At 58.5% G+C, this 57671-nt stretch carries 53 protein-coding genes (2 of these 53 only partly in view); 29 read left to right on the plus strand and 24 right to left on the minus strand.

Annotation, left to right across the window (positions count from 1 at the left end):
* The 10 genes from D0851_RS05640 to D0851_RS05685 all read left to right on the plus strand — a co-directional run.
* Positions 1 to 786, plus strand: partial view of a type II secretion system F family protein gene (locus D0851_RS05640; protein ID WP_117617743.1) — the 3' portion only. Its footprint begins 435 nt before the window's first position; 786 of the gene's 1221 nt are visible here — the last part of the coding sequence; the start codon falls outside the window, past its left edge; its stop codon occupies positions 784 to 786.
* Positions 787 to 956: 170 nt separating this feature from the next.
* Entirely contained in the window at positions 957 to 1832 is an 876-nt protein-coding gene (locus D0851_RS05645; protein WP_117617744.1) for a prepilin peptidase, read from the plus strand.
* A gap of 149 nt (positions 1833 to 1981) precedes the next feature.
* Complete coding sequence (gene coaE, locus D0851_RS05650) at positions 1982 to 2581, plus strand: dephospho-CoA kinase (RefSeq protein ID WP_117617745.1); 600 nt, start codon at positions 1982 to 1984, stop codon at positions 2579 to 2581.
* Positions 2553 to 3668 carry a hypothetical protein gene (locus tag D0851_RS05655; RefSeq protein WP_227539458.1) on the plus strand — a complete coding sequence of 372 codons (1116 nt, stop codon included), beginning with the start codon at positions 2553 to 2555 and terminating at the stop codon, positions 3666 to 3668. The genes coaE and D0851_RS05655 overlap by 29 nt, the downstream gene beginning before the upstream one ends.
* Positions 3669 to 3874: 206 nt before the next feature.
* Positions 3875 to 4621 (plus strand): tRNA (N6-threonylcarbamoyladenosine(37)-N6)-methyltransferase TrmO, encoded by a 747-nt coding sequence (gene tsaA / locus D0851_RS05660; RefSeq protein WP_117617747.1) that lies wholly within the window; start codon positions 3875 to 3877, stop codon positions 4619 to 4621.
* A gap of 43 nt (positions 4622 to 4664) precedes the next feature.
* A complete protein-coding gene (locus D0851_RS05665; RefSeq protein ID WP_117617748.1) occupies positions 4665 to 7016 on the plus strand; it encodes a response regulator in 2352 nt (783 codons plus the stop codon).
* Positions 7017 to 7064: 48 nt separating this feature from the next.
* Positions 7065 to 7253 (plus strand): DNA gyrase inhibitor YacG, encoded by a 189-nt coding sequence (gene yacG / locus D0851_RS05670; RefSeq protein WP_117617749.1) that lies wholly within the window; start codon positions 7065 to 7067, stop codon positions 7251 to 7253.
* Between the two features lie 123 nt (positions 7254 to 7376).
* Positions 7377 to 7937, plus strand: a complete 561-nt coding sequence (locus D0851_RS05675; RefSeq protein ID WP_117617750.1) for a YfaZ family outer membrane protein — start codon at positions 7377 to 7379, stop codon at positions 7935 to 7937.
* A gap of 154 nt (positions 7938 to 8091) precedes the next feature.
* On the plus strand, positions 8092 to 10263 hold the full coding sequence (locus tag D0851_RS05680; RefSeq protein WP_117617751.1) for a hypothetical protein: 2172 nt from the start codon (positions 8092 to 8094) through the stop codon (positions 10261 to 10263).
* Positions 10264 to 10355: 92 nt separating this feature from the next.
* Positions 10356 to 11291: a glucosaminidase domain-containing protein gene (locus D0851_RS05685; protein WP_117617752.1), complete on the plus strand. Its 936-nt coding sequence runs from the start codon at positions 10356 to 10358 to the stop codon at positions 11289 to 11291.
* Positions 11292 to 11398: 107 nt separating this feature from the next.
* On the opposite strand, the gene D0851_RS05690 is transcribed toward D0851_RS05685, so the two are convergent.
* The 5 genes from D0851_RS05690 to zapE all read right to left on the minus strand — a co-directional run bounded on the left by D0851_RS05690 (position 11399) and on the right by zapE (position 20306).
* Positions 11399 to 14113 (minus strand): LuxR C-terminal-related transcriptional regulator, encoded by a 2715-nt coding sequence (locus D0851_RS05690; protein ID WP_117617753.1) that lies wholly within the window; start codon positions 14111 to 14113, stop codon positions 11399 to 11401.
* A 216-nt stretch (positions 14114 to 14329) separates the two neighbouring features.
* Positions 14330 to 15691 carry a DUF1329 domain-containing protein gene (locus D0851_RS05695; protein WP_117617754.1) on the minus strand — a complete coding sequence of 454 codons (1362 nt, stop codon included), beginning with the start codon at positions 15689 to 15691 and terminating at the stop codon, positions 14330 to 14332.
* Between the two features lie 33 nt (positions 15692 to 15724).
* Entirely contained in the window at positions 15725 to 17590 is a 1866-nt protein-coding gene (locus D0851_RS05700) for a DUF1302 domain-containing protein (RefSeq protein ID WP_117617755.1), read from the minus strand.
* A gap of 312 nt (positions 17591 to 17902) precedes the next feature.
* Complete coding sequence (locus D0851_RS05705) at positions 17903 to 19087, minus strand: thiolase family protein (RefSeq protein WP_117617756.1); 1185 nt, start codon at positions 19085 to 19087, stop codon at positions 17903 to 17905.
* An 85-nt stretch (positions 19088 to 19172) separates the two neighbouring features.
* The gene (gene zapE / locus D0851_RS05710) at positions 19173 to 20306 is read right to left on the minus strand and encodes a cell division protein ZapE (RefSeq protein ID WP_117617757.1); all 1134 of its coding nucleotides are present in this window, start codon (positions 20304 to 20306) and stop codon (positions 19173 to 19175) included.
* Between the two features lie 204 nt (positions 20307 to 20510).
* Between zapE and D0851_RS05715 the strand changes: the two genes are divergently transcribed.
* Positions 20511 to 20951, plus strand: a complete 441-nt coding sequence (locus D0851_RS05715; RefSeq protein WP_117617758.1) for a YhcB family protein — start codon at positions 20511 to 20513, stop codon at positions 20949 to 20951.
* Positions 20952 to 21207: 256 nt separating this feature from the next.
* Here D0851_RS05715 and D0851_RS05720 read toward each other — a convergent pair whose 3' ends face one another.
* From D0851_RS05720 to D0851_RS05770, 11 genes are all read right to left on the minus strand, one after another.
* Positions 21208 to 21951 carry a Nif3-like dinuclear metal center hexameric protein gene (locus D0851_RS05720; protein WP_117617759.1) on the minus strand — a complete coding sequence of 248 codons (744 nt, stop codon included), beginning with the start codon at positions 21949 to 21951 and terminating at the stop codon, positions 21208 to 21210.
* A gap of 166 nt (positions 21952 to 22117) precedes the next feature.
* Positions 22118 to 23170, minus strand: coding sequence for a histidinol-phosphate transaminase (gene hisC / locus D0851_RS05725; protein WP_117617760.1), 1053 nt, complete (start codon positions 23168 to 23170; stop codon positions 22118 to 22120).
* Positions 23171 to 23374: 204 nt separating this feature from the next.
* Positions 23375 to 24679, minus strand: coding sequence for a histidinol dehydrogenase (gene hisD / locus D0851_RS05730; protein WP_117617761.1), 1305 nt, complete (start codon positions 24677 to 24679; stop codon positions 23375 to 23377).
* Positions 24680 to 24801: 122 nt separating this feature from the next.
* On the minus strand, positions 24802 to 25449 hold the full coding sequence (gene hisG / locus D0851_RS05735) for an ATP phosphoribosyltransferase (RefSeq protein ID WP_117617762.1): 648 nt from the start codon (positions 25447 to 25449) through the stop codon (positions 24802 to 24804).
* Positions 25450 to 25478: 29 nt separating this feature from the next.
* Entirely contained in the window at positions 25479 to 26741 is a 1263-nt protein-coding gene (gene murA / locus D0851_RS05740; RefSeq protein WP_117617763.1) for a UDP-N-acetylglucosamine 1-carboxyvinyltransferase, read from the minus strand.
* 28 nt (positions 26742 to 26769) lie between these two features.
* Positions 26770 to 27012 carry a BolA family protein gene (locus tag D0851_RS05745; RefSeq protein ID WP_117617764.1) on the minus strand — a complete coding sequence of 81 codons (243 nt, stop codon included), beginning with the start codon at positions 27010 to 27012 and terminating at the stop codon, positions 26770 to 26772.
* A gap of 107 nt (positions 27013 to 27119) precedes the next feature.
* Positions 27120 to 27452, minus strand: coding sequence for a lipid asymmetry maintenance protein MlaB (locus tag D0851_RS05750; protein WP_117617765.1), 333 nt, complete (start codon positions 27450 to 27452; stop codon positions 27120 to 27122).
* Positions 27449 to 28102 (minus strand): phospholipid-binding protein MlaC, encoded by a 654-nt coding sequence (locus tag D0851_RS05755; protein ID WP_117617766.1) that lies wholly within the window; start codon positions 28100 to 28102, stop codon positions 27449 to 27451. The genes D0851_RS05750 and D0851_RS05755 overlap by 4 nt, the downstream gene beginning before the upstream one ends.
* 16 nt (positions 28103 to 28118) lie before the next feature.
* On the minus strand, positions 28119 to 28577 hold the full coding sequence (mlaD, locus tag D0851_RS05760; protein WP_117617767.1) for an outer membrane lipid asymmetry maintenance protein MlaD: 459 nt from the start codon (positions 28575 to 28577) through the stop codon (positions 28119 to 28121).
* A gap of 34 nt (positions 28578 to 28611) precedes the next feature.
* Positions 28612 to 29394 (minus strand): lipid asymmetry maintenance ABC transporter permease subunit MlaE, encoded by a 783-nt coding sequence (gene mlaE / locus D0851_RS05765; RefSeq protein ID WP_117617768.1) that lies wholly within the window; start codon positions 29392 to 29394, stop codon positions 28612 to 28614.
* A complete protein-coding gene (locus D0851_RS05770) occupies positions 29391 to 30203 on the minus strand; it encodes an ATP-binding cassette domain-containing protein (RefSeq protein ID WP_117617769.1) in 813 nt (270 codons plus the stop codon). Before D0851_RS05770 ends, mlaE begins: the two co-directional genes overlap by 4 nt.
* Positions 30204 to 30391: 188 nt before the next feature.
* Here D0851_RS05770 and D0851_RS05775 point away from each other — a divergent pair, with 188 nt between their 5' ends.
* From D0851_RS05775 to yjgA, 12 genes are all read left to right on the plus strand, one after another.
* Positions 30392 to 31372 carry a KpsF/GutQ family sugar-phosphate isomerase gene (locus D0851_RS05775; protein ID WP_117617770.1) on the plus strand — a complete coding sequence of 327 codons (981 nt, stop codon included), beginning with the start codon at positions 30392 to 30394 and terminating at the stop codon, positions 31370 to 31372.
* A 1-nt stretch (position 31373) separates the two neighbouring features.
* Positions 31374 to 31934 carry a KdsC family phosphatase gene (locus tag D0851_RS05780; protein WP_117617771.1) on the plus strand — a complete coding sequence of 187 codons (561 nt, stop codon included), beginning with the start codon at positions 31374 to 31376 and terminating at the stop codon, positions 31932 to 31934.
* Entirely contained in the window at positions 31931 to 32524 is a 594-nt protein-coding gene (lptC, locus tag D0851_RS05785; protein ID WP_117617772.1) for an LPS export ABC transporter periplasmic protein LptC, read from the plus strand. The genes D0851_RS05780 and lptC overlap by 4 nt, the downstream gene beginning before the upstream one ends.
* The gene (lptA, locus tag D0851_RS05790) at positions 32508 to 33074 is read left to right on the plus strand and encodes a lipopolysaccharide transport periplasmic protein LptA (protein WP_117617773.1); all 567 of its coding nucleotides are present in this window, start codon (positions 32508 to 32510) and stop codon (positions 33072 to 33074) included. The genes lptC and lptA overlap by 17 nt, the downstream gene beginning before the upstream one ends.
* Positions 33052 to 33777, plus strand: coding sequence for an LPS export ABC transporter ATP-binding protein (lptB, locus tag D0851_RS05795; protein WP_117617774.1), 726 nt, complete (start codon positions 33052 to 33054; stop codon positions 33775 to 33777). The genes lptA and lptB overlap by 23 nt, the downstream gene beginning before the upstream one ends.
* A 196-nt stretch (positions 33778 to 33973) precedes the next feature.
* Positions 33974 to 35494, plus strand: coding sequence for an RNA polymerase factor sigma-54 (locus tag D0851_RS05800; protein ID WP_117620301.1), 1521 nt, complete (start codon positions 33974 to 33976; stop codon positions 35492 to 35494).
* 101 nt (positions 35495 to 35595) lie between these two features.
* Positions 35596 to 35904: a ribosome hibernation promoting factor gene (hpf, locus tag D0851_RS05805; RefSeq protein WP_117617775.1), complete on the plus strand. Its 309-nt coding sequence runs from the start codon at positions 35596 to 35598 to the stop codon at positions 35902 to 35904.
* A gap of 86 nt (positions 35905 to 35990) precedes the next feature.
* The gene (gene ptsN / locus D0851_RS05810; protein ID WP_117617776.1) at positions 35991 to 36461 is read left to right on the plus strand and encodes a PTS IIA-like nitrogen regulatory protein PtsN; all 471 of its coding nucleotides are present in this window, start codon (positions 35991 to 35993) and stop codon (positions 36459 to 36461) included.
* A 27-nt stretch (positions 36462 to 36488) separates the two neighbouring features.
* Complete coding sequence (rapZ, locus tag D0851_RS05815; RefSeq protein ID WP_117617777.1) at positions 36489 to 37373, plus strand: RNase adapter RapZ; 885 nt, start codon at positions 36489 to 36491, stop codon at positions 37371 to 37373.
* A gap of 7 nt (positions 37374 to 37380) precedes the next feature.
* Positions 37381 to 37650, plus strand: coding sequence for an HPr family phosphocarrier protein (locus D0851_RS05820; RefSeq protein WP_117617778.1), 270 nt, complete (start codon positions 37381 to 37383; stop codon positions 37648 to 37650).
* A 144-nt stretch (positions 37651 to 37794) separates the two neighbouring features.
* Entirely contained in the window at positions 37795 to 39156 is a 1362-nt protein-coding gene (gene mgtE / locus D0851_RS05825; protein ID WP_117617779.1) for a magnesium transporter, read from the plus strand.
* Positions 39157 to 39283: 127 nt separating this feature from the next.
* Complete coding sequence (gene yjgA / locus D0851_RS05830) at positions 39284 to 39811, plus strand: ribosome biogenesis factor YjgA (RefSeq protein WP_117617780.1); 528 nt, start codon at positions 39284 to 39286, stop codon at positions 39809 to 39811.
* A gap of 69 nt (positions 39812 to 39880) precedes the next feature.
* Here the strand turns inward: yjgA and D0851_RS05835 are convergent, their stop codons facing one another.
* The 7 genes from D0851_RS05835 to D0851_RS05865 form a co-directional block, all read right to left on the minus strand.
* The gene (locus tag D0851_RS05835; RefSeq protein ID WP_117617781.1) at positions 39881 to 40726 is read right to left on the minus strand and encodes a carbon-nitrogen hydrolase family protein; all 846 of its coding nucleotides are present in this window, start codon (positions 40724 to 40726) and stop codon (positions 39881 to 39883) included.
* A gap of 15 nt (positions 40727 to 40741) precedes the next feature.
* Positions 40742 to 44494 (minus strand): YhdP family protein, encoded by a 3753-nt coding sequence (locus D0851_RS05840; protein ID WP_117617782.1) that lies wholly within the window; start codon positions 44492 to 44494, stop codon positions 40742 to 40744.
* A 40-nt stretch (positions 44495 to 44534) separates the two neighbouring features.
* Positions 44535 to 46016, minus strand: a complete 1482-nt coding sequence (rng, locus tag D0851_RS05845) for a ribonuclease G (protein ID WP_117617783.1) — start codon at positions 46014 to 46016, stop codon at positions 44535 to 44537.
* Complete coding sequence (locus D0851_RS05850; RefSeq protein WP_117617784.1) at positions 46013 to 46618, minus strand: Maf family protein; 606 nt, start codon at positions 46616 to 46618, stop codon at positions 46013 to 46015. The genes rng and D0851_RS05850 overlap by 4 nt, the downstream gene beginning before the upstream one ends.
* A 2-nt stretch (positions 46619 to 46620) precedes the next feature.
* On the minus strand, positions 46621 to 47097 hold the full coding sequence (mreD, locus tag D0851_RS05855; RefSeq protein WP_117617785.1) for a rod shape-determining protein MreD: 477 nt from the start codon (positions 47095 to 47097) through the stop codon (positions 46621 to 46623).
* A complete protein-coding gene (gene mreC, locus D0851_RS05860; RefSeq protein WP_413773547.1) occupies positions 47097 to 47927 on the minus strand; it encodes a rod shape-determining protein MreC in 831 nt (276 codons plus the stop codon). The genes mreD and mreC overlap by 1 nt, the downstream gene beginning before the upstream one ends.
* Positions 47928 to 48022: 95 nt before the next feature.
* Positions 48023 to 49063 (minus strand): rod shape-determining protein, encoded by a 1041-nt coding sequence (locus D0851_RS05865; RefSeq protein WP_070973515.1) that lies wholly within the window; start codon positions 49061 to 49063, stop codon positions 48023 to 48025.
* A 372-nt stretch (positions 49064 to 49435) separates the two neighbouring features.
* Here D0851_RS05865 and gatC point away from each other — a divergent pair, with 372 nt between their 5' ends.
* The 3 genes from gatC to gatB are packed head-to-tail and all read left to right on the plus strand — an operon-like array spanning position 49436 to position 52708.
* Positions 49436 to 49723 carry an Asp-tRNA(Asn)/Glu-tRNA(Gln) amidotransferase subunit GatC gene (gene gatC / locus D0851_RS05870; protein ID WP_117617787.1) on the plus strand — a complete coding sequence of 96 codons (288 nt, stop codon included), beginning with the start codon at positions 49436 to 49438 and terminating at the stop codon, positions 49721 to 49723.
* 41 nt (positions 49724 to 49764) lie between these two features.
* Positions 49765 to 51222, plus strand: a complete 1458-nt coding sequence (gene gatA, locus D0851_RS05875; protein ID WP_117617788.1) for an Asp-tRNA(Asn)/Glu-tRNA(Gln) amidotransferase subunit GatA — start codon at positions 49765 to 49767, stop codon at positions 51220 to 51222.
* Positions 51223 to 51256: 34 nt separating this feature from the next.
* On the plus strand, positions 51257 to 52708 hold the full coding sequence (gene gatB / locus D0851_RS05880; protein WP_117617789.1) for an Asp-tRNA(Asn)/Glu-tRNA(Gln) amidotransferase subunit GatB: 1452 nt from the start codon (positions 51257 to 51259) through the stop codon (positions 52706 to 52708).
* Between the two features lie 394 nt (positions 52709 to 53102).
* Here gatB and rimO read toward each other — a convergent pair whose 3' ends face one another.
* Complete coding sequence (gene rimO / locus D0851_RS05885; RefSeq protein WP_117617790.1) at positions 53103 to 54455, minus strand: 30S ribosomal protein S12 methylthiotransferase RimO; 1353 nt, start codon at positions 54453 to 54455, stop codon at positions 53103 to 53105.
* Positions 54456 to 54782: 327 nt separating this feature from the next.
* Between rimO and D0851_RS05890 the strand changes: the two genes are divergently transcribed.
* The 3 genes from D0851_RS05890 to cysN form a co-directional block, all read left to right on the plus strand.
* The gene (locus tag D0851_RS05890; protein WP_117620302.1) at positions 54783 to 55193 is read left to right on the plus strand and encodes a PilZ domain-containing protein; all 411 of its coding nucleotides are present in this window, start codon (positions 54783 to 54785) and stop codon (positions 55191 to 55193) included.
* A gap of 161 nt (positions 55194 to 55354) precedes the next feature.
* The gene (gene cysD / locus D0851_RS05895) at positions 55355 to 56263 is read left to right on the plus strand and encodes a sulfate adenylyltransferase subunit CysD (RefSeq protein WP_117617791.1); all 909 of its coding nucleotides are present in this window, start codon (positions 55355 to 55357) and stop codon (positions 56261 to 56263) included.
* Position 56264: 1 nt separating this feature from the next.
* Positions 56265 to 57671: the 5' portion of a sulfate adenylyltransferase subunit CysN gene (gene cysN, locus D0851_RS05900; RefSeq protein ID WP_117617792.1), read on the plus strand. Its footprint extends 252 nt past the window's final position; the window shows 1407 of its 1659 coding nt (coding positions 1–1407); its start codon is at positions 56265 to 56267; its stop codon lies off the right edge, out of view.

The raw sequence follows: 57671 nt of genomic DNA on the forward strand, positions 1-57671 counted from the left end.
CTCGAGACGATGCTCGACCGGATTGCCACCTATCTTGAAAAAACCGAGCTTTTGAAGAAGAAAGTTAAAAAGGCAATGACCTACCCGATTGCCGTTGTCGTGGTGGCAATTATTGTTACGGCCATCCTTCTGGTGAAAGTTGTGCCTCAGTTTGAGAGCCTGTTCCAGGGTTTCGGCGCGGAGTTGCCGGTGTTTACTCAGATGGTTGTGCACTTGTCTGAGTGGATGCAGAGTTGGTGGTTTGTCGTTCTCCTTGGAATCATCGGCACAATTTTTCTATTTAAAGAGGCTGTTCGCCGGTCCCAGAAATTCTCGGACCTTGTCGATAAATACGTCCTGAAACTGCCTGTCGTCGGCGAAATCCTCGACAAATCCGCCGTCGCAAAATTCGGCCGTGTTCTCTCTACCACCTTTGCTGCAGGTGTTCCCCTGGTGGATGCGCTTAATTCCGTGGCTGGCGCTACAGGTAATGCGGTTTACCGCGATGCCATCGACCGCATCAAGAACGATGTCTCCAGCGGTACCCAGTTGCAGGCTTCGATGCGCCAGCAGGATGTTTTTCCGGTTATGGCGGTTCAGCTGACGGCGATCGGTGAGGAATCCGGTAACCTGGATGAGATGCTGGCCAAGGTGGCGGAGCATTATGAGGCAGTGGTGGACGATATGGTTGATAACCTCACCGCGCTGATGGAGCCGATGATTATGGCGGTTCTGGGTGTGCTGGTGGGTGGTTTGATTATTGCGATGTATCTGCCGATCTTCCAGATGGGGCAGGTTGTTGGTTAGTGAAAATGGGGTCTGATGAAAATGGGGTCTGATGAAAACTTCATCTGACCCCGGGTTCGAAATAGGGGTCAGAAGAAAGCGTTCTTCTGACCCCGAGTTCACGTAAAAGTGGGGTCAGATGAAGGCTTTCATCTGACCCCGAGTTCGCCAAGCTGCTTTTCGGTCAATTGATGCTTACTTTGGATACCTTTCTTTCTACCCCCTGGCTGCTTTACCTTACCGTTACCCTGGTTTCCCTCTGCATCGGCAGCTTCCTGAATGTTGTGATTCTGAGGCTGCCGAAGATGATGCACCAGGACTGGCGCTGCCAGTGCGAGGAGTTTCTGGAGTTGCCTGAGAAGCAGCGCAAGCAGGACGAGCGTATAACTCTTTCCAGGCCGGCTTCCACCTGCCCCTCCTGCGGCCATGGCATTCGTGCCTGGGAAAACATTCCGGTGGTGAGCTATCTGGTGCTTCGGGGCAGGTGTGCCTCCTGCAAGGCTCGGATTTCGCCCCGCTATCCGCTGATTGAGACGGTAACCGCGGTGTTTTCCGTGGTTACGGTCGCCCTGCTTGGGGCCAATGAGTCTGCGCTTTGGGCGTTGTTGCTGGTGTGGGCTTTGGTGGCCCTTACCGTGATTGATTTCGATACCCAGCTGCTGCCGGATAACATCACCCTGCCCCTGATGTGGCTGGGGCTGGTGCTGAATTATTTTGGTGTGCTGACGGACTTTACCAGTGCCTTCTGGGGCGCGGTGGCTGGCTATCTTTCCCTGTGGTCGGTTTACTGGCTGTTCAAGCTGGTGACCGGGAAGGAAGGCATGGGGCATGGCGACTTCAAGTTGCTGGCCGCTCTGGGTGCCTGGCTGGGGTGGCAGCTGTTGCCGGCGGTGATTCTGCTTTCCTCGGTGGTTGGTGCGGTTGTGGGTATCAGCCTGATGGTGTTCAAGAAGCATGGGCGGGAAGTGCCGATTCCGTTCGGGCCTTATCTGGCTACGGCGGGGTTGCTTTGCCTTTGGTTTGGTAGTGAGATTCAGGGGTTCTGGTTTGGGTTTTTGGGGGTTTGATTTTGGGGTCTGACGGGGTAGGTGCTGGTGAAAATGGGGTCAGAGCAAAATCGCTTGGCGATTTTGGTCTGACCCCGGCCGGCCAAGGGGTCTGACCAAAAACTCCCTGAGTTTTTGCTCTGACCCCATTTTCAGCGGGAGTAAAGGATTTGCAAATTGTTGGACTGACAGGTGGCATCGGCTCCGGTAAGTCAACGGTGGCGCGCCTGTTTGGGGATCTGGGGGTGCACTGGGTGGATGCCGATGATGTGGCCCGGGAGGTTGTTGAACCGGGCACGCCTGCGCTGGCGCGGATTGCGGAGCATTTTGGCGAGGGGATTTTGACTGCCGAGGGTGCTTTGGATCGGGGCCAGCTTCGTACCATCGTCTTTCAGGAGCCCGAAGAGCGGGCTTGGCTTGAGTCGCTGTTGCATCCGATCATTCGGGAAGAACTGATTCGGCAGTTACATCCGGACAATTACCAGCTTCCCTATGTGCTTCTGGTCTCCCCTCTCCTCCTCGAGACCGACCAACACGAACTCGTTGATCGCATTGTCGTGATCGATGTCCCCACAGATGTCCAGATCGAACGCACCATGGCCCGGGACACGAACTCCCGTGAGCAGGTTGAGCGGATTATTGCGGCGCAGATGCCGCGGGAGCAGCGGCTTGGGCGTGCGGACGCTATAATTGACAATAACCGCCCTTTGGATGAGGTGGCGCGCCAGGTGCGTGAGCTGCATGAACGATTGTTGGTGGATTTTGGCTGACGGGTCTTTCCGCTTCCGGCTTGCAGGTCTGGCGGCTGCGTTCACTCTGACTTTCCCTTCTCCCAGCTACAGCATCGAGCGGGTGTTTGAGGTGAAGGAGCGATCTGTGGCCGAGATTCTGTCGCCGGAGGCCCTGCCTATTGGGTTTTACACCTTTGAGCCGGATGAGTATTGGGCAGAGCCCAGGGATTCGTATTGGCTGAAATTCAGTAACTGGGTTCTGCGCCAGGAGCGCGTCCAGGGCCCCAGAATCCAGTCCCTGGGCCAGTGGGCAGACCGAACGCTTTCAGGCAGCAACTACGATCTTCCCAATAATGAAAGCTACCTGCGCATTGGTTTTGCCACCGAGTCGGAATATGGAGATCCGGCGCAGTTTAAGCCGGAGGCGCGGTTCCGGCTGGATATTCCGACAACCAAGCAAAAACTTCGGCTGGTTATTGAGAGCGAAAGCGAGGAGCTGATTCCCCTCGAGGAACGCCAGCGCTACCGGCAACTTACCGAGCCTGAACGCTCAGACACTGAAGCCACGGGCGCCCTGCGTTACCTGACGGAGGTGGGTGACGCCATCAATTTCTCCAATGACGTGGGTGTGCGCCTGCGGATTCCCGCGGATGCCTTCTGGCGGGCGACGGCGAAGAAGCGGTGGCGGCTGGACGACAAGTGGGTTCTGAACGCGCAGCAACGCTTTTATTATTTCCACCAGGATGGCTGGGGGGAGCGAACCTGGATTGATGCCGGGCGGCCGGTGGGGAAAGGCTGGTACTTTCGGTCCTCATCCGAGCTGGAATGGGTGCACCGGGACCGGAAATTTGTGGCTGCGCAGATTTTCAGCCTGCGAAAGCGTACAAATAACCGGCTGGTTGTCACGCCCCGGCTGGGGGTGCTGGGCGAAAGCCAGCCTTCCTGGCGCACCACCTCGGTGTTCGGGGACCTGACCTTTCGGTACCGGCTGCACAGCAACTGGCTGTATGCCGAGCTGATTCCGGCGCTGGAATTCCCCAGGGAGGAGAGCTCCAAGGACCGGGCTTCGGTGATTTTCCGGGTGGAGATGTTTTTCTCCGGTATTATTGAAGGTGATCGCCTTTGAAGCAGGGGGCAGAAGAACGCTTTCTTCTGACTCCGGGTTAAGCTGAAAGAGGGGTCAGATGAAGGTTTTCTTCTGACTCCGGGTTAAGCTGAAAGAGGGGTCAGATGAAGGTTTTCATCTGACCCCGGGTTAGACGCTGAACATGGGGTCAGAAGACGGCGTTCTTCTGACCCCGGAGTTTGCGGTGTTCCGTTCCGGAGTTTTAGATGTCCCGACACCCCTCAAAACCTGCCGCCGAGGCCCTCACGCTCACCCCGGTTGCCATTACCCGTTCCTGCTTCCGGGACAAGTTCGGGGTGCCGCGCCAGCCGGGGCTGACCCGCCATGCCCGGGCCGATCTGGTCATCCAGTCGCCGTTTGACCGGGAGGATGCGTTCCGGGGTCTGGAGACCGCCAGCCATCTGTGGCTCACCTTTCAGTTTCATGAGGCGGTGCGTGCCGAGTGGCGGCCGGTGGTGCGCCCTCCCCGGCTTGGCGGTAACCGGAAGATGGGCGTGTTTGCCAGCCGTTCGCCATTTCGTCCCAACAGTCTTGGCCTGTCGGTGGTTCGCAATGAGGGGCTTTTGCGGGTAGATGGCCAGCTCATTCTTCGCATCAGCGATCATGACCTGATCGACGGCACACCGATTCTCGATATCAAGCCCTACCTGCCCTTTGCCGATTCCGTGCCGGAGGCCACCCTGGGCTGGGCCGATTCACCGCCCACTGAAGAAAGGCTGGAGGTGGTGTTCCTGCCAGAAGCGGAGCAGCAGATCCTCGAGCTGCCACCGGAACACTACCCGGCATTGCGCCCCCTGATTGAGGATGTCGTGGGTTATGACCCGCGCCCTTCCTTTCGCCGGGGGCGGGAGGAAGATCGCATTTACGGTGCCCACCTGTACGACCTGAATGTGCGCTTCCGATTTGTGAATGATCGTTCATGGAAACGTGTCGAAGTGCTAACGGTCTGTTAAACTCCCTCTGGTGATTTTGTAGTCGACACAGGGAATTTGTGCCTTGCCTTCAAAGCAGCTATTCGAACGATTGGGAATACGGCCATTGGCGGCAAGACTGCTCGCCTATGTATTGCTGTTCAGCCTTCTCTTATCCCTGGTGGCCACCGGCGTTCAGCTGATCGGCGAGTTTGAGCGCCGGAAGGCTGATCTGCTGAGTAATCAGACACGGGCCGCCGAACTGGTCTCCGGTAGCATGAGTAACAACATCTGGCTGATGAATTTCAGCGAGGTGGCCAACAGCCTGGATGACATGAAAGCGGTGCCCGCGATCCAGTATGCCCGGGTGGTCACCACCACTGGCGAGGAATTCAGCACCGGAACCTATCCGGACGGCCGCGTTATCTCCCAGACCTTTCCCCTGGTGTTTGACCGCTCCACCATCCGCAGCCCCGAGAATGTGGGCACGCTGACCGTCACCTCCTCCATTGACCAGATCTACGCAGAGCTCTGGAACCGGGCGCTATTGAACCTGTTGTTCCAGTCCATTGTGGTGATGCTGGGTACCCTGGGATTATTGGTGATTGTTCGCCTGACCCTGTCCCGGCACCTGGAATCCATGGCCGACTACGCGGCACGGCTGAACCTGGATGCTCTGGTGGACCCGCTGAAGCTGAAACGCAAGGCCCTGAAAACGCCGGACGAACTCTCCGAGCTGGAACAGGCCCTGAACAAGATGCGCCTGCAGATTCTGGAAGACACCCGCTCCCTGCGCCAGACCACCATCCAGTCCCAGGACGAGCGGGATGAGGCGGTTCGGGCCAATCACGCCAAGAACCAGTTCCTGGCCAATGTCAGCCACGAACTGAGAACCCCCCTGCAATCGGTTCTGGGGTACGCCAACCTGCTGACGGACACGCCTCTGGATCAGGAACAGCGGGAGTATGTGCAAACGCTGCTGAGCGCCTCGGAGAGCCTTTCCGCCATCATCAACGACCTGCTGGACATTTCCAGCATGGAAGCCGGAAAACTGGTGCTGGATGACATTCCCTTTGATCTGCGGGAAACCCTGAACGATCTGGTGCATATGCTCGGCGCGCGGGCCCGGGAGAAAAGGCTGGCCCTGGAGCTGCGCATCGACGAGAACCTGCCCTGGGCTTTGAAGGGCGACCCGGTGCGGATTCGCCAGATCCTGCTTAACCTCACCTCCAACGCTATCAAGTTTACCGATTCCGGCCATGTGCTGATCAGCATTGAGATGCTGGGCCGCCGGGACGACCAGGCCCGGATTCGCTTGGCGGTGGAAGATACTGGCGTCGGCATCAATCCGGAAGACGTGCCTCTGGTTTATGAGCCTTATGTGCAGTTGGGCCAGCAGTTCCAGCGCCAGCTCCCCGGCGCCGGTCTGGGTCTGACCATTTGCCGGCAGCTGGTGAACCTGATGGACGGCTCGCTGGATCTGGAGAGCCGGCCCGGCGAAGGCTCCACGTTCTGGATAGAACTAACCCTGCCAGTTGCCCCGGAGAACGCCACCCGCGTTCGGCCGGATACCCGGATGGTGAGGAATCGCCGGATTCTGGTGGTGGACTCCTACGAGCTCTCCCGCAAGATCACCCTGGAAATGCTGTCGCGCCACGAGGTGCACATTGAGGCGGTGAAGTCTGCCGGTGAGGCACTGACGTCCCTGCGCACGGCGTTTGATGGCCTGCAGCCGTTCGACGCCATTATTCTGGACGGCTTTGTGCCGGATATGGACAGCGACCTGCTGTGCCGGCAGATCCGCAGCAACCCGCTGTGGGCGGATATGCGCCTGCTGATTCTCTCGTCCAACCCCCAGCGGGGCGATGCCGAGCATTTCCGCCAGGCAGGCGCGGATGCCTTCCTCAGCAAATCACTGCGGGAATCCTGCCTGACACCGATTCTGAACCAGTTGTTTGCGGATGCCGCCAGGCAGGACCGGCGCTTCCTGACCCGTTTCTCCCTGCAGGCGGTAACCGATACCGCCCGGCGGCGCGAGTTGCCCTGCGGCCGCATGAAGGTGCTTTTGGTGGAAGACAACCCGGTAAACCGCACGCTTACCCGCCGGCTTCTGGAGAAGCTGGGTTGTGATGTGATGACGGCCAACGACGGCGAGGCCGCCGCCAGCCTGTGGCAATGGCACCCGTTCGACCTGATCTTCATGGATTGTGTGATGCCCCGCGTGGACGGTTTTGAGGCTACGCGCAGGCTCCGGGAATGGGAACAGGGACATAATCGGGAACGGATTCCGGTGGTAGCCCTGACCGCCAGCGCCATGGAAGAAGATGAGGAACGCTGCCGCCGTTCCGGCATGGATTTGTTTGTTGCCAAGCCTGTCAATATTGAAATGCTACGGGCAGTACTGGAACAATACTGTAAAGCGTCCGCCGCCTCCTGAACCGGTGGCAAGGACATCCAGTAACGTTTCCAATACCTGAAGGCAGCCATGAACGTTGAATGCCCAACCTGTAAAAAATCCGTGGAATGGACGGAATCCAACCCCTGGCGCCCGTTCTGTTCGGAGCGCTGCAAGATGATCGATCTGGGGGCCTGGGCCAACGAGGAATACCGGGTACCGGCCGAGAACGTATCGCCAGAGGACCTGGACCAGGGCGGAGAAAACACCCGGCACTGAATTCCTGAATCCAAAAACAGAAACAAGAGGTTAACGGGGACTTACCGGCTTTTAAGTTGAGTGGCCTCAGGCGCCCCGTTACCATACCGCCAAATCAATGAATAACTTACCGAAGGTGCACACATGAAAGCGTCCCGGATTTCCCTGATGATTCTCTCCCTGGCTGCCGCGCCCGCGTTTGCAGGTGATGTTGACCTGAGCCTTACCAATGATTCGGTGAAAGGCCAGGTGAATTTCTTCGGCACCAACAACGATCTCCAGTTGGGCACCGGCTACACTTACCGAGAAGGCGGCCGCGACATTTTCAACGTGGATTTCCATGCTCAGGGTCGTACCGCCCTGGGTAACCTGCCCACCACCGCCGGTATCGGTATGCGTGGCATCTACTGGGACCAGAGCCGGGCTGACGGCGGTGCCATTGGGCTTGGCGGTTTTGCCACCGTCAACATTCCGAACGTGCCGGGCCTGTCTTTCACCGGTGGTTTGCATTACGCCCCCAGCATTCTCTCCTTCGGCGACTCCGACGACATGACCAGCCTGGAGCTGAGGGGCAGCTATCGGGTGATCCGCAATGCCGAAGTGTTTGCCGGTTACCGTTACCTGAACACCGAGCTTGATCGCCCGCTGCGCGGTGACGTGAACCTGGACGAAGGTGTCATGGCCGGCATGAAAATCTTCTTCTGATTCCAGCCTTTCTGTATCGGGCGCCTCCTCTCTCAACGGGAAACAGGCGCCCGTTTCATTGCTTTTTCGTGGCCCTTTCGTGCTTTTCCTCACGCTTTCCCGAGAATCCGACTGTTAGACTGTTTGCCTGTTAATTCTGCACGGATAGCCAGGCATGCGATTCACTTTCGGTTTACTGCTCTGCTGCACACTGCTGCTCACCGCCGGATGCGGGAGCGGTGAGAGTGCCATTGAAGGAGCGCGCAACCAGCCCAACGACTTCGCCGGCAACAAAAATCCGGTAACCGACTTCAGCTCTGGCAGTACCGGCGACTCCACCAACGCCGGCGGCCTGGAAACCGACGAAGTCCGGGTTACCATGGAAGTGCCGGATGGCGTAACCGGCACTGGCGAATCAACCCGCCGTAACCTGAGAATCGTGCAACCAGACAGGGTGAGTGTTTACTACACCAACCCGGCCCTGCAGGTCCTGGACGAGCCCGCGATTTCCACCCGTACCGACAGCGAAGGCTTCACGATCATCAAGTTCACGGAGGGATTGCCCCTGGGCCCGGACGTCATCATTGATGCGGTTTATGGTAACACCCGCATGCGGGCCCTCGCCGCCGATGCCGACCGGGATGTGAAGGTGAACCCCTTCTCCGAGTACCTGGTGCGAAACGCCCTGAGCAGCTACACCGCCGGGGAATTCCAGGCCATTCTGGACTGTGTGGCCGATGCCAACGGTGAGCTGTGCCTGAACAAGTATGTGTGGTCCACCCTGGCCGACCAGGTTCACGACTTTGAGATCGACATTCCCTCCGGGGCCGACCTTCAGGATGCCCTGGACTTACTCTCCGCGCGGGGCGATTTCGCCCGTTACGTGAGCGCCATGGCCGGCTACGCGTTGCTGGGTGCGTCGTCCTCGGGCAAGATAAGCGCCAGCTCGGCGGACTACAACTCTATCTTCCTGGGCATCGAGCTGGGCCAGACCTTTTTGGAGCCCTCCCTGGCCGGCTCTGGCCAGTGGGGTGTTCGCACGACTCAGGAGGAAGTGCTGGAAGACACAAGCGGCATTGGCTATGTCTACCCGGCCCTGACCCTAGCCAGCTTTGATGCCTTCAATATCCGGGTCACGTCCCTGGCCAGTGACATTCCCTATGATCGTGAAGCGCTGATTCATCAGAAGGGCAATAATTTCTTTGAGCGCGGTTCGGATAACTGGGAGCGCAACACGCACTCCTCATCCCCGGGCGCCGCCACCCTGCTGGAAGACACTCGCCTGCTGGCCGGCCGTGCCCTGTTCCAGAGCATTACCGGCCGCGGCAGCTCAAAGATCATGGGCTGGACCCGCAACCCTTACTACCTCAATGCCTTCACCAGCCTGCCTGTGGACGATACCACGGGGCCAGACCGGGTAATCAGCGGGTATTTCAGCGCAGGCAAGGCCATCGAGCTGGAGGCCGAAGGCGACCAGTTACGGCGGCTCGGCACCCTGGAAGACCAGTATCTGTCAGTGCTCGAGATCAACCTGCTGCGCAAGGAAGGTTTCGACGCCAGCTCACTCAATGGCCGGAATTACAACATGCTTTACCTGGCAACCCGCTTCAGCGAGGCGGCGGTACCGATGGCGATTGAAACCGGGCTCGGCCAGTGGCAGATCGACTCGGGCACCGTCAGCCAGTCCCAGACTTTCACGACCGTGCGCCGGGGCAATGCCGGCGGCGTGTCCACCAACGATACCGGCACGCGCACGGAATCCTGGACCCTTAGCAGCCGCACCTCAACGCTGAGCAAGGGCGAAGTGGACATTGGCCGGCTGAACCTGGACATAACCACCGCTTCAGGGGACTTCGAACAACCGGACATCGGCATCGGCGCCAGCACCCCTGATGGTACTCTGATGGCCTTCAACCTGGACGACAGCCCGCTAGGGGATGGATTGCTGATCGCCGCGGAGCAGACCGCCAACAGCGCACCTTCCGCCGGCCAGTTCCGGCTGCAGGGTGTTGCGCTGGGACTGGCGCCGGATACCAACCGGCTCCGGCATTTCGACAATGCCCTGCTGACCATCAACTCCTCCACGACAGCAACATTCTCGCCCATTGCCCTGGCCAGCAGCCATTCCGTAAACAATGAGACGGTGACAACGCCGGAACTTCAGGAGGATCCGGACATTGCCCTGACCTACACCCGGACCGGTGATGGCCGGGTCCGGTTCAGTGCCGGCAATCTGGTGCTCGAGGGCTTCCACACAGGCAGTCAGAACCAGTTCTACCTGAGGTTCCGGACCACGGAAGGCAACGAGGAACAGGCCGGCCTGGTCATCGCCACCCGCCTGCCCTGACGAGCTCTGGGCCAGGCGGTAAAATCCAACAGGCAGACGCCTCCGTATAACCTGTTATAATTCTTGCCATATCGACTTTGACGAGAGGTTTTATGTCTGCAGGTAAACGGGCGATGTTGCTGATGGCCCCCTTGATTGCGTTTGCGATCGGGGGCGGTTTCTATGTGCCACCGGAGGGTGGCGGGCAGAGCCGGTATGGCAACAGTGGATCAGAGCCCGCCCTGTCCTCCCTGCCGCCTTTGCCGGACTGGGCCAATGACGATCTGCCGGATTTTTCCAGGTACCGCGACACCACCGAGAAGAAAGCGGCGTTCTTCTCGTTTCTTTACCCTCGCATTGTTCTGGCCAACTCACGAATCCTTATTGAGCGCGACTACCTCGACAGCCTTGCCGGTAAGGAAGAATTGACCAGCAAGGAATACCGCTGGCTGGCCCGGCAGTCCGAGCGGCTGAGAGTGGATGCTGAACCCGGCAGTAAGGAGCAGTTAACGCTGCTGCGCAAGCGGCTGGATGTGATTCCGCCCTCGCTGATTCTGGCCCAGGCCGCCAATGAATCCGCCTGGGGCACCTCCCGCTTTGCCATCAAAGGCAACAACCTGTTCGGCCAGTGGTGCTTCTCGAAGGGCTGCGGCCTGGTACCACTTGGTCGTGCCGAGGGCGCAAGCCACGAGGTCGCCAGTTTCCCCTCGCCCTATCGCTCGGTGCGGGCCTATATCCAGAACCTGAACCGCCACCCCACCTACCAGCTGCTGAGAGACGTAAGGCTGAGGGATCGCCGCAACAATGGGCCACTCTCCGGCCTGGAGCTTGCCGAAGGCCTGCTTGGCTATTCCGAGCGTGGTGAGGAGTACGTAGAGGAGATCCGGGCGATGATTCACTACAACAATCTGGAATTTTATGACGACGACTTCCGGAGCGTGATCCGTGACCTGTCTCCGGACAGCCTTGAGCAACTGGCCTCTACCAAGGTGGAAACCGGACTGTTACCCCGCCAGTCATCACTGAGCAGTAACCCGGCTGAAGGTTAAAGCTGAAAATGGGGTCTGACCCCAGGGGGTCAAAAGCTGAAAATGGGGTCTGACCCCAGGGGGAAAGCTGAAAATGGGGTCTGACCCCAGGGGGTCAGACCCCTTCTTCATAGCAACCCAAGTTCGCGGGCACGCACTGTAGCCTGGGTGCGGGATTTTACTTCCAGCTTGGCGTTAATCCGCCGGGCGTGGGTTTTCACGGTATGCAGGGAAATGTGCAGTCTGTCGGCGATTTCCTGATTCGAGAGCCCTTTGGCAATCAGCTCCAGCACACCCTGCTCACGCTCACTGATCGGTTCCGCCAGAGCCTCGGCACCGCCGGCCTTCGGTTTCAATTCGAAAAGATTTCCCAGGGCCTCCTTGAAGGGGCCCTCCAGAAGCTGACCAAAGCCCTTCTCCATCAGCTCCTGAAGCTCTCCACGTAATTCCGAAAACGGGCTGATAAAGTGCTCGCGGGCGGCTTCGAGAACGACGGCGGACAGAACCTTCTGGGCAACCACCGGGCCTTTTTCATCCTGAACGATGACCGCTTCGAGCAACCGCATATGCAGTTCAACGCCCCATGGAATCGTGCCCTCGTAACGTTCACGAATGCCCTGCAGGGTTTCCCTGGCGCGGATCAGGTCGCCACGGGCCAGATCAATCCGAACCTGCAGGCAATCCAGCAGGCCCGGCATCATCGGGAACAGTTCCGGCACGCAGCCTGCCTCCCGGTAGGGTGCAAGCTTGCTGACCGCCTGGCCAGCGCTGTCGATCTGATTCTGGGCCAACCAGCAACTGGCCTTGAGGGCTTCGAGAACCGGCACAAACAGCGATTCATCCACTTGCCAGGAATGCATGGTGCGCTCGGCCCGGCCAATCCAGACAAAGGCGTCTTCCAGCCGGCCCTGGGCTCGGCACATCAGTACCCGGATGGTCATCGCCAGCAGCAGGCCCAGATCCCGGGTCTGTTCGGCGTGCCGGCCACAGGTTACCAGCAGCCGGTCGGCTTCTGCTTCCCGGCCCTGGTGCCAGAGCACCAATACCAGATTCAACTGAAGCCGGGTTTCGCCAATCCGTGCCGGCCGGGCCAGCTCCTGCATGGCAGTATCCAGGCCGGTGCGCAACAGTTGCTCGGCGTGTTTGAGAGCGCCTTTGCCCAACTCGATGCGGGCATGGGCGTAAACCGCCAGCGCTTCCGAGCCGGAATCGCCGGCTTCGCGGGCAAGCCTGGCAGCCCTCCGGTTGGCTTCCCGGGCCTCCTGGAAGCGGCCGGCCGCGCACAGGGCACTGGAGCGCACCATTTGGGTTACCAGTTGCCCCTGGGTACTGAGCTCACCTTCCTTTCCGCCTTCCTTTAGTGCCCTGTCGGCCATTTCCAGGGCCGGACCCACGCTGCCCTCACCCCTGAGAATAAAAGCTTTGAGAGCACAGATCCGTGCCGCATGCTCTTCCCGATCGGACTCCGGCAGACCTTCAATAAGGGCTCGCGCCTGACGGAACTGGCCGCCAATGGCATGAACCCAGCTGTAAACAATTCTCAGGCGGGCACTGCGCTCAAGAAGCTGGGCCGGCAAGCTCTTGCGAAGTCTGAGCAGTGACGCCGTATCCTGCCCCAGCAGCAAGGCCTCGGAGCCCTCGGAGGCGATTCGGATAACCTCATCAGCATCTCCGGCCAACAGCGCATACTTGAGGGCTTCCGGAAACTGATCCCGCACACCGAACCAGCGACTGGCCTGAAGCATTCGCCCGGCGTAGCCTGCCATCATGGGCGCTCTCAGCCATTCCTGCATCAGGGGGTTAAGCCGGTACCACCGTCCCCGGCCTGGCATGGGCTTGAGAGGAAGACCTCGATCAACGGCCTGGGAGGGAACGAAACCGGAATCCGGCAACAGCGACTCAAGGGCCAGGAACAGCTCATCGGAACACAGTTCCAGCTCGGCAATACCGCGCAAGGATCGAAGCTGTCCCGGTGTGAGACCACCAAGCACCGATTCTTTCAGGAACCGCTCCACACCCGCCGTTTCCTGTATCGGTTTTCTCTCCGGATTCCGTGCTACTTCACGGCGATAGAGCGCCAGTGGCGTTGCCCAGCCTTCGGTGATGTCGTACAGGTTGTCTACAGCCACGCTGGTCAGTTGGCTCCCTGCCATGGCCGGCAGGAAGAATTCGAAGGTTTCTGAGCGCGAGAACTCCAGTGCTTCGGTGCCAATTCGGGTAAAGCGGTTTTCAAGCTCGAGACCGTGGGTTTCAAAAGGCAGTGCCTTTCGGGAAATAAGTACGATCGAGGTGCCAGCGGGAAAGTCTGCAACCAGTTGTTGCAGCAGTTCGACCACGGCCGGGTTGCCCAGATTCTGAAGGTTGTCCAAAACCAGAACCCTTGGCTGCCCGGCACTCTTGCGGGCCAGCGCCACCTGCATCATCGCCAGGGTATCGGAGAAGGTGGCGCCACTTTGGTACCCCTGCTCCGGCGTCTCGGGCAGATTCAGGGCGATAGCGAGCAGCGTCAGAAAGCGCGACGGTGCGTTGTCCTGGGCATTCAGCGCAATCCAACGGGTCTGGTCGCCCGATACTCCGGAGCCGCCGAGGGCGCTGACCACCGCATGGGATTTGCCATAACCACAAGGCGCTTCAATAAACAGAACACTGCTGGAGTTCAGCGCTTCGGCAATCTTGCGGTCGAGCTTCGGCCGTGCCAGAGAGCCCGGCGGAACGGCGGGAATCTGCACCCTTTGCCTGAGCAAGTCCCTGACCAGTTCACCCCGCTGAAGACCACTGTTCGCTGACTGGAATTCATCGTTGGCTGCACAGCCATCATTGAATGGTTTCACGCACTGCCCCATTTAAATCCGGCCTGAACTGCCTTACACCGCCGGAAAAGTGGATCTTTGCACTGACTTTTGAGTGGCGACCGGCATCAGGTACGCCTTTAGTATGAGAAGAAGGTTAAACCAATTGAGGGGCGGGCTGCAAAATTTTGACGTGAAAGGATTTTAAAGCGTGTTAAAAAAACGGCGGGCCCGAGGGCCCGCCGTTTTCATCTGGCTGCAGAACAGCGCTTAACGGGTGCCGGCCCGGCGCAGTGCCGCGGGCGAATAATCCCTGGCACGACGATCCACACCAAAGGTGTAGGGGTTTTCTTCTTCGTTGGTCAGGCCAAGAGCCAGGTAACGGCCAGAGAGCAGATCGTACAGGGTCTCGATGGCATACCAGGGAACCACCTGATCGTAGAACTGCATGGCGTGGGCTTCGGCAACACGCCAGAGCTCCCCACGGCCATCGTAATGGTCAATAACCGACGCCTGCCAGGAGTCTTCATCAATGTAGAAGTCGCGCTGGGCATAGACGTGGCGCTCGCCCTTTTTCAAGGTGGCGCGGACATGCCATACGCGGTGCAGCTCATAGCGGGTAAAATCCTGATTGATGTGGCCAGGCTTGATGATCTGGTCGTAGGCCAGACTCCGATCAACCAGCTTGTAGGCGTTGTACGGAATGTACATTTCCTTCTTGCCAACCAGCTCCCAGTTGTAGCGATCCGGTGCGCCGTTGAACATGTCAAAGTTATCGGACGTACGCATACCGTCAGAAGCGGTACCCGGTCCGTCATAGGCTACCTGGGGTGCACGCCGAACCCGGCGCTGACCAGCATTGTAAACCCAGGCACGACGTGGTTCCTCAACCTGGTCAATGGTTTCGTGAACCAGCAGTACGTTACCCGCCAGACGAGCCGGGCCGGTAATAGCCTGCTTGAAGTAGAACAGAACGTTCGGATCGTCGCCCGGGCTGTAATCTTCGAGGTAGGTGCGCCAGGTCAGCTCGTCCTGGAATTTCACAACGGAGAAGTCACCACTCTCGGTCGGCGTTACCTGGCCGACGTTACGCTGGACAGAACCACCCCGATAGCGGGTAATGTGGTTCCAGATCGCTTCCAGGCCATTCTGAGGGATCGGGAAGGGGGTAGCAGACTGGTAGTTGCCCAGGCCATTACCATCCTTGATGAGCTCAACGGTGGTTGCATTCTCAACGGTCTGCTCCATAACTTCCTTCGGATAGGCCGCAGAACGGTGGGTTTCATACACCGGCATGAAATAATCGTTGTAACGCTTGATCATCGCAACCTGCCCCGGGGACAGTTTGTCTTTGTACTGATCAACGTTGCTCTGGTCGATGGTGAACTTCGGCTCTTCGTTGGGGTACGGATTTACGTATATGCCGTCACCCTTGTAGTTGGCCGGAGGGGTAGTCAACCCACCTGTCCACGGGGGGATTTCACCGCCATTGCCGGCTTTCATCGCGCCCATCGGTGTCAGCGAATCACCCAGCTTGGCCGCTTCTTCAGCAGAAACCGCACCCCAGGCCTGGCCGGCAAAAATGCTCGCTGCCAGAACGCCTGTGGCCAGTAGTTTCTTGTTCAGTTTCATTTAAATTCCCTCGTTCAACGAATTCGTACCGGATCAGAATGAGTATGAAATGCTGGCAGTCACGTAATCGCGGTCGGTCAACTCATTATACGGCTTTCCGTCAAAATAGTTCGTGTAACCGATATCGGCACTGATAACGTTCTGGTAAACCGCTTCCACGGACAGGCCAATCGCCTTGCTGCCCTCGTTGAATGCTCCGCCGGGCTGCGGGCTGTAACCTTTGACATCGTGGCTCCAGGCCAGTTGTGGTAACAGGTTTATACCGGCAAACGCATCGAGATAACTCCACACAAACCGGGCGCGGTAGCCCCAGGAGAAATCGGTAGTGAAGCCTTCATTGTTGCAGTAGTTGGTATTGATGTTAAGGGCCTGACCTGTCTGCCCGGACCCCTCACACGCCCCGCCCGGAAGCTGACCTATGCCAAACGTGCCTGACCTGCCATAACGGGCGGCGTCGTAATCGGGCAGGCCGTGTACGTAAGTCGCGCCAAACTCAGTAACCAGGGTAAGGCGGTCCGCCCCCATTACCTGCTCAAAGAACCTGATGAGCGTAAACTGTGCCTGGGAAACACCGTATTCATCGTACCCCTGAACGGCCTGACCGTTAAGAGACTGTCCGCCAGCCTGCGCCTCGCGAAGAACCTGGAGCTGGCTTGCCGGCAATCCGGTTTCCGGGTTTACGACCTCGTTGCCGCCATAAAGCAGCTCAAAGGCGTTCCACTGCAGCGGCAGCTTGTCGCGGTAGGAGTATTCAGCGCCGAGCGACCACCCGCCCGGAGTGATCGTGTTGATGCTCACCCCATAGAGGTTTATGTTTTCAGGGTACTCAATGAAGTAAAGCGGCAGGTTCTGGCCATTGTCCGGATCACGGACGACACCGCTGACATACGGCAGGCGGCTGTTGTACTTGATGTAGTAGAGGCCAAGCTCTGACTCATTCAATTGCGGCAAAAACCAGCGCATGGCAACGCCAAACTGATCCTTGGCATCCGCCTGCCTGTCTCCGACACGATCTGCAACCAGGCCTTGTGCAAGTGCCTGTGAATCAGGCAACTGACCGGCAAGCAGAACCGGGCCACAATCCTCGGCTGCGAAATCGTTGGTTGAGAAGAAGGTTCCGCAGTTATCCGGGCGAACTGGCTCCCAGTCGGTCTGTACGAAGGTTTCCACGGTAAGGCTTTCAGTCACACCGGCAGACATATAAAACATTTCGACCGGCAGGAGCGCGTCTTTAATCTCGGAGCCCGGCGCCCGGAAAGCGGGGACATCGATAGGGTTGATGATGTTGATGCCGCCCTGGATAAAGGTACTTTCGCCCCAGCTGAGAACCTGCTTGCCATAACGCAGGCTGACCGGAATCTCGCCAAAGTACCAGTCCGAGAACACATAGGCGTCCAGAATCTCACCACCGGAAGCATAGTCCTTGGCATATTGATTCAGCTCGCGGCGCTGACCGACAAAATCAACGGCACGGCTTTCATCTTTCAGTTCAAAATCATACCAGTAGCGGCCTCGGAGCAAACCACCAACACGGGTAAGGAAAGAGCTGTCGACGTTGTAATTGAGGTAAAGCTCGCTGTTACCCTTGACGATTTTGGAGTAGGTGTCGCCCTTGTCGAAGTTCAGGTTGCCGTCGTCGTAGTTGTTGGTGGAGGCACCGATGTTTTCCAGGGGGCCGCCTGGAGCGTATTCGGGGCCAAGGTTACCCTGGGCAATGAGGCGTTTGTCGCGATCTTCGACCCGCCAACCGGCACCTGCGGACAGCGTGGTGTTGAACTGGGCTTCCACATCTCCCACGTAAAACGAATAGGCGGCTGCCTGACCGGACATACCGGCTGCAACGGCCACGGCCAGCGGTAATTTGGTCCAACGCTGCCATTGGTGTATTTTTCTTGTCATTGGAAGGCTACTCCATTGTTGTTCTGAGTCGCTGCTCTGATTATTGGTATTCACGATGTATTGGAGGCTTCATGCACAGTGCTCGTGATGTTGGCACTATAGCTAACGCCTTCGGGCGCTTTGATCAGTCAAAAGTATGATTTTGCTCTCACAGCTCGTTTACCGCCGGGTTTCGTCGCACAGAATCACTATAGACAACAATTTTGGTTGCAACCACTTTGGTTTTGGTGGTTTTTCTCGGCGCTTTACCCGGGGGTTTCCGGCATGGGGGAAGCACCGAGGAGGTGAATCTCTCTCCTCACAAATCCGGGCTTAGAGCATCTCGATAGCCATGGCGGTGGCTTCACCACCACCGATACACAGCGCTGCGATGCCTTTCTTTTTGCCGTAGCGCCGGAGGGCGTACATCAGGGTTACCAGCAGGCGCGAGCCGGTGGAGCCGACTGGGTGGCCCTGGGCGCAGGCGCCGCCGTGGATGTTGACTTTCTCGGGATCCAGGCCAAGCTCGCGGATTGGCATCATGGCAACCATGGCAAAGGCTTCGTTGATTTCGAACAGGTCGACGTCTTCCTTGCTCCAGCCGGTTTTACCGAACAGGGTTTCGATGGCGCCAACCGGGGCGCAGGTGAACTCGGAGGGATGCTGAGACTGGGTGCTGTGGCCGACGATGCGGGCCAGGGGCCTGAGGCCGCGTTTTTCGGCTTCGGATTCACGCATCAGAACGAGTGCGGAGGCGCCGTCTGAGATGGAGGAGGCGTTGGCGGCGGTTACTGTGCCGTCTTTGGCGAACGCCGGTCGCAGACTCGGGATCTTTTCGATGTTGGCGTTGTGGGGTTGTTCATCGTCTTCGACCACCACGTCACCTTTGCGGGTTTTTACGGTAACCGGGACGATTTCGTCCTTCAGCAGGCCCTCTTCGATGGCTTTCTTGGCGCGAGTGAGGGAGGTAATGGCGTACTCGTCCATTTCTTCGCGGGTGTAGCCTTTCTTATCCGCCATTTCCTGGGCAAAGGCGCCCATCAGCCGACCGGTTTCGGCATCTTCCAGGCCATCCAGGAACATGTGATCCTGCGGCGCCTGGCCCGGCCCCATGCGGTAACCGCCGCGGACACCCTGCAGGATGTAGGGAGCGTTCGACATGCTCTCCATACCACCGGCGACCACGATGTCGTTGCTGCCGGCCTTGATGAGGTCGTGGGCGAACATGGCGGCTTTCATACCGGAGCCGCAGAGTTTGTTGACGGTGGTGGCGCCGGTGCTATCCGGAAGACCCGCCTTACGCATGGCCTGCCGGGCCGGCCCCTGTTTCAGACCAGCGGGCAGGACATTACCCATGATCACTTCCTGCACATCGGCAGGCTGCAAGCCGGCACGCTTCACCGCCTCGGCGATGGTGATGGCCCCCAGGTCAGTGGCGCTAACATCGGCCAGGCTGCCCTGAAAACCGCCCATGGGGGTGCGGGTGCCGCTTACGATGACTACATTGTCTGTGCTCATTCTGAATCTCTCCTAAAAGTGGGGTCAGATGAAAATGGGGTCAGATGAAATTTTCATCTGACCCCATTTTCATCTGACCCCGATTTCACGGTTTGTGGGGTGCTTCGAGGTATTCCCGGGACTGCATTTCCAGCAGGCGGGATTCGGTGCGCTCGAATTCGAAGCTCAGGCGGCCTCCGGTGTAGAGTTCGGTGATGGGGGCGGCGGCTGAGATGATAACCTTGACGTTTCGGTCGTAAAATTCGTCAATCATGTTAATGAAACGGCGGGCCTGGTCGTCTTTCTCTTTGCCCAGCACGGGCACGTTGCTGACGATGATGGCGTGGAACTGCCGGGCCATTTCGATGTAATCATTCTGGCTGCGGGGGCCGTCGCAAACGTCTTTGAAATCAAACCAGACCACGTCGTCCGCGTGGGCCTGGGCCGGGATTTTGCGGCCGTTGATTTCCATGGTTTTACTGTGTTTCCCGGCTTCAACCGCCAGTCCATCAAAGCTTTTCCGGAGGCTGACGTCTGCTTCCTTATCCAGGGGCGAGTGGAACAGCTCCGCCTGCTCGAGGGTTCGCAGGCGGTAATCCACGCCGCCGTCGACATTGACCACATCCGTGTGCTTTTTGACCAGCTCGATGGCAGGCAGGAACCGGGCCCGCTGGAGGCCATCCTTGTACAGGCCATCCGGGACGATGTTGGAGGTGCACACCAGGGTCACGCCCCGGCTGAACAGGCCGTCCATCAGGGTGGCGAGGATCATGGCGTCGCCGATATCCGAGACGAAAAATTCGTCGAAACAGATCACCCGGGTTTCGTCGGCGAACGTCCTGGAAACCAGCTCCAGGGGGTTCTTCTCGCCCTTGAGGGATTTGAGTTCGTTGTGGACACGCTGCATGAAGCGGTGAAAGTGAACCCGCATCTTGCGATTGAACGGCAGGGATTCGTAGAAGGTGTCCATCAGGTAGGTTTTACCGCGGCCTACCCCGCCCCAGAAATACAGGCCCTTAACCGGCTCTTCCCGGCCTTTTTTCAGTTTGCGGCGCAGTTTGGTCATTGCCTTGTCACGATCGCTTTCCGCTTCAACCAGTTTGTCGTACAGTGACTGCAGGCGCTTGACGGCATCTTCCTGGGCCGGGTCCTTCTGAAAATCCGGGCGTTCAAGATCCTTCTGGTAACGTTGCCAGGGGGTCTGGGTCGCACTGGTTTCGGAGGACATCGCAGCTGTCATCAAGGTATTCCCGGAAGTTGGTCGTAAATTTGGGCGCCGTATTGTCTCGCATTTGACAAATTTTCGCCACGTTGCGCGCCATAGGAGCAATACGACGATTGGCGCAGGCCACAATCATGGGATGATGGCGCCCGGGGCGTTATACTCGTACTACAAGGGCTTGAAGGGCTTGGCTCACTATTAGGTAAAAGGACGACACAGCATATGACAAACCTGATTCTGGCAGCGATTGCCGCATTGGTTGTTGGCATTGTCATCGGGGTATTCGTTGGCCGTTCCGGGCAGGGGACGACACTTCGCCAGCGCCGGGCGGAACAGCAGATTGAGGAACTGAAAAGCGAGTACACGCGCTACCAGGCCCAGGTGAATGAGCATTTCATGGAGTCGGCCCATTTACTGCGCCGGTTCAATGATGTCTATCGGGATGTGAACCAGCATTTGGCCCGTGGAGCCAACCGTCTTTGCAATGACGAGGACTGGATGGAGGAACTGGCGCAGGAGACTTCCAGGAAGCGTCTGGAGGAAGTTCGCGAGGATGGTGTCGAGCCGCCCCGGGATTATGCTCCCAAGTCGGATCCGAAGGATTCCGGGACGCTGGCCGAAGACTTCGGGCTCAAAAAGGGTGACAAGGCTCAGCAGGCTTGATGCCCTGAACTGTATAAGACTGCGGATTTGGTGCTTGCGCGGAGCGGGATGGGCCTGCCAAAACCCGCTCCTTGCGGCACGTCCCTGTGGCGCTTGAGCTCCGCCATCCATGGCTCCGCACAGTTTTGGCAGGCCCATCCCGCCCCGCTCGTTCTGACACATCTGCTATTCGCCTTGGTTCCCAGGTCTTATTTCCGTGAACTTGGGGTCAGATGAAAGCTTTCATCTGACCCCGTATTCGACCCCGTATTCGCCGCTATACCGGGTTATCGCAATCGATGAATTTGTGCGTTATGCCAAACTCATTAGCCAGCGCCTTCCCGAGAGCCTGCACACCATAACGCTCTGTGGCGTGATGACCAGCTGCATAATAGTGGATACCACACTCTCTGGCTGTATGGGTCGTCGGCTCGGAGATTTCACCGCTGATGTAGGCGTCCAGGCCCGCATCCAGCGCGGTATTTATAAATCCCTGCGCAGCGCCGGTACACCAACCTACGCGTTTGATCGTAGCCGGCCCCTCGCCAACCCAGAGCGGTTCGCGGTGCAGTCGCCTTGCGAGATGGAGACCGAATTTCTCCGGAGACATTGCCTCCTCAAGCTCACCTTCCCAAACCAGACCGCCTAATGGGCGGGGCTTTTTGATGCTCAGGACGTCTGCCAACTGGCGGTTGTTACCGTATTCGGGATGGTCATCCAGCGGGAGATGGTAGGCAACGAGGTTGATATCGTTGTCCAGCAGTTGCTTCAGACGCTCGCGCTTCATGCCCTGGATTCGTTGATCCTCACCTTTCCAGAAGTAGCCATGGTGAACGAGGATCATATCTGCGTTCGCCTCAATGGCGGCTTCAATCAGCGCTTTTGAGGCGGTTACACCGGAGATAATGGTGTTGATTTCAGACTTGCCTTCAACTTGAAGGCCATTGGGACAGTAATCCTGGAAGTTCTCTGGCTGCAGCCATTCGTTGATTTTACTCAGGATGTCGTTTCGTTCAGCCATTAGTGCTCCGCTCCGGACTATTTCAGAGAAGTTCGACGAGCAAGGCAGGCTGCCCTTTCCGGGAATGTAGAGGGCCATGGATGGCCCGAAACAAGCGCACATGGATGTGCTCGTAGCGGTTCCCGGAAAGGGCTGCCTGCCTTGCTCTACCCGCTAACTCCGAAGGCTAAAGGGTTTCGAGGCCAGCAATCAACGCCTCATTCTGCTCGACCGTGCCAATGGTGATTCGCAGGAATTCGCTAATTCGTGGCTTGTTGAAGTGCCGGACAATAATGCCCTGCTCCCTCAGGCCCTTGGCCAAAACTTCGCCAGCCTGCTCTTTATGACGGGCAAAAACGAAGTTTGCCTTTGAGGGTAACACCTCGAACCCAAGACCTTCGAGGGCGGCGGTTACACGCTCGCGCTCGGAAATCACGCCGTCACAGCACGTGCGGAACCAGGCCTCGTCTTCGTAGGCCGCTTGGGCACCAGCAAGGGCCAGACGATCCAGCGGGTAGCTGTTGAAGCTGTTTTTAACCCGGTTCAGGGCTTCAATCAGGTCCGGGTGCCCTACGGCAAAACCGACTCTCAGGCCGGCGAGAGAGCGGGCCTTGGAGAGGGTTTGGGAAACCAACAGGTTCGGGTACTGGTCGACCAAAGTAATCGCGCTCTCGCCACCAAAATCAATGTAGGCCTCATCCACGACAACTACCCGGTCGGGATTGGCGATCAGAATTTCTTCGACATGCTGCAATCCGAGGTAACGGCCAGTCGGGGCGTTCGGATTCGGGAAGATGACGCCGCCATTGGGCTGCTTGTAGTCTTCCGGGTTGATCTCGAAGCTGTCGGTGAGCGGAACCGCCTTGCTCGGGATATCGTAGAGCCCGCAATACACCGGATAGAAACTGTAGGTAACGTCCGGAAACAGGACGGGGTCGCCGTGCTGGAACAGGCCGTAGAAAATGTGGGCCAGGACTTCGTCGGAGCCGTTGCCCAGGAATACCTGCCCGGGCTTGATGCCGTGGTAGGCGGCAATCGTCTGGCGCAGGCTTTCACCTTCCGGGTCCGGGTAGAGGCGGAGGTTGTCGTTCAGTTCAGCCTGGATGGCTTCGATGACTTTTGGTGAGGGGCCGAAGGGGTTTTCGTTGGTGTTCAGCTTCACCAGATTGGCCATTTTTGGCTGTTCGCCAGGGACATACGGGACCAGGTCGTTTACCAGGGGGCTCCAGAATTTACTCATTTTTGGCTCCGAGTAGACGGCAGGTGGGCGAGGCTCCGCCCGGGAACCGCTACGAGCACATCCATGTGCGCTTGTTTCGGGTCATCCATGGCCCTCTACATTCCCGGGCGGAGCCTCGCCCACCTGCCTGCAAACTTCGTGAACATGGGGTCATGAACATGGGGTCAGAAGAACGCGTTCTTCTGACCCCGAGGTCCGATCACATTACTCTTTGATTCGATACTCCGCCGACCGGGCATGGGCCGTTAACCCTTCACCCCGGGCCAGCACTGACGCCACACGCCCCATACGATCGGCACCTTCGGCACTGAAACCAATGATGGAGGACCGCTTCTGGAAGTCATAGACGCCCAGAGGCGAGGAGAACCGCGCAGTGCCGCTGGTAGGCAGAACATGGTTCGGGCCAGCGCAGTAGTCGCCGAGGGCCTCAGCGGTGTAACGGCCCATGAAGATAGCGCCGGCGTGGCGGATGTCTTCGAGCATGGCTTCGGGGTCTTCCACCGAGAGCTCAAGGTGTTCCGGGGCGATGCGGTTGGAGACAGCCGCGGCTTCTTTCAGGTCGGCGACCTGAATAAGCGCGGCGCGGTCGGTCATGGAGGTGCGGATGATATCGGCTCGCTCCAAGGTGGGCAGCAATTTGTTGATGCTGGCTTCGACCGCATCGAGGAAAGCCGCGTCCGGGCTGACCAGGATGGACTGGGCCTGTTCGTCGTGTTCGGCCTGAGAAAAGAGGTCCATGGCGATCCAGTCCGGGTCGGTTCTGCCATCGCAGATTACCAGGATTTCCGAGGGGCCTGCGATCATGTCGATGCCGACAACGCCGAAGACTTCCCGCTTGGCGGTCGCAACGAAGATATTGCCCGGGCCTACGATTTTATCGACAGCCGGGATGGTTTCGGTGCCATAGGCCAGGGCGCCCACTGCCTGAGCCCCGCCCACGGTGAAGACACGGTCAACACCTGCAATTGCAGCAGAAGCCAAGACCATGTCGTTCACTACACCATCGGGCGTTGGAACAACCATGATCACTTCGCTCACACCGGCAACTTTCGCCGGAATGGCGTTCATCAGTACCGAGGACGGATAAGCCGCCTTACCGCCGGGCACATACAACCCGGCCCGATCCAGCGGCGTGACCTTCTGGCCAAGCACGGTGCCGTCTTCGTCCTCATACTGCCAGGACTTCTGGTTCTGCCGCTCGTGGTAATCCCGAACCCGCTCGGCCGCTTTCTCAAGAGCCACGCGTTGGTCCTGGGGAATCGCTTCCAGCGCTTGCTGCAAACGGCTCTGGTCCATTTCCAGCTCGGCGACAGAATCAACCTTCAAACGATCAAACTTTTCGGTAAATTCCAGAACCGCCTGATCGCCGCGGGTTTTCACCTCATGCAGGATATGACGCACCGACTCGTTCACCTGATGATCAACGCTGTCGTCCCAGGCCAGCAGTTTGGCCAGAGAACTGTCGAAGTCACTGTTTGAGGTGTTCAGTCGTTTGATGCTAACGGTCATAATTTAAATCCTGCTCTGGATTGTTGGCTTGCCGCCGCCGGATACCCGCCGGCAGAAATTTCCGGGGTCAGAAGAAGGCTTTCTTCTGACCCTTACTTCCACAGGGCTTCCCAGGCCAGCTCCTACTCAGGAGCCCGGCGTTTCTCAACCGCAGCAGCCATCTTTTCGATTATGGGGTTAATACGCTTATGTTTCATCTTCATGGACGCGCGATTGACCACTAATCGACTACTGATATGCTCAATTAACTCACGGGGTTCAAGGCCGTTTGCCTTCAAAGTATTACCCGTATCAACAATATCCACGATTTCATCAGCCAGCCCCAGAATCGGCGCCAGCTCCATCGCACCGTAGAGCTTGATGATGTCGGCCTGGCGCCCCTGTGCCGAATAATACCGGCGAGCCAGGTTCACAAACTTGGTAGCCACCTTGATACGACCGGGCGGCGGAGTCTGGTCTTTCGGGCCAGCCGTCATCAGGCGGCAACGGGAAATGTTCAGATCCAGAGGCTCGTAAAGCCCCTCCCCACCATGCTCCATCAGAACATCCTTGCCCGTCACACCAAGATCCGCACCACCGTACTGCACATAGGTCGGCACGTCGGTTGCGCGGATGATCAGCACCCGCACGCCGGGATCAGTCGTCGGAAACACCAGTTTGCGGGATTTCTTGATGTCGTCGACCAGCTCGATGCCGGCTTCCGCCAGCAGCGGCAGGGTTTCTTCCAGGATTCGTCCCTTCGACAAGGCGATTGTGATGGAATCTGTCATGGATTCTTCCGGTTTCCCGTTGATGTCTTTCACGCTGGCAGGCGGCGGATGGTGGCACCCAGCAACTGCAGTTTCTCTTCGATGCACTCGTATCCGCGATCGATATGGTAAATACGGTCTACGATGGTATCGCCGTCGGCCATCAGGCCAGCAATGACCAGGCTCGCGGACGCCCTGAGGTCCGTGGCCATGACAGGCGCACCGGTCAGGTGGTCTACGCCCTTGATGATGGCAGCATTGCCTTCAAGGGTGATGTCCGCGCCCATGCGGATCAGCTCCTGCAAATGCATGAACCGGTTCTCGAACACGGTTTCCACAATGGTGCCAGTGCCCTCGGCGACGGCGTTCATGGCGGCGAACTGGGCCTGCATGTCCGTCGGAAACGCAGGATAAGGCGCCGTGCGCAGGCTTACCGCTTTCGGACGATTGCCTTTCATGTTCAGCTCAATCCAGTCCGGACCGGTGCTGATGTGGGCACCTGCTTCCTCAAGCTTGAGCAGAACCGCTTCGAGCAGTTCTTCGCGGGTATCCTTGAGCTTTACCCGGCCACCGGTGGCCGCTGCGGCAACCAGATAGGTGCCGGTTTCGACACGGTCTGGCAGTACGTTGTAATGGCAACCGTGCAGACGCTCGACGCCGTTGATTTCGATGGTTGCCGTGCCGTGGCCCCTGATATCCGCGCCCATGGCGATCAGGCACTCGGCCAGGTCCACCACTTCCGGTTCACGGGCGGCGTTTTCCAGGATGGTTTTACCGTCTGCCAGCGCAGCAGCCATCATCAGGTTTTCTGTGCCGGTTACCGTAACCGTGTCCAGGAAGATGTGGGCACCCTTCAGGCGGCCGTTGGTCTTCGCCTTGATGTAACCGTTTTCAACCCTGATTTCCGCCCCCATCATCTCCAACCCGTGGATATGCAGGTTTACCGGCCGGCTACCGATTGCACAGCCACCGGGCAGGGACACTTCCGCCTCGCCGAAATGTGCGACCAGTGGGCCCAGCACCAGAATGGACGCCCGCATGGTTTTGACCAGCTCGTAGGGCGCGTGGAACTGCTTGATGGTATTGGCGTGGATTTCCACGCTCATCTTCTCATCAATGATCACTTCAACGCCCATGCGGCCCAGCAGCTCGATCATGGTGGTCACGTCGTGCAGGTGTGGCAGGTTGCCGACGGTCACCGGCTCGTCTGCCAGAAGTGTCGCCGCCAGAATCGGCAGCGCGGCGTTCTTGGCGCCGGAAATCCGGATTTCACCATCCAGGGGCTTGCGGCCCCTGATCAGAAGTTTGTCCACAATAAGGTTCCTGTCTTGTAGGGGGCTCTCAGCCCTGGCGCGCTGCCCATTCCGCCGGAGTAAATGCTTTCGGATGGAGGGCGTGAATTGAGCCATCCATAATCTGCTGGAACAGCGCCTTGTTGATCAGCTGCTGGCGCTTGATGGTCGGCAGGCCTTCAAATACATCACCCACCACGACAACCATATAATGGGTACCATCAACCTGTACCTGAACCTCACAGTCGGGCAGTGCTTCTTTGACCAGCTCGGTCACTTCGGTGGCATCCATAGAAAATCCTCGGGGGTTTTGACATCAGGGGCGGGATTGTAACCAATTCCGAAGCCCGGGTCAGCTTTACTGTCCTGTAACCAAAGGGACCGGAACCGGAGGGATGATCAGTGGGCGGGGTGCGCGGATTCGGGGCCGAAGCCGGCAAGCTGGTCTTCCAGGTTGCTCAGGGCAGCCAATGAAACCAAACGGCCACTGACGCCCCGGAATGACAGTGAAATACCCGCCTGATGCGCCAGTCGCTGCCAGCAGAGCAACATGGACAAGACAACACTGTGGGCGGTGACCAGACCGTCCAGATCGACAACCAGATTTCCGGACGCGGTGCCGATCAGCTTTTCGCCCTGATTTCTCAGGGCCACGACGGTATCCGCGCTCACTTCCCCGGTAACAATCAGAACGCCATCCGCCAGTTCAACCCGCGGCGCCCCGGAGGTCATGACTTGTCCACTTTTTGGTCGAAGTTCAGGGACTTGGCGGCGTCACTCCAGCCGTCGATCACTGCCTGAATCTGGCCCCGGTTCTCTTCCATTTCCTGGCTGAACCGATCCCGGAAGGCCAGCCCGATGTTCACGCCTTCAACAATGACGTTCTCCATCAGCCAGCGACCATTGCCGGTCTTGTACATGGAATAGGTCACCGGGTACCGGTTACCGGAAGCACTGATCACTTCCATCTGGACCGACGCCCGGTCGTCGCTCTGCGGGTTGATGGTGGCTTCCTTAACCTTGATCTGGAAGTCCTCGGCGTTCACCAGCGCCTGGGCGTAGCTGTCGAACAGGCTGCGCTTGAACGCGACCACAAACTCGTCCCGCTGTTCGGGCGTGGTCTGGCGCGCATAACGCCCCATGACCCGGGCGGCGATACGACGGAAGTCCACAAAGTCGGTCAGCGCCTGATCCATGCTTTTATAGAAGGCCTCGGGATCCCTCTCGTAGAGACCCCGCTCATTATTAAGCTTTTCGACCAGCCGCTGAGTGTTCTCATCCACATAGTCGCGGAGATCTTCAGCCTCGCCAGCCTGAACAGGCGCTACCAGAAACAGTGCCATTAAAAAGCCAACGAGAATGTGGTGTTTCAGTGCAGACATCAGGGTCTCCTGTCGATTAGTTCCCGGCCCGGCCCGAAGCAAAGTTACTGATCAGTCGCTCAAGGTTCATGGCCGACTGGGTCGAGTAGAAAGTATCACCTTCTTTGAGCGACTCCATTTCGGCGCCGATCGATATATCAATGTACTGTTCTCCGAGCAGGCCGGATGTACGTATAACCGCGGAACTGTCAGCCGGAATATTATCGACGTCAGAGTGAATCGACATCTTGACCCTCGCCTGAAAGGTCTCCTTGTTCAGGGTGATGGATTCGATAGTCCCAACAGTGACGCCCGCCATGGATACACGGCCACGAGGCGTCAGCCCGCCGGAATCGTTGAAGTTGGCATAGATGGTGTAGGTGCTTTCAGCGGATTTCGCCGACAAACCGCTTACCTGCAGCGCCAGAACCAGCAGGGCTGCAACGCCTGCGATCATGAACAGGCCAACAATGATTTCAGTCGTTCTTTGTGCCATTTCCGGCTCCGGTAATGTCTCGTTAATCGATGGTTCAGAAATCGCCAAACATGACAGCGGTCAGTACAAAATCCAGCCCCAGCACAGCCAGAGACGAGTACACCACAGTCTTGGTCGTCGCGGAGCTGATGCCTGCCGATGTCGGCACACAGTCGTAGCCCTGGTAAACAGCGATCCAGGTGCAGACAAAGCCGAATACGACACTTTTAATCATGCCATTGAGCACGTCGTCAACGAAATCCACCGACGACTGCATGTTGCCCCAGAATGAGCCCTCAAACACGCCCAGCCAGTCTACGCCCACCAGCATGCCGCCCCAGATACCGATAACGGAGAAAATGGCGGCAAGCACCGGCATGGCAATAAAGCCGGCCCACAACCGGGGCGCCACCACACGGCGCAGCGGATCGACCCCCATCATTTCCATGCTGGACAACTGTTCAGTGGCCTTCATCAAGCCGATTTCCGCCGTCAGGGCGGAGCCGGCGCGGCCCGCGAACAGCAGCGCAGTCACCACGGGGCCCAGTTCACGCACCAGGGTCAGGGCAATCATCTGGCCGATGGCGGCTTCGGAGCCGTAATCACTGAGAATGGTGTAACCCTGCAGCGCCAGCACCATACCGATGAAAAGGCCAGAGACCACAATAATCGGCAGCGACAGGACACCAACCGCGTACAGCTGTTTCATCAACAGCGGAAAACCGGTTGCCGGCCTTGGCACGCCCCCCAGCACACCCGCAAGGAAGCGGCCTGAACGGCCAAACGACGAGACAGTATCCAGGCCAAGGCGCCCGAATGCGGCGATTCTTTCGATCAAGACACACCCCCGGAAAGTCCGAAATCCCTGGCGGCACCCTCTGCCGGATAATGAAAAGGCACGGGGCCATCCGGCTGCCCCTGAAGAAACTGCTGCACCTGCCCTGAGGGATGTTCCCGGAGCTGGTCCGGCGTGCCTTCGCCAATCACCTTGCCATCGGCGATGATGCAGGCGTAATGGCAGATGCTCAGGGATTCCGGCACATCGTGGGAAACCAGCACACTGGTCAGCCCCATGGAGCTGTTCAGATCCCGGATCAGTTTGACCAGAACGCCCATGGCGATAGGATCCTGGCCGGCAAAAGGCTCGTCGTACATGATCAGTTCCGGATCCAGCGCAATGCTTCTCGCCAGGGCGACCCGTCGGGTCATGCCTCCGGACAGTTCCGAGGGCATCAGATGCCTGGCACCACGCAGCCCGACGGCTTCCAGCTTCATCAGAACGATATCCCGGATCATGTCTTCCGGAAGGCTGGTGTGCACGCGCAGGGGAAAGGCAACGTTCTCGAATACGCTCAGATCGGTGAACAGGGCACCGCTCTGGAACAACATGCCCATTTTTTCCCGGAATGCATAGAGGGCCTTGCGCTTGAGCCTGGGCACCTCGTGGCCATCCACCACCACACTGCCGGAATCGGGCCGGAGTTGACCGCCGATCAGGCGCAGGAGTGTGGTTTTACCAGTGCCGCTGGGGCCCATGATGGCGGTAATCCTGCCCCGGGGAATATCCAGGCTGACACCGTCGAAAATCCGGCGCCCGGAGCGGGAAAAGACAACGTCCCTGAGCAATATGTAAGCCGATGAATCCATAGTCCTTACCTTTCAAAGAGGGGCTACATTATGCCAAGGAGCGCCTAAGCTCAATCCAAAGAACCCAAAATGTACTGATAGCAATGATCAGTTTGACTGAACTTTCGGTAACCGGGCATCGTTGCCGGGCGAAAATGATATACTCCTCCGACCATTTCCAATGTCTTAACAGCCAGGCCCCAAGCCCGATGAACGAACAGACTCCGACCGATTTCCGAACGCCCGCCCTGCGTGCCATCCGCATCGAGCGAGACGCCATCAACGCTCTTGAGAGCCGTATCGACGATCATTTTACCCGGGCCTGTGAAGTTATTATGAAGTGCACGGGCCGCGTGGTGGTTACCGGCATGGGCAAGTCCGGCCACATCGGGAACAAGATCGCCGCAACCCTGGCCAGCACCGGCACGCCCTCGTTCTTCGTTCATCCGGGCGAGGCAAGCCACGGCGACATGGGTATGATTACCTCTCAAGACGTGGTTATCGCCATTTCCAACAGTGGCAACACCAGCGAGGTGGTCACCATTCTGCCACTGATCAAACGGATGGGCGCCCCGTTGATCAGTATGACCGGCAATGCGAATTCCACCCTGGCACGGGAAGCCGTGGCCAATCTGGATGTCAGCGTACAGGTAGAAGCCTGCCCCCTGGGCCTGGCACCCACGTCATCCACCACCGCAACCCTGGTGATGGGCGATGCCCTCGCGGTCGCCCTGCTTGAGGCCAGAGGTTTCAGCGCCGAAGATTTTGCCTTTTCCCATCCGGGCGGAAGCCTGGGCCGGCGGCTATTGCTGCGGGTCTCTGACATCATGCATACCGGTGATCGCATTCCGGTTGTCAGCGAAAGCACGCCCCTCAGCGGTGCCCTGCTGGAAATCTCCCGCAAGGGCCTCGGCATGACCACTGTCGTTGATGAACAGGGCGCGCTTGCAGGAATATTTACGGACGGCGACCTTCGCCGGACTCTGGACCGCTCAGTAGACATCCACAATACGCCCATCCATGAGGTGATGACCCGGCATGGAAAAACCATCCAGGCCGATCATCTCGCGGCAGAAGCATTGAACGTGATGGAAGAAATGAAGATCAACGCCCTGCCGGTTACCGATGAGAGCGGCGCCCTGATCGGCGCCATTAACATGCACGACCTGCTGCGGGCCGGGGTTATCTGATATGCAGAATGAATGGCCCGAATCCCTGCTGGCGAAAGCGGCGCAGATCCGCCTGATTGCCCTTGATGTCGACGGCATCATGAGCGACGGCAAGCTCTACTTCAGCGCCACCGGCGATGAGCTCAAGGCGTTCAACATTCTCGACGGCCTGGGCCTGAAACAGTTGATGGCTGCGGGCATAACTGTCGCTGTCATCACCGGGCGCAAGTCGCCACTGACGGAAAAACGCATGCGGGACCTCGGTATCCCGCACCTGATGCAGGGACGAGAGGACAAGAAAGCAGCCCTGCAGGAACTGGCGAGTACCATGAACATCCGCCCGGAAGCGATCGCCTACATGGGCGACGATCTGCCAGACTTGCCAGCCCTGACGTTTGCAGGCCTTGGAATCACAGTGCCCAACGGATACTGGCTGGTCCGGCAGCAGGCGGATTACTGTACCCGGGCCCAGGGAGGAAACGGCGCCGTGAGGGAGGCTTGCGACCTGCTGCTTAGCGCCCACGGAAAGCTGGACGCAGCGCTGGCCCCCTACCTGGGGCCTGATCAGGAGGCTGGCACGTGAACTGGCTCCCGGACCGGCCCCGGCTGCAAACGCTGGCACTGGCGGGTACCATTGTCGCGGCGGTGTTTTTGCTATGGCGAAGTGATGAGCCTCCGGTTATCGACCGGCAGGCCGCCGATCTGAGAGGCGATACCGAACCCGACGGATTCGTGGTCAATGGCAAGTACACCGCGTTCGATGAAGCCGGCAACCCCAAGGTCAGTTTTACCAGCCCGCGGATAGAGCAGTTCGAGGAAGGCAACCTGGCCACCCTGGAATCGCCGAGAGCCGAGCTCTACAGCGGTACCGGGGGCGCCGACAGTCTGCCCTGGATTGTGGAAGCCGAAAATGGCAGCCTCCTGCAAAATGAAAACCTGCTTTACCTGACCGGCAAGGTCCGGGTACTCCGACGTGTTGGCGGTCGGGACACCACCCTGACAACACCAACCCTGACCCTGGACAACGACCGGGGCCTGGCATACACAGACGCACCCGTAGAGATACGCGACGTGACAGGCACCACTCGTGCCACAGGCATGAAAGCGTGGATCGACGAGCGGATTCTGGAACTGAACTCCCAGGTGGAAGGACACTATGAAACCGGAAACTAACCGATACCGGGGCCTGATGGCTGCCCTGCTGACCGTCGCCATGGCCGGGCCGGCGGCAGCTTTCGAGCTTGATTCTGATATTCCCATCAAGGTAACCGCAGACAACGCCCGCCTCGACGACGGCCAGGGTATCGCCACCTACACCGGCGATGTAGAGCTGGAACAGGGCGAGACCCATCTGAGCGCGGAGCGTGTGGTTCTGTACCGCGACGAAAACGGCCTGAACCGGATTGAAGCCTTCGGAAGCCCGGCCCGTTACCGCCAGCCAACCCGTGAGGGCGAAGGTGAAACCGACGCCAGGGCGCTGAATATTACCTGGTCGGCCACTGACCAGCGTCTGATCTTTGAACGGCAAGCGGTCATCGAACAGAATGGCAACCTGTTCCGGGGCGATGTCATCCATTATGATACCGTCCGCCGGGTCGTAACTGCCCAAGGCGGCGCCGATACCGGTGAAGGATCCGGCCGGGTAGAAATGGTGATTCAGCCACGCAGCACTGACAGACGCACTGACAGACAGGAATCCGATGGCAGTTCTGAGAGCCAGTAATCTGGCAAAGAGTTATAAACAGAAAAAAGTGGTGATCGACGTTTCCCTGGAAATCCGCAGCGGGGAAATTGTTGGTCTGCTGGGCCCCAATGGCGCCGGTAAAACCACCTGCTTTTACATGATTGTGGGGCTGGTTCCCGCCGACTGCGGCCGGATCACCATCGACAGCCGCGACATCACTCATCTGCCCATGCACGGCCGGGCGCGTCAGGGCATCGGTTACCTGCCCCAGGAAGCCTCGGTATTCCGCAAACTGTCGGTGCGCGACAACATCATGGCCATTCTGGAAACCCGCAAGGGTCTGGGTAAGGCGGAGCGGGGAAAGAAGGTGGAAGAATTGCTCGAAGAATTCCACATTACCCACATTCGTGACAGCATGGGCATGGCCCTGTCCGGCGGCGAGCGCCGGCGTGTGGAAATTGCCAGGGCCCTGGCGATGGAGCCGGCCTTCATCCTCCTGGATGAGCCGTTCGCCGGTGTCGACCCCATTTCCGTGAGCGATATCAAACACATCATCCGGCATCTTCGGGACAAGGGCATTGGTGTGTTGATTACCGACCACAACGTGCGTGAGACCCTGGACATCTGTGAGAATGCCTACATCGTTTCCGGTGGCCACATCATCGCCTCCGGTAATGCCGAGGCCATTCTGGCCAACCAGCAGGTGAAGGAAGTGTATCTGGGCGATGAGTTCCGACTGTGAAATTGGGGTCAGATGAAATTGGGGTCAGATGAACTTTTCATCTGACCCCCGGATTGTTTTGATGATCTGTAGCAAGTAAACTCGGCAAAGAACTTGCTAGGGTAATACAGGGCCAAGGCAAGTAACCGACATATAAAGAATTTTTCACTACCTACGACACCAAGCGCTGATGAGTGACGGATCCTGAACCATGGTAATGAAAGCCTCCTTACAGTTAAAGCTGGGTCAGAGCCTGACCATGACACCCCAGCTGCAACAGGCGATCCGGCTTCTACAGCTTTCCACTCTCGACCTTCAGCAGGAAGTCCAGCAGGCCCTGGAATCCAACCCCATGCTGGAGACGTCCGAGGATGAGGATCAGCCGGAGACCGACACCGGGAATGACGAACGGGAGGCCAATGCCACCGAGTCCGCCGCTGAGACAGTTCCCGAACCTTCACCCGACTGGGATGAAACCGAAAACGGTCCGGACTGGTCCTCGGAAAACGAAATCCCGGATAATATCCCGGACGATCTCCCGGTCGACACCGCCTGGGACGATATCTACCAGTCCGCACCGGCATCGGCCGCCCGTAACGATGACGAAAACGATCACGATTTCGAGACCCGCAACTCCCCCACTGACACGCTTCAGGATCACCTGGAATGGCAACTGAACCTGACCCCGATGAGCGAACGGGACCAGGCCATTGCCCACGCTTTGATGGACGCAGTGGATGAACGCGGCTATCTGACCAGTCCGCTGGAAGAGATTCATGCCGGGTTGCTGGATGAAAACGAAGAAGACCCCCTTGAGCTGGATGAAGTCGAGGCGGTCCTTCACCGGCTGCAGCATTTTGATCCTCCCGGCGTGTTCGCCCGGGACCTGCAGGAATGCCTGCTGATCCAGCTCAACCAGCTGCCGCCGGAAACGCCCTGGCTGGCCCAGGCTCGCCTGGTCATCACCCATTACATCAATCTGCTCGGCAACCGCGACTATGCCCAACTGCTACGCCGCAGCCGCCTGAAAGAAGACCAGCTGCGGGATGTACTGGCCCTGATTACCGGCCTGAATCCCCGCCCCGGTGACGTGATTGACCGCACCGAACCTGACTACGTAATTCCGGATGTGATCGTTCGCAAGCACAACGGCCGCTGGCGCGTTGAACTGAATCCGGAAATTGCCCCGCGCATCCGCGTCAATGCCAGCTATGCTTCTCTTATAAGGCGTGCGGACAGCAGTGCCGACAACACCTACCTGCGGGATCAGTTGCAGGAGGCGAAATGGTTTATCAAGAGCCTGCAGAGCCGCAATGAAACCCTGCTGAAAGTGGCGACCCGTATTGTCGAGCACCAGCAAGGATTCCTGGATCAGGGTGAAGAAGCCATGAAACCGCTGATCCTCTCTGATATCGCCCAGGCGGTTGAGATGCATGAGTCCACGATTTCCCGGGTCACCACCCAGAAATACATGCACACCCCCCGGGGAATTTTCGAGCTGAAATATTTCTTCTCCAGCCATGTCAGCACTGACGAAGGCGGTGAATGTTCTTCCACGGCGATCCGCGCGATGATCAAAAAGCTGATTGCCGCGGAAACGCCCAAAAAGCCGTTGAGCGACAGTAAAATTGCAGCCATGCTAGGAGAACAGGGAATCAAGGTTGCGCGACGCACCGTTGCCAAGTACCGGGAGGCCATGCACATTCCGCCTTCGAACGAACGCAAGCGGCTGGTCTGAACACCCCGGGGTCCGGGCGCAACGTACTATTTGCCGGCGCACAATGCGCCAGCACCCAGACCGGCTCCCGGGAGCCGGAACGATGACAACAGGAGACGCCTATGCAACTCAATATTTCAGGCCATCACGTAGAACTGACTCCCGCACTGAAGGATTATGTTTCAGAGAAGTTCCAGAAGCTCGAGCGTCACTTTGACCACATCAGCAACTGCCAGGTAACCCTGGAAGTGGAGAAGGTGCGCCAGATTGCGGAAGCCACGCTGCACGTGGTTGGTGGTGAGATTCACGCAAAGGCAGAAAATGAGGATATGTACGCAGCCATCGATGTCCTGATCGACAAGCTGGACCGCCAGATTCTCAAACACAAGGAAAAGAATGTAGACCGGATGCACGGAAACGGCTCTCGCTAACTGGCTGTTTTCATGCAAGTCATCCAATCGAGCTGCGACACGGCTGACGTGTCGCAGCCTTTTTTTAACGGAAATGCAGTCGATCCATGAGCGACACATCCCTGACCATAGACAACATACTTGCACCGGAGCTCACCCTCTGTCGGGTGTCGGCATCCAGCAAGAAGCGGGCTCTGGAGTTTATTGCCGAGCAGATAAACCTCCAGGACAATACGCTCAGCGAAACCCAGATATTCAATAACCTGATCTCACGGGAGCGTCTGGGCAGCACCGGTATTGGCCAGGGAATTGCCATCCCGCACTGCCGCCTGGAAGGCCTGGATCATGTGGTGGGCGTACTGATGACGCTGGAAGAAAGCGTCGAGTTCGACGCCATCGACAATCAGCCGGTAGATCTGATCTTCGCCCTGGTCGTGCCCAAGGAGGCCACCAGCGAACACCTGGAACTGCTCAGCCAGCTGGCGGAAAAATTCAATGAGCGGTCGTTCTGTGATCGCCTGCGGCAATGCGAGGACGCCAGCACCCTGTACGAGCGCATGACCGCCTCAAGCGGATGACATTCATTGCAGTGGAGGTACGTGGTCATGAAGCTGATTATCGTCAGTGGCAGGTCCGGATCGGGCAAGAGTACCGCACTTCATGTTCTGGAAGATCTGGGCTTCTATTGCATAGACAACCTCCCGATCGGCCTGCTTTTCCCCCTTACCCGGGAAGCCGCCAGCCAGACAAAACCGGGCCGCCTCGGCAAGATGGCCGTGAGCATTGACGCCCGTAACCTTTCCGGAGAACTGGCCAACTTCGAAGAGATCTACCGCCGCCTCCAGGAAACAGGGGTGACCGTTGAGATCATCTTCCTGGATGCCGACGAACAGTCCCTGCTGCAGCGTTTCCACGCGACTCGCCGAAAGCACCCCCTGAGCGATGACAAGACCTCGCTGCGGGAAGCCATCACCAGTGAAAAGAAGCTTCTTGAACCGCTGTCCAAGCTCTCCGACCTGTATGTGAACACCACCGGCATGTCCATGTACGAACTCCGGGATATGGTGAAGCAGCGGGTTGTCGGCAGGAAGGAGCAGGAACTGGCCCTGCTGTTCCAGTCGTTTGGCTTCAAGCACGGTGTACCGCTGGATTCGGACTATGTCTTCGACGTTCGGTGTCTGCCTAACCCTTACTGGGATACCAGCCTTCGGAAGTATGTGGGCACCGATCAGCCGGTGATCGAATTTCTTGAAAAGGAACCGGCGAGCCGAAAGATGATCGATGACCTCAAGGCTTTCCTGGACACCTGGTTACCCTCCTTCGCGGACAGCAACCGCAGCTACATGACCATCTCCATCGGCTGTACCGGAGGCCAGCACCGCTCTGTGTATGTGTGCGAGCAGCTGGGCGAGTACTTCCGGCAGCGCTACAACAACGTCCAGGTGCGCCACACCGAGCTGCCACATTTGCAGACACGGGAAGAGATCTGATCAGCCCATGATTCGCCGCCCGATTACCATTATCAACAAACTGGGGTTGCACGCCCGTGCCACCGCCAAGCTGGTTGCCACAGCCTCCGAATTCGACAGCAGCGTGAGAATTGCTGGCAAGGGCCGGGATGTGGACGCCAAAAACATCATGCAAGTGATGATGCTGGCCGCCAGCAAAGGTACGGATGTTGAGCTCATTGCTGAAGGACCCGACGAGGAGCAGGCCATTGATGCGCTGGTCGAACTCATCAACGATTATTTTGGCGAGGGCGGTTAAAACGGGGTCAGATGAAAACGGGGTCAGATGAAAGTTCATCTGACCCCGTTTTCATCTGACCCCGGTTTGATCTCCTGCAACTCGCACTCACCGATAACGGCTAACTCCGCTATAATAAAGGCGTTTTCTGATGCTGGGTGATTCATGACCGATATTCTGGAAAAAAGCCAGGCCCGCCAGCGCCTTCGCTCCCTGAGTGAAGCCCTGGACAGCGGCGCACTGAAGCAGGTTGCACGCATCCTGAACGGTGGCCTGAGTCCCAGCGACATTGCTCACCTGCTGGAATCTTCGCCGCCCCGGCAGCGTGCCCTGTTGTGGAACCTGGTCGACAAGCAGCTGGAAGGGGAAGTCCTCCAGTACCTGAGCGACGATATTCGCAGTTATTTCCTGAGCCAGCTGAACGCCCAGGAACTGGCGGACATTATCGAGGATTTCGAGTCGGACGATCTGGCCGACTTGCTGCAGCAACTGCCGGACACGGTGATCCAGGAAGTTCTGGACACCATGGACGAGCAGGACCGCCAACGTGTGGAAGAGGTCCTTTCCTACCCGGAGGACACCGCTGGCGGCCTGATGAACACGGACACCATCACGGTGCGCCCGGACATCAGCATTGACGTTGTTCTTCGTTACCTTCGCCGGCACCGTACCTTGCCACCAATGACCGATAGCCTGATTGTGGTCAGCCGGCGCGATGAATTCATCGGCATGCTGCCGATCACCAAGATGCTGGTGTCCAACCCTGCCGCGACCGTGCGGGAAGTCATGGACACCGACATCGAGCCAATTCCCGTTAGCCTCTCCGACACCAAGGTCGCGACACTGTTCGAGCGCTATGATCTGATCTCGGCGCCGGTGGTGAACGACGAGGGCCGGTTGCTGGGCCGGATCACCATCGATGACGTGGTTGACGTTATCCGTGAGGATGCGGATCACTCGCTGATGAGTATGGCCGGCCTGGATGAAGACGAAGATACCTTTGCTCCGGTCTGGAAAACCACGCGCCGCCGGGCGGTATGGCTCGGGATTAACCTGATTACCGCGCTTACGGCATCCGCAGTGATCGGTCTGTTTGAGGACACCATCGCCAAGGTGGTGGCGCTTGCGGTACTGATGCCGATCGTTGCCAGCATGGGCGGCATTGCCGGCAGCCAGACCCTGACCCTGGTCATCCGGGGCATGGCCGTCGGGCAGATCAGCGGCGCCAACGTTGGCTGGCTGCTGAGCCGGGAGTTTCTCTCCGGCATAATTAACGGGCTGCTCTGGGCGGCGGTGGTCGCAGGTGCTGCCATGCTCTGGTTCCAGGAGGTGCTGATTGGAGCCATCATTGCCGCCGCCCTGGTGATCAATCTTGTTGCAGCGGCACTGGTGGGCACGGTGCTGCCGCTGTTTCTCAAATCGCGTAATATCGACCCGGCCCTAGCTGGTAGCGTGATACTGACAACCGTGACGGATGTGGTTGGATTCATGGCCTTTCTTGGCCTGGCGACCATTTTCTACGCCTGATAGGAGAACATGGGGTCAGATGAAAGCTTTCATCTGACCCCGACTTTACGATTTTCTACGCCTGATGGGCGAACATGGGGTCGGATGAAAGCTTTCATCTGACCCCGACTTTACGGCTACTGGATTTATGAAAGACAACCACGACAACGAAACACCAGAATACGACGGCCCCAGCAAGTCCCAGCTCAAGCGGGAAATGCACGCGCTGCAGGACCTGGGCAAGCGGATGCTTGACCTGACCAACGATCAGCTGGAAACCCTGCCGATCAGCGATAGCCTGAGGGCTGCCATCGAGGAATCCCGACGCATCCGCCAGAATGAGGCCAAGCGACGGCACCTCCAGTACATCGGCAAGATCATTCGCCAGGAGGACGACCCGGAGGCTCTGGAAAAAGCCATCGATGCGTTTGACGCCGGCAGTGAGGAACACACCCGCAGACACCACCTGGCCGAACGCTGGCGCGACCGGATGATTGCCGGGGGCGATTCGGTGGTGGGGGAATTCTTCAGCTACTGCCCGGGGGCGGACATGCAGCATCTGCGCAACCTGGCCCGGAACGCCCGAAAGGATGTCGAAAAACAGAAAAACACCGGGCAGTCCCGGAAATTGTTCCGTTATCTTCGGGAGTGCATCGACGACGCTGAAGCTGTGTGAACATGGGGTCAGATGAAAATGGGGTCAGATGAACTTTTCATCTGACCCCATTTTCATCTGACCCCGTTTTCAGCCTTTAAGGCGCCGGTGCTCCCATACCGGCATTCGGGTACGGAGGTTGGTAATCTGCTCCGGGTCGAGCTCCGCGGCGACCACACCCGGACCCTCGCCCATTTCAGTCACTACCCGGCCCCATGGATCGCAGATCAGGCTGTGGCCGTAGGTCTGGCGCCGTTCACTGTTCTGACCACCCTGCCCGGCGGCCACCACCCAGACCTGGTTTTCGATGGCCCGTGCCCTGATCAATGGGTGCCAGTGGGCATCGCCGGTTTGCCAGGTGAATGCACTCGGCAGGCATATCCAGTCGGCCTCCTGCTCCCTCAGTGCCCTGAACAGCTCCGGGAAGCGCAGATCGTAGCAGATGGCGAGGCCCAGCCTTCCCGCCGGCGTGTCCACGGTAACGACCTGCTCCCCCGGCTCAAAGGTGTCGGACTCACGATACTGGCCATGGGCGTCTTCAACCATGGCATCGAACAGATGGATCTTGTCATAACGGGCAACCTCCGTTCCCTGGCCATCAAACACCAGGCAGGTTGCACGGACCCGGGCCTCGATATCTGAACCATCCGGGCGTTGCGCCAGCGGCATCGAGCCGCCAACAATCCAGATCCCGAGCTTTCGGGCCTGTTCCGCCAGAAAGGCCCGTATCACCGGTTCAGGGCCGGCTTCCTTGCGGCCACAATCAACCATCTGGCTGGTTGCCAAGACCGCAAAATTTTCCGGCAGCACCGCAACCCCGGCCCCCTGTCCTGCGGCCTCCGCCAGCAGTCGCTCCGCTTCGGCCAGGTTGGCCCGGATATCATGGCTGCTTACCATCTGAATGGCCGCGACCTGACTGGAAACATGCTTGCTCATAACAGTCTCCTGTTCTTATTGACCGGTGTCGAATACCCGCTGCAAATTCACTTTCGGCTCATCCCATGTGCCTGTAACACTGTAGGTTGCACTGGTGAGCTTGCTCAGAGGATCGCCCAGAATCTTGTCCAGCACAAACAGGGCACCACCAATGGGTGCACCGGCTCCCATCAGCAGTGCCGCCAGGGGCAGATTCTGGGTCAGGGGCAACACAACCACCAACCGCATATTTAGCTGCTCACTGGCCATATTGCTGGTTCCACTGAGTTTGAAGGCACCGGAGGGGCCCACCACCTGAAGTTCGGGATCCATCGTCAGCAAGCCGTTGATGATCTGAGCCTTGCCAGAAATTGCATCGAATGCCACGCCTCGCTCGTACAGATCGGAAAAATCGAGCTTGAGCCGCCGCCACAGCGTGTCCGAGTTCAGAAGATTGAAAACGCGGAACAACTGGGCGCTATTGTTACGCTCAAGAATCACGCCCTTATCCAGTCTCAGACTGACCGAGCCATTGAGTTCCGCTATCGAGAATTCATCCGGACGACCGGGCCAGTCCAGATCCAGTTGAATGTTGGTGGCCTCGTTGGTAACCGGCATGTCGGTGTCGAACAGGTTATTCAGGTCTGCCAGAGCACCACCGGTAATGGATCCCCAAAACCGGCTTGTCTCCTGCTCGCCAACGATGCTCCAGGCCATGTTACCCGTCAGCGTCAGGGAGTTTAACCGCCCCTCTATGTCATTGACGTTGAGCCGGTAGGGCTCGGGACGAAGCCGGAAGGCCCAGCCACCCAATGAATCAGTGTTCAGCTGGAGATCGGCGATAGTTACGTCAATGTCTGGCCAGTTGCCCATATCCAGGGCCCGGAACGCTTCGAGCTGTTTCTTCAGGGTGAGCAAATCCGCGGACTCCTTCGCAACTCCTTCACCGCGCATTAGCTGCAGTACCTCAAAATCCACCATTATCGTATCGCCATTGTCCGGGATCAGCACCTGCCCCTTCGCGCGCTTTGAGGTGGTTGTGACAACCCAGCGGTCGCCGAGATCCAGGGCATTGATGTCAATATCGGTCAGCACCTGGTTCCCGAGATAGAGATGGTCCAGGCGAAGGTCAAATCCGGTATCCTTCCACAACAGATCGAATGCCAGCCGGTTTTCCCATTCTCCGGTGACGCCCAGGCCTCCGGCAGCCGAGGGTTTAATGACCGCTCTGAGGGGCGCCACGTCGCCAGCGGGCTTTGACAACGGCTCCGGCCAGTCGACGGCCAGGTCTTCGAGGCTGGAGCGCACCCGGATGCCGGAAGTCGAATCCGCCCCCACATCCAGTTCGGCGATGTAGGACACCCTTCCCTGGAGGCCGAAACCGGCGTTCGCCGAAAGCCCCGCGCGGGCAAAAACACCCGGCACCGGAAGTTCTCCGGATTGGCGAATACTGAGAGCGTCCCCTGACCGGGCGCGACTGAACTCTATGGTGACCGGTTCACCGAAGAATTTCGCCGCCAGTGGGCCGCCGAAAACCCCGTCTTCGCTGTGGTAGGTCAGTTCGCCCCGGACACCCTCCCAGGCCAGACTGGCGGCGGGGTAGGCAACCGAACCGTCATCAACAGCAATGTTGGCCTCAACCAAGGGGGGTTGCCCCGAACCAAGCGGCAGATCAATACCGAGGGCGAGCTGGTACTGGCCACCGTACTGCAATTTGCGGGCTTCGCTTCCGGCCATTTCCCCCAGAGGGCTGTTGTCCATCCAGTAACCCACCGACTCTCCGGGTACCCTTGCCGATGTATCCACCCTGACCCGGGCGTTTTCCCCGGGAATGACCCTGACTGAACTCGGATTCAGGTTCAGCCCCCCGGTCTCACCAGCGTCGAGCCTGACCAGCGTGTTGCCGTTGTGAACCTCCACCCGGCCCCGGGCAGAGCGAACCTCCGGCCAGTTTTCGTCATAGCGAACGGTGGCCTGGTCGAACTGGTAAACCATAGAGGAAACGAAGGAGCCCTGCGGAGCATCAGAGCCTATCTGGCCATGACCGTAGTAGGTTCCGGAGGTGATATCCGCTTCGAGGATGGCGGTTGTCAGCCAGTCGTACAATCCGTGGCTGACCGCTTTGACCGGAACAAAATCGGCCAGCATTTCGGCGGTGCCGTTTTTCAGCGACACCCTGAGACCAAGGTTGTCCTCGCCCTCGCGGTCCAGCTTCAGGTCAAACGCACCCTCGATTTCCGTGCTCTCGTTGTAGACCATACGGACACTATCGGAGAATACCCGGGTGATGGGGCCATCCAGTTGCCAGGCGACCTGGCCCTCAAACACCGGGAATGACCAGGCGCTGCCATACAATTCAGGAAACTCGAGGCTTACGGGTGTCTCCCCGGCCGCAACCTGAACATAGCCGTTATGTCTGTCCAGAAAGATAGAACCGTTAACAGACGTGACCCCGGGTGCCCCGCCGTAGGCCCGGACACTGGCATCCCGGAGCTGGCCCGAAAGCTCGAATTTCTCCGGAGACTGGTCAGGCAGGTACACTTCAAGCTGGTCAAGGAATCCGCCAGGGCGATAATTGCGCAGAGCTCTCAGCGCCCATTCCGGCAGGATCGGAAGTCTCGCGGCAAGGCGGCGGGTGGGTGCAAGCGGCAGCGCATCGGCGATCACCGACATACCGCCTTCCGAAGGCGCCAGGCGCAGATTGAACGGGGAAACCACGTCACCATTCCAGGTCCACTGGAGCTGTTTGATATGCCATTCCCCCAGGGCGAAGGAGTCGGACCCGCTCAGTTTCTCATCGGTCATAACGCTATGGTGACGACGCCAGCCAAATCGCGCGCGAATGTCTTCCAGAGGCGCAAGTGACTCATGCCCCACACCCAGTTGCAGGTACGGCGTCCGGACCCTGCCCGTCACCTGCTGCAGCAGACCGTTCCGGAACGTCAGCCAGGCCTCACCCCCGAGATCAAACCCTTCCACCCGAAGTGTTTGCCACTGGTATTCGTCGATCAGGCCGTCAAACAGCCGGCCGGAGTCCACATCGAGATAGAGCTGGCCCGTGAAATCTCCCCGGAAGAAGTGCTGCCCCACCAGGGCGAAGCTGGCGAGTTGCTGGGTAGTGCCCGATTGCATGGCCCGGCCGGAGGCATGGAACAGTCCGCGGCGATAGTCCAGATCCAGCTGGGGAATATAAAGATGGCGACGATTGCCCTGACTGTCCCGGATACCAAGATCTACCCGGGTGATCTTTACGTAGGGATCAGACAGCCAGTTGCCTGCAAGCTCCAGCCACTCGTGGATCTGGCGACTGACCGGTTCCGGGATCTCGGCACCCCGGACAACCACATCGCCGCCCTGCTCCTGGTTAACTGTCAGTTCCAGGCCGTCTGCCTCAAAGTCCTCAAAGACAATTTTCAATCGCAGCAGGGAGGCCAGGGCATCAAACCGGATATTGAGGTACTGCAGGTTCGCCACAACAACACCGGTTTCAGTATTACTGATCCGGATATCACGGGCGGAAAAGGAAGGATCAAGCCAGTACCAGCGGGAGGAAAGACTGCCAATACTGACGTTGTGCCCCAGTCGGTCAGAAAGTTCGCTAGCCAGATCGTCACGAAAGCTGTCAACATTCCGGGTCAGCTGGCGCCCCAGGCCGGCATAGAGGGCAAATAGCACCAGCACGACCAACAGCAACCACCAGATCAGGCTGGCAAGGCGTGCTACCAGCCGAACCGGAGGGCTCTCTGGCAGGTTCTCCGGAAGCGGCGGCTGGTGATCGGTGGAGGACATCCGGGCACCTTACTCCACAACCCGGCAGATTGCCCCGGGGTCAGAGCAAAACGACATCGTACTGCTCCTGGCTGTAAAACGGCTCTACCTGGAAACGAATGGTTTTGCTGATAAAAGTCTCCAGATCGGCCACGTTGTCCGATTCTTCATCCAGCAGGCGGTCGACCACACTCTGTGATGCCATGACCAGGTAACTCTCGGCATCGTAGGCGCGGTTGACCCGGAGAATCTCCCGGAAGATCTCGTAGCACACGGTCTCGGTGGTTTTGAGGAATCCGCGGCCGTCACAGATCGGGCAGGGCTCGCACAGCACCTGGCCGAGACTCTCCGTGGTGCGCTTGCGGGTCATCTCTACCAGACCCAGTTCCGATACGCCGGTAATCTTGGTTTTGGCGTGATCGCGCTCCAGCATTTTTTCCAGCATGCGGTGCACCTGACGCTGGTGTTCGGGATCTTCCATGTCGATAAAATCAATAATGATGATGCCACCGAGATTTCGCAAACGCAGCTGGCGGCTGATGGCGCGGGCGGCCTCGAGATTGGTTTTGAAGATGGTTTCTTCCAGATTCCTGTGGCCCACAAACGCACCGGTATTGATATCAATGGTGGTCATGGCCTCGGTCTGATCAATGATCACGTACCCGCCGGACTTGAGCTGGACCTTGCGGCTCAGGGCTTTCTGGATCTCGTCTTCCACCGAGTAGAGATCGAATATGGGCCGTTCTCCCGGATAATACTCAACCTTGTCGGAAAACTCCGACACGAACTCATCCACAAACTCCATCACCCGTTGGTGGCTCTCACGGCTGTCGATGCGGACTTTCTCGGTCTGGGGCCGGATCAGATCCCGGATGGTACGAATGAACAGGGGCAGATCCTGGTAGACTACCGCCGGTGCCTGAACGCGGGAAATCCGCTCATGGATGGACTGACTCAACCGGTGCAGATAGGTCATGTCGCCAATCAGGTCTTCCGGTGATGCCGCCTCGGCAGCGGTCCGGATGATGTAGCCACCCCGGACGTCCGGGTCCTCTGCAGCGGCTTCCCCGATCAGCGTTTTGAGGCGTGCCCGCTCGTTATCGTCCTCGATCCTCTGGGAAATACCCACATGACTGACACCGGGCATGAACACCAGGTATCGGGACGGGATGGAGAGCTGGGTTGTCAGCCGCGCGCCCTTGGTGCCAATCGGGTCTTTGGTGACCTGAACGACCAGCGACTGGCCCTCACGAAGCAGGCTGCGAATGTCCGGAACGGTTTTCGGGGTATCGGCCGGATCATCGCCATTGGACTGGCTCGGAACCACATCGGAGGCATGAATAAACGCCGCCCGTTCCAGACCAATATCGACGAACGCGGCTTCCATACCCGGCAACACCCGCACCACCTTGCCCTTGTAAATGTTCCCGACAATCCCTTTTCTGCTGGTGCGCTCAATATAGGCTTCCTGCAGCATGCCGTTCTCGACCAGCGCCACGCGGGTTTCCACGGGCGTGACGTTGATCAGGATCTCTTCACTCATGATGTTTGGCTCTCCAGACTGCGCGGCCAGTTTTTCCAGACCGGGTAACCGGCATCTGCCAGTAATGCTGCTGTTTCCTGCAGCGGCAATCCAACCACGGCACTGTAGCTACCCCGAAGTTCATTGACAAAAATACCACCAAGCCCCTGAATTCCATAACTCCCGGCCTTGTCCATTGGTTCACCGCTGGCAACATAGGCGTCAATTTCGTTTGCAGACAATGCCCTGAACCGGACTTCGGTTACCACAAGCCGGGAATGGCATACGCCACCACAAGCCAGTGCCACAGCGGTCATCACCTGATGGGTAGCACCGGAGAGCCGGGCCAGGGTCGCCCTGGCCTCGCCGGCGCCGGAGGGTTTACCGAGGATGACACGATCAAGAACCACGGACGTATCCGAGCCCAGTACCAGGCATTCCGGAGATGATTGTGCCACCAACAGCGCCTTCTCCCTGGCCAGCCGCTCCACATAGTGTTCCGGCGTTTCGCGAGGCTCCGGCGTTTCATCGATATCCGCCGGACGAACAGAAAAACTCAGGCCGATTTGCTGCAACAGCTCTGCCCGGCGTGGCGAAGCCGAGGCAAGAATGATTGGTGACATGGCTAACCCAGTTTGCGGTTAATGTTGTCCAGCAGAATGGAGAATACCGGCCATACCAGGGCGCTGGTCAGAGCCGGCCAGAGATAACTGAATCCGGCAGTCTCGCCACCAAGCAGCTGCTTCAGGAAATGCACCAGCATCTGGTTGATCCCGAGCAACAGGAACACCATCAGGCACTGCTGGGGAATCGGATACATGCGAAGGCGCTGGTGGATGGTAAGCACCAGGAAGGCAGTCAGAGCCATGGCCATGGCATTCACACCGAGGGGGGTCGCCTCAAGGACATCCAGCAGCAGCCCGAGACACCAGGCCAGCAGAATACCGAACTGGGCCGGTGCCCGGAACGTCCAGTAGAAAACGACCAACCCCAGCCACTCAGGACGGAACTCGAACCAGCCAACGGGGAACAGGGAAATACTGAAAACCAGGGCGACAATCACAGACAGTACGAAAACCGGATAGCTGATTACCGACAGCATCAGTCCTGCCCTCCCTGCACGGCGTCTGCCTCAGCGTTAGCGGCGGGCTCGCCTTCAACGGCCTCACCTTCGGTCGATAACGGTCCGTCCGGTGGAAACACCACCAGCACCAGACGGCTCTGGTTTAGTTGCGCTTTCGGCGTTGCCTCTATGGAGATGAACGGCTCACCCGGCTCCTTGGTAATACGGCTTACTTCTGCCACCGGGTAGCCCCGGGGGAACCGGCCACCGAGACCGGAACTTACCAGAAGATCGCCTTCCCGGATGTCTGCGGTGTCTGGCACATGGACCAGATCAAGGGTATCGCTATCGCCGGTGCCCAGCAGGATAGCCCGCAATCCGTTGCGGACCACTTCCACCGGAACGGCGTGGCTGCTGTCAGACACCAGCAGTACTCGAGACGTTAACTGACTGCTCTGCACCACCTGCCCCATCAAGCCGTGAGCATCCAGAATGGCCTGGCCTGGCACGAGGCCATCGCGCCGACCCTTGTTGATAATGACTTCATGGGAGAATGGGTCCGGAGAGACACCCACCACCTCGCCCACGATGACGCGGTCGTCCAGCACCTCGGAGGAGTTCATCAGGCGGCGCAGTTCGTTGTTTTCAGAGGCAAGGGCCGCGTATTTCAGGGCGCGCCGTTCCAGGATCAGCAAGCGGGCCCGGAGGTCTTCGTTTTCCTGCTGCAGGTCTTTCTTGTTTTCAAACAGCCCTGCCACCCAATCGGTGAATTCATAGGGTGCATTGCCGAGCCAGTACACCGGAGCCAGACCTGTGGCGAGGGTGCTGCGCACGGTTGAGAGCTTGTCGAAACGCGCATCGGCAACCACCAGGGCTGCCGATACGAGAAGAACAATGAGGAGCCTGAAGCCAGGAACAGGCCCCTCGACGAAGATGGTTTTAATGTCGAGCCCTCCCCACAGGATTATCCCTCCTGGGAGAACATTCCGATGCCACCCCGGTCAATCACTTCCAGCGCCTTGCCGCCACCCCGGGCGACGCAGGTCAGCGGGTCTTCAGCGATGATTACCGGCAGGCCGGTTTCCTCGCTGATCAGCTTGTCCAGCCCGCGAAGCAGTGCGCCGCCGCCGGTCAGAACGATACCGCGCTCGGCGATGTCGGAGGCCAGTTCGGGCGGCGACTGCTCAAGGGCGCTCTTAACGGTCTGGACGATCTGGGCCAGGGATTCCTGCAGGGCATCGAGGATTTCCTCGCTGTTCAGGGTAAAGGCCCTGGGCACGCCTTCTGCAAGGTTGCGACCGCGCACGTCGATTTCGCGGATTTCGAGACCTTCGTAGGCGCAGCCGATTTCATGCTTGATGCGCTCGGCGGTGGAATCGCCGATCAGGCTGCCGTAGTTGCGGCGCACGTAGGTCACGATGGCCTCATCGAACTTGTCGCCGCCTACCCGGACAGACTCGGCATAGACAATGCCGTTCAGAGAGATGATGGCGATCTCGGTGGTGCCACCGCCGATGTCCACAATCATGGAGCCGCTGGCTTCTTCCACCGGAAGCCCGGCGCCAATGGCCGCGGCCATGGGCTCTTCAATCAGGAACACTTCGCGGGCGCCGGCGCCGAGGGCGGATTCACGGATGGCCTTGCGCTCTACCTGGGTGGATTTGCTGGGTACGCAGACCAGTACCCGCGGGCTCGGGGTAATGAAGCTGTTTTCATGCACCTTGTGGATAAAATGCTGGAGCATTTTTTCGGTGACGACAAAATCTGCAATCACGCCGTCTTTCATGGGGCGGATGGCGGTGATGTTGCCGGGGGTACGGCCCAGCATGCGTTTGGCTTCTGCGCCGACGGCGGCGACCATTTTCTGGGAACCACTGGTGCGAATGGCCACAACGGAGGGCTCGTTCAGAACGATTCCGCGCTCACGGACGTAAATAAGGGTGTTGGCGGTGCCCAGGTCGATGGACAGGTCGCTTGAGAATAAGCCTCGGAGTCTTTTTATCAACATTCGTGTAGTTTCAACCTGAGAGTTGCAGTCGCAGAGAAAAGATGCGGCAACTTTAGCAGTGAGCACCCCGGCAGGCAAGGCGCGAACGGGCCTCACGCCTTACGGTTCACACATTTACCTTATGGGCTGGGGCCTCCCGCGATTGTTCGAATCTGTTACCATGTCGCTTTAATTTTTTGGCTTGGGTGAAGGGCCGCTCGGAGATCTCCTTTCAAAACACGCTACGAGCACATCCATGTGCGCTTGTTTCGGGCCGTCCATGGCCCTCAACAGTTTTGAAAGGAGATCTCCGACCGACCCCGAACTTCAGAACCGCCCTCAACTTCTTAAGATTTATTAACGACATTTCATTTACCTGGGAGGCAATGCGTGACCATTTCCCGCAAGGACATCGAGAAAGTCGCTGTGCTCGCCCGCATTCGCGTGGACGAGGAGCAGGTTTCGGCTCTGGAGAAGGATCTGGGCAATATCCTGGATCTGGTGGATCAGTTGGCTGCGGCCGATACCGACTCGGTTGAACCCATGGCCCATCCGCTGAATGCGGTCCAGCGCCTGCGGGCCGATGAGGTGACCGAGACCAATCAGCGGGAGGCGTTCCAGGCGATTGCGCCGGCCACCGAGAACGGGCTTTATCTGGTTCCCAGAGTCATTGAGTGAGCCATTGAGTGATCTGACGAACAGCGATTTCAGGATTCATCATGCATAACAAATCCGTAGCAGAGCTTTCCCGGGAACTGGAGAGCGGCCAGGTTTCCAGCGTTGAGCTGACCCAGCAGTTTCTCGACCGCATCAAGCAGGAAGATGGCAAGTACAACAGTTTTATTACCGTCACCGGGGAGCAGGCGCTGGCCGATGCCCGGGCGGCGGATGAGCAGCGGGCGACTGGGAATGCGACGCCCTGGACAGGGGTGCCGTTTGCCCACAAGGATATTTTCTGTACCAACGGCGTTCGTACCACCTGTGGTTCGAAAATGCTGGAGAATTTTGTTCCGCCCTACGATGCAACGGTCACCGCGAATTTCCGCCAGGCCGGGGCCGTGTGCCTGGGCAAGACCAACATGGATGAGTTCGCCATGGGGTCGTCCACCGAGTCCAGCTATTTTGGCGCGACCACCAACCCCTGGCGTTTGGGCCAGGGTGAAAAGCGGGTGCCAGGCGGTTCTTCCGGGGGCTCCGCGGCGGCGGTGGCGGCGCGGCTGGTGCCGGCGGCTACCGCAACGGACACCGGCGGCTCGATTCGTCAGCCGGCGGCGCTGTGTGGCGTGACCGGGCTGAAGCCGACCTATGGGCGGGTGTCCCGGTACGGGATGATTGCTTTTGCCTCCAGCCTCGACCAGGGCGGTACGATTGCCCGAAGCGCAGAGGACAACGCTCTGATGCTGAATGTGATGGCGGGGTTCGATCCGAAGGACTCCACCTCGCTGGACCGTGAAGTTCCGGATTACACCGCCACGCTGAACGAGCCGTTAAAAGGTCTGAAGATCGGTTTGCCGAAAGAGTACTTCAGTGACCAGCTCAGCCCGGCGATGGAGCAACAAGTTCGCAATGCGGTAAAGGAATACGAGAAGCTGGGCGCGACAGTGAAAGAGGTGTCCCTGCCCAACGCCAAACTGGCGATAGCGGCCTATTACGTGATTGCGCCGGCGGAAGCCTCCGCCAACCTGTCCCGTTTTGACGGGGTGCGTTACGGCTACCGCTGCGAAGATCCGAAGGATCTGATGGATCTGTATACCCGCACCCGTGCTGAAGGCTTTGGCACCGAGGTAAAACGCCGGATCCTGGTGGGCACCTACGCGCTGTCCGCCGGGTATTTCGATGCCTACTACCTGAAGGCCCAGAAGGTGCGCCGGCTGATCCAGCAGGATTTCATCAATGCCTTCAGGGAAGTGGATGTGCTGATGAGCCCGACCACGCCCTCCCCGGCGTTCATTCAGGGCGAGAAAACCAGCGACCCGGTCACCATGTACCTGGAAGACGTGTTCACCATCGCCATCAACCTGGCGGGCATTCCAGCCATGTCGGTGCCGGCGGGTTTCGTGGATGGTCTGCCGGTGGGCCTGCAGATCATCGGGGATTATTTCTCCGAGGCGCGTTTGCTGAACGCCGCCCATCAATTCCAGCAGGTGACCGACTGGCACCAGCGTGAACCGCAATAAGCCCGGGACAGGCCCCATACAGGAGAGAGCAACTATGCAGTGGGACATTGTGATCGGGCTGGAAATTCACGTTCAGCTCGCCACCCGAACCAAGATCTTTTCCGGCTCCAGCACCGCCTACGGCGCCGAGCCCAACACCCAGGCCAACGCCGTTGACCTGGCCATGCCCGGCACCCTGCCCGTGCCCAACGAGCAGGCCTTCCGCTACGCGGTGATGTTTGGCCTGGCGGTGAACGCCGAGATTGAACGCCGCTCGGTGTTCGAACGGAAAAACTATTTCTACCCGGATCTGCCGAAGGGCTACCAGACCACCCAGCTGGAGCGTCCGATCGTCGGCCCCGGCTACGTGGACATTGATCTGGCCAACGGTGAGACCCGGCGCGTGCGCATTCACCACGCTCACCTGGAAGAAGACGCCGGCAAATCCCTCCATGAGGATTTCCACGGCATGACCGGCGTGGATCTCAACCGGGCCGGCACGCCACTGATCGAAGTGGTCACCGAACCGGATATGAATAATGCCGAGGAAGCCGTGGCGTTCGCCAAGAAACTGCACGGCATTGTAACCTCGCTGGGTATCTGCGATGGCGACATGTCCCAGGGCTCCATGCGCTTCGACGTGAACATCTCCCTGAAGCCAAAAGGCTCGGACACCCTCGGCACCCGCACCGAAACCAAGAACCTGAACTCATTCCGATTCATGGAACAGGCCATTGCCCACGAAGTGGAACGACAGATGGACATCCTGGAAGACGGCGGCAGAATTGTGCAGGAAACCCGCCTGTACAATGGCGACCGGGACAAATCCCGCTCGATGCGCACCAAGGAAGAAGCCAACGACTACCGCTACTTCCCCTGCCCGGACCTGCTGCCGGTGGAAATTGATGACTCGTTCATTAGCGAAGCCCGCAACCGCCTCCCGGAACTGCCGGATGCACGGAAGGCACGGTTCAAGGACCAGTACGGCCTGAACGACTACGACGCCGGCCTGCTCAGCGGCGACTCCAAACTGGCCACGTTCTTCGAGGAAGCCGCCAGCCACGGCAAAGACGCCAAGCTGGTCGCCAACTGGATCCAGGGCGAATTTTCCGCCCGCCTGAATGCCGAGGAGAAGACCGTTGCCGACTCCCCCATCACCGGCGCCCAGTTGGGTGACCTGGTGGTGCGGATTGCCGATAACACGGTTTCCTCTGCTGGCGCAAAGAAGGTGTTTGAAGCGCTGTGGTCTGGCGAAAACGACAACGTGGACGCGATCATCGACGCCAAGGGCCTGAAGCAGGTGTCTGACACCGGTGCGCTGGAAGCCATGGTAGACGAGGTGCTGGCCGGGATGCCGGATCAGGTGGCCCAGTATCAGCAGGAATCCGATCCCAAGAAACAGAAGAAGATGCTTGGCGGGTTTATGGGGCCTCTAATGAAGGCCTCCAAGGGTCAGGGAAATCCCAAGCTGTTTAACGAGATTCTGGTTCGCAAGCTTGGGGGGTAAGCCTTGGGCTTTGGGTCGTGGTTTTTTGGCTGCGGCCCTAGCCTTCTTTTCCTGGAGTTAACGCACGGGAGGGTGGAGCCTTCCAAAACACGCTCCTTGCGGCACGTCCATGTGACGCTTGAGCTCCGCCATCCATGGCTCCGCACAGTTTTGGAAGGCTCCACCCTCCCGCGCTGTTAAACTTCTCAGCTATAGTCTGCTGTCCGACCTACCTTTATTCCTGTCGACTATATCCGAGCTTTCTGACGCGTTGGTGAGAGGCTTCTCCCAAAAATGTTGGAGGCCAAGGATGGCCGGAAACAAGCGCACATGGACGTGCTCGTAGCGGTTTTTGGGAGAAGCCTCTCACCAACGCCTCCCCCGAAACCATCAGGCTAGGTGCCCACCCCAAAGGCTACCGAACAAGCCGGGCCCAAAGATCATGCTCATCGGCATGCTCAACCACGGCCTGAACAATCTCACCGGGCACAAGATCCGTCTCATCGTTTAGGTAGACCATCCCGTCAATCTCCGGCGCATCGGCTTTGGAACGGCCAATGGCGCCTTCTTCGTCCACTTCGTCGATCAGAACGTCGATGGTCTGGCCGATCCCGGCCTGCAGGCGGGCGGCGGAAATCTTAGCCTGTTTTTCCATGAAGCGGGCCAGGCGCGCTTCTTTCACTTCCTCAGGCACCGCACCTTCCAGTTCGTTGGCCTTGGCACCTTCCACCGGGCTGTATTTGAACGCGCCCACGCGGTCCAGCTGGGCTTCGTCGAGCCAGTCCAGCAGGTACTGGAAATCTTCCTCGGTTTCGCCGGGGAAGCCGACGATAAACGTTGAGCGGATGGTCAGTTCCGGGCAGATGTCCCGCCACCTGCGTATGCGCTCCAGGGTTTTGCTGTCGTGGGCCGGGCGTTTCATGGCCCTGAGGACTTTCGGGCTGGCGTGCTGGAACGGGATATCCAGGTACGGCAGGATCTTGCCTTCGGCCATCAGCGGGATGATGTCGTCCACATGGGGATAGGGATACACATAGTGCAAACGCACCCACACGCCCATTTCACCCAGGGCCTCGCACAGCGACTGCATTTTGGTTTTCAGCGGGCGGCCCTGCCAGAAGCCGGTGCGGTATTTGGTATCGACACCATACGCAGAAGTGTCCTGGGAAATCACCAGCAGTTCCTTGACGCCGGCATCCACCAGGCGCTGGGCTTCGTCCATCACATCGCCGATGGGCCGGCTGACCAGATCGCCGCGCATGGAGGGGATGATGCAGAAGGTGCAGCGGTGGTTGCAGCCCTCGGAAATTTTCAGATAGGCATAATGCCTCGGGGTCAGTTTGATGCCCTGGGGCGGGACCAGATCGGTGAACGGATCGTGTTGCTTTTTCTGGGGCACGAACTGGTGAACCGCACCGACCACTTCTTCATAGGCATGAGGACCGGAAACCGCCAGAACGCCGGGGTGGGTCTCGCGGATCTTGTCGGCTTCGACACCCATGCAGCCGGTGACGATGACTTTCCCGTTTTCACTGATGGCCTCGCCAATAGCATCCAGGGATTCCTGCTTGGCAGCATCAATAAAGCCACAGGTATTCACCACCACGATATCGGCGTCGTCATAGGTGGAGACTACGTTATACCCATCGAGCCGGAGTTGGGTGAGGATACGCTCTGAGTCCACGAGGGCCTTGGGGCAGCCAAGGCTGATAAAGCCGACCTTGCCATTACCGGTTTCTGTAGCGGGGTTCTGGGTGTTGTCTGTCATAAAAAGCTTGGAATTCCCGGAGCTCAGTGAAAGCCCACACATGAATGAAGGCCGGCATTTTACACCAGCCACGGTGCCGCCTGCAGCAAAACCTGTAACATAAGACCGGCCGGCATTTCCGGTGGCTAATACTGACAGGCGTCAATTTTTGTGACGCTTCGTTCAGAAAGGTTTAATAAAACTGCCACAATAAGCGTCAGGCTTCTTGCTGATCACAAAGTAAACAACTACACTTTCATGCGCTTATCATGAGTTTAAGTGTTTTTCTGGAAGGGATTTATGGGAAAGGCAGCCTCATTCGAAACCAGACACGCCAGAAGAGTCAACATGAAACCTGTCGCCGCCAAACTGAATCTGCGCAACCAGCAACGGGTGGACGTAGCCACCGACATCACCCTTGAAAAACCGAACGGCTGCTGCCTTACCTGTTCGATCTCCAATCTTTCACGCACCGGCGTGATGATTTCCTGCAATCAGGCAACGGTGAAGCAGTTGATTCCAGAGCAAAAGGCGCCTGCTCCCGGCAACTGGGTTGCCGTCAAAGCCCGGTTCTCGGTGCCCGTCGTTGCCACGCAACCGGTCTCCATCGTTGCAGACGGCAATATCGTTCATATGCGCCGGATTGCCAGAGATGAATTCCAGCTGGGCATCCAGTTCGCCGAGTTCGAGGGCAACGGCTTCGACTATGTCGACCGCTACGTTGCCAAACTACTGGCCGACTCCTGCAATCCAGCCTGAGCCCAAACACCCGTTTTTCGAAAGCCCTGCGCCCGCCACCTGCTATATTGTTATAGCGCCAATGTCTAGTTGACCGTCTTCTTATGCCCTTGCTGGCTCTGGTATAGTTGCGCTATCAATTCGCATAGCAACAACGGCCCGCACGGCGGCAACGGATTACCATGACCACATACAACCTCACGCATCTGAAACAGCTGGAAGCGGAAAGCATCCACATCATCCGGGAAGTCGCAGCCGAGTTCGACAACCCGGTGATGCTGTATTCCATCGGCAAGGACTCCGCGGTAATGCTGCACCTGGCCCGCAAGGCCTTTTATCCGGGTAAACCGCCCTTCCCTCTCATGCACGTGGACACCACCTGGAAATTCCGGGATATGATCGACTTCCGGGACCGCAAGGTGAAGGAATACGGTCTGGACCTGATCGTTCACAAGAACGAGGACGGCATCAAACAGGGCATTGGCCCATTCACTCACGGCAGTGCCAAGCACACCGACGTAATGAAAACCCAGGCCCTCAAGCAAGCCCTGGACAAGTACAAGTTTGATGCGGCGTTCGGCGGCGCCCGCCGGGACGAAGAAAAATCCCGTGCCAAGGAGCGTGTCTATTCCTTCCGCGACGAATACCACCGCTGGGACCCCAAGAACCAACGTCCTGAACTCTGGAACATCTACAACGGCAAGATCAACAAGGGCGAAAGCATTCGGGTATTCCCGCTGTCCAACTGGACCGAGCTGGATATCTGGCAGTACATCTACCTGGAAAATATCGAGATCGTTCCCCTTTACTACTCCGCGGTGCGCCCGGTGGTTGAGCGCGACGGCACCCTGATCATGGTGGACGATGACCGAATGCCGCTGAAAGAGGGCGAGAAGCCGATGATGAAATCCATCCGCTTCCGCACCCTCGGCTGCTACCCGTTAACCGGCGCCATTGAATCCGAAGCCACCACGTTGCCGGAGATCATCCAGGAAATGCTGCTGGCCACCAGTTCCGAGCGTCAGGGTCGCGTTATCGACCATGATTCAGCCGGCTCCATGGAACAGAAAAAGCGGGAAGGGTACTTCTAAGATGTCACACCAGTCTGATCTGATTGCGGAAGATATTCAGGCCTACCTGAAACAGCACGAAAACAAGGAACTCCTGCGCCTGCTCACCTGCGGCAGCGTGGACGACGGCAAGAGCACGCTGATTGGTCGCCTGCTGCATGACACCAAGATGATCTATGAAGATCACATGGCCAGCCTGAAAACCGACAGTGCCAAGATGGGGACTACCGGCGAAAAGCTGGACCTGGCCCTGCTGGTGGACGGCCTGCAGGCGGAGCGCGAACAGGGCATCACCATTGATGTGGCCTACCGGTATTTTTCCACCGACAAGCGCAAGTTCATCATCGCCGACACCCCGGGCCATGAGCAGTACACCCGCAACATGGCCACCGGCGCGTCCACGGCGCAGGTTGCGATCCTGATGATCGATGCCCGCCACGGTGTGCTGACCCAGACCCGCCGGCATTCCTACATTGCATCGCTGCTGGGTATCCGCCACATTGTGGTCGCCATCAACAAGATGGATCTGGTGGATTTCAGCGAAGAGCGCTTCAACGAGATCCGGGACGACTATCTGGCGTTTGCCGCCAAACTGGGCCTGAAGGACATCCGCTTCGTGCCGATTTCCGCCCTGGAAGGCGATAACGTGGTGAACAAGAGCGAGCACACGCCCTGGTTCACCGGCCAGCCGCTGATGGAAATCCTGGAAACCGTGGAAGTCGGTCGGGACAAGAACCTGGAGCATTTCCGCTTCCCGGTTCAGTACGTAACCCGCCCGAACCTGAACTTTCGCGGCTTCTGCGGCACCATCGCCTCCGGCGTGATCCGCCCGGGCGAGAAAATCATGGCGCTGCCCTCCCGGCGCACCAGCACGGTGAAAGAGGTGGTAACCTTCGACGGCAACCTTGAAGAAGCCTATATCGACCAGGCGGTCACCCTCACGCTGACCGACGAAATCGACGTCAGCCGTGGCGACATGCTGGTAAAAGCGGAAGATGAGCCTGAAGTGGGCAACCGTTTCAACGCCAACATCGTGTGGATGACCGACGCGCCCCTGGAAACCGGCCGCCTGTATGACATCAAGCTGGGCCCCACCTTTACCTCCGGCACGGTGAAGAAGATTCACCATCAGACCGATGTAAACAGCCTGGAAAGGAACGAGAATCCTTCTGCCCTGCAACTGAATGAGATCGGCCTGTGCGAACTGACCCTGAACCAGCCGATTGCCTTTGATGCCTACCAGCGGAACCACGCCACCGGCAGCTTTATCGTGATCGACCGGCTGACCAACGTCACCATCGGTGCCGGTATGGTGGCGGGCCTGGCGGATGCTGGCGAATCCCTGGATCCGGTGTCCGTTGAAGAACGCGAACGCCGCCTGGCCCAGAAGCCTGCGATCATCGCGTGCAATGGCAAGCAGGCACCGGCC

The sequence above is a fragment of the Marinobacter sp. Arc7-DN-1 genome (assembly GCF_003441595.1).
In the GTDB taxonomy this organism is placed as follows: Bacteria; Pseudomonadota; Gammaproteobacteria; order Pseudomonadales; family Oleiphilaceae; genus Marinobacter; species Marinobacter metalliresistant.

Coding starts and splice junctions, on each gene's coding strand:
- D0851_RS05750 (WP_117617765.1), bottom strand. CDS start 27,452: ATGACCTCCGGGGCGCCGCGGGTTGAACTGGCGGATGGCGTTCTGATT.
- hisC (WP_117617760.1), bottom strand. CDS start 23,170: ATGAGTAAATTCTGGAGCCCCCTGGTAAACGACCTGGTCCCGTATGTC.
- D0851_RS05690 (WP_117617753.1), bottom strand. CDS start 14,113: ATGGGGCAGTGCGTGAAACCATTCAATGATGGCTGTGCAGCCAACGAT.
- lptA (WP_117617773.1), top strand. CDS start 32,508: ATGAAACCGGAAACTAACCGATACCGGGGCCTGATGGCTGCCCTGCTG.
- rapZ (WP_117617777.1), top strand. CDS start 36,489: ATGAAGCTGATTATCGTCAGTGGCAGGTCCGGATCGGGCAAGAGTACC.
- D0851_RS05715 (WP_117617758.1), top strand. CDS start 20,511: ATGACAAACCTGATTCTGGCAGCGATTGCCGCATTGGTTGTTGGCATT.
- D0851_RS05800 (WP_117620301.1), top strand. CDS start 33,974: ATGAAAGCCTCCTTACAGTTAAAGCTGGGTCAGAGCCTGACCATGACA.
- D0851_RS05700 (WP_117617755.1), bottom strand. CDS start 17,590: ATGACAAGAAAAATACACCAATGGCAGCGTTGGACCAAATTACCGCTG.
- D0851_RS05720 (WP_117617759.1), bottom strand. CDS start 21,951: ATGGCTGAACGAAACGACATCCTGAGTAAAATCAACGAATGGCTGCAG.
- rng (WP_117617783.1), bottom strand. CDS start 46,016: ATGAGTGAAGAGATCCTGATCAACGTCACGCCCGTGGAAACCCGCGTG.
- D0851_RS05675 (WP_117617750.1), top strand. CDS start 7,377: ATGAAAGCGTCCCGGATTTCCCTGATGATTCTCTCCCTGGCTGCCGCG.
- D0851_RS05745 (WP_117617764.1), bottom strand. CDS start 27,012: ATGGATGCCACCGAAGTGACCGAGCTGGTCAAAGAAGCACTGCCCGAC.
- D0851_RS05890 (WP_117620302.1), top strand. CDS start 54,783: ATGAAACCTGTCGCCGCCAAACTGAATCTGCGCAACCAGCAACGGGTG.
- D0851_RS05850 (WP_117617784.1), bottom strand. CDS start 46,618: ATGTCACCAATCATTCTTGCCTCGGCTTCGCCACGCCGGGCAGAGCTG.
- D0851_RS05680 (WP_117617751.1), top strand. CDS start 8,092: ATGCGATTCACTTTCGGTTTACTGCTCTGCTGCACACTGCTGCTCACC.
- lptB (WP_117617774.1), top strand. CDS start 33,052: ATGGCAGTTCTGAGAGCCAGTAATCTGGCAAAGAGTTATAAACAGAAA.
- D0851_RS05655 (WP_227539458.1), top strand. CDS start 2,553: ATGAACGATTGTTGGTGGATTTTGGCTGACGGGTCTTTCCGCTTCCGG.
- tsaA (WP_117617747.1), top strand. CDS start 3,875: ATGTCCCGACACCCCTCAAAACCTGCCGCCGAGGCCCTCACGCTCACC.
- gatA (WP_117617788.1), top strand. CDS start 49,765: ATGCATAACAAATCCGTAGCAGAGCTTTCCCGGGAACTGGAGAGCGGC.
- D0851_RS05695 (WP_117617754.1), bottom strand. CDS start 15,691: ATGAAACTGAACAAGAAACTACTGGCCACAGGCGTTCTGGCAGCGAGC.
- mreD (WP_117617785.1), bottom strand. CDS start 47,097: ATGCTGTCGGTAATCAGCTATCCGGTTTTCGTACTGTCTGTGATTGTC.
- ptsN (WP_117617776.1), top strand. CDS start 35,991: ATGAGCGACACATCCCTGACCATAGACAACATACTTGCACCGGAGCTC.
- D0851_RS05770 (WP_117617769.1), bottom strand. CDS start 30,203: ATGGATTCATCGGCTTACATATTGCTCAGGGACGTTGTCTTTTCCCGC.
- rimO (WP_117617790.1), bottom strand. CDS start 54,455: ATGACAGACAACACCCAGAACCCCGCTACAGAAACCGGTAATGGCAAG.
- yjgA (WP_117617780.1), top strand. CDS start 39,284: ATGAAAGACAACCACGACAACGAAACACCAGAATACGACGGCCCCAGC.
- zapE (WP_117617757.1), bottom strand. CDS start 20,306: ATGACAGCTGCGATGTCCTCCGAAACCAGTGCGACCCAGACCCCCTGG.
- D0851_RS05835 (WP_117617781.1), bottom strand. CDS start 40,726: ATGAGCAAGCATGTTTCCAGTCAGGTCGCGGCCATTCAGATGGTAAGC.
- gatB (WP_117617789.1), top strand. CDS start 51,257: ATGCAGTGGGACATTGTGATCGGGCTGGAAATTCACGTTCAGCTCGCC.
- mgtE (WP_117617779.1), top strand. CDS start 37,795: ATGACCGATATTCTGGAAAAAAGCCAGGCCCGCCAGCGCCTTCGCTCC.
- hpf (WP_117617775.1), top strand. CDS start 35,596: ATGCAACTCAATATTTCAGGCCATCACGTAGAACTGACTCCCGCACTG.
- D0851_RS05645 (WP_117617744.1), top strand. CDS start 957: ATGCTTACTTTGGATACCTTTCTTTCTACCCCCTGGCTGCTTTACCTT.
- D0851_RS05775 (WP_117617770.1), top strand. CDS start 30,392: ATGAACGAACAGACTCCGACCGATTTCCGAACGCCCGCCCTGCGTGCC.
- D0851_RS05780 (WP_117617771.1), top strand. CDS start 31,374: ATGCAGAATGAATGGCCCGAATCCCTGCTGGCGAAAGCGGCGCAGATC.
- yacG (WP_117617749.1), top strand. CDS start 7,065: ATGAACGTTGAATGCCCAACCTGTAAAAAATCCGTGGAATGGACGGAA.
- cysD (WP_117617791.1), top strand. CDS start 55,355: ATGACCACATACAACCTCACGCATCTGAAACAGCTGGAAGCGGAAAGC.
- mlaD (WP_117617767.1), bottom strand. CDS start 28,577: ATGGCACAAAGAACGACTGAAATCATTGTTGGCCTGTTCATGATCGCA.
- D0851_RS05840 (WP_117617782.1), bottom strand. CDS start 44,494: ATGTCCTCCACCGATCACCAGCCGCCGCTTCCGGAGAACCTGCCAGAG.
- D0851_RS05755 (WP_117617766.1), bottom strand. CDS start 28,102: ATGTCTGCACTGAAACACCACATTCTCGTTGGCTTTTTAATGGCACTG.
- D0851_RS05705 (WP_117617756.1), bottom strand. CDS start 19,087: ATGAGCACAGACAATGTAGTCATCGTAAGCGGCACCCGCACCCCCATG.
- hisD (WP_117617761.1), bottom strand. CDS start 24,679: ATGACCGTTAGCATCAAACGACTGAACACCTCAAACAGTGACTTCGAC.
- D0851_RS05685 (WP_117617752.1), top strand. CDS start 10,356: ATGTCTGCAGGTAAACGGGCGATGTTGCTGATGGCCCCCTTGATTGCG.
- D0851_RS05820 (WP_117617778.1), top strand. CDS start 37,381: ATGATTCGCCGCCCGATTACCATTATCAACAAACTGGGGTTGCACGCC.
- hisG (WP_117617762.1), bottom strand. CDS start 25,449: ATGACAGATTCCATCACAATCGCCTTGTCGAAGGGACGAATCCTGGAA.